Here is a 57,671-nt window from a genome sequence, read left to right on the forward strand (position 1 = left end):
CTTGTCCCAGCCTTCCTTCTTCGCCGTCTCGGTCAGATCGCCCATGACGCCGGCCTGGGCATAATCGAGCACGGTATAACCCAGCATCTGCGAGGCCGTCGGATAGGTGCCGGCCGCAACCATCGCCTTCAGCGCCGTCATCGCCGCATCGCCGCCACCGCCGGCAACCGGCACGTCCTTCCAGGCAAAACCTTCCTTCGAAAGATCCTGCTTCAATACGTTCAGCGCCGCTGCCTCACCACCTGACGTCCACCAGTGCAGCATCTGCACTTCCTTCACGTCGGCGGCATGGACAGCACTGAGGCCAGCCATCATCACGACAGCAATAGCTGCCGAGCTCAAAAACTTGCGCATGAATTTCCTCCCATTTGCAAATCGGCGGCGGGACCCTCCCTGCCGCCCGATGCTTCCCGCCATTGCAGCGGTCAGCATACGGCCGCACTCCTCCGCGCGGTTGACAATTTAAAACGTTATAAGCCTCCTGTCGTCAAGCCCTTTCTCGACTCTCGAGAAAAATATGGCTATTTCCGTAAGTTACTGAATATAATTCATATTTAATCCGTGGCTAACAGAACGTTAAAATTTAAAACGTTTTCATTCGTCGATTGCACGCCGGATTCATCGTGTTATGGTATCGGCAATTCCAGCATGGAAAGCCAAGGGTGACCGAACCGTCCCGACCGCAGCGCGGCGAAAATCTCGATATCACGCATAAGCGCGGCAAGCCGACCTTGCGAACGATCGCCACGATCGCCGGCCTTGCCGTGACGACGGTGTCACGGGCGCTTTCCGATGCGCCGCAGATTTCGCTCGAGACCCGTCAACGCGTGCACCGCATCGCCCGCGAGATCGGCTATCTCCCTGACCGGGCCGCGCAGCGCCTGAAGACCGGCCGCACCAATGTCATCGCTATCCTGCTCGATTCGCACGAGGAAGTGGTCGGCTTCAGCACCTTGATCATGTACGGCATCGCCAAGGCGCTGAAAGAGACCTCCTACCATCTTGTCGTCGCCCCGAACTTCCTGTCGACGACCGATATCGAGGCCGCCGAATATATCATCCGCAATCACCTCGCCGACGGGCTGATCTTCACGCGCACCGAACCGCTCGATGCCCGCGTCCGCCTGCTGCTCGAGACCGGCTTTCCCTTCATCTGTCATGGCCGCACCGAATATTCGACGCCTCACCCCTATGTCGACTACGACAATTTCACCTTTGCCTATGAGGCGACGCGCCGGCTGATCACCAAGGGCCGCAAAAAGGTGGCGGTGATCCTGCCGCCGAAACGGCTTACCTTCTGCCAGCATATCCTGCATGGTTTCATGACGGCGGTGCGGGAGGCGGGCATCGCCTATGAGATCCCCGAGGCAGTCGATCTCGATACGCCAGCAGGCGTGCTGCGCGACTTCATTAGCAGCCGCGCTGATGCTCCGGATGCTCCGGATGCTCCGGATGGTTTCATCTGCCCCGGCGAAGTTTCGGCGCTTGCCGTCATCAGCGGCATGAGCGATGCCGGCCGCATACTGGCCGCCGATTACGATATCGTCGCCAAGGAGACGTCCCGCCTTCTCAGTCAGTTGCAGCCGAAGGTCGACACGATCCACGAGGACCTGACGGCGGCCGGCGAGGATCTGGGACGCATGCTGCTGCAGCGCATCAACAATCCGGACGCCCAGGATCTGCAGCTTCTTCTGCCGCCGCAGATCAACTTTCCGATCGGTTAGGCTACCCGGCTGTGGGGAGCGTTGGCATCAGACCAAAAAGCCATGAAAACCCCAGCGGAATCAACGACATCTCATTCCGCAATGACGCTCACGCTTCAAAACTGTTTCCATGACGCGTGATTTGTCCTAGAAGCACCGCGTAATCCGGTCGCAGCCCACCCGGTCAAAACAAGGGATCCAAAATATGAAAACCATCGTCGTCTGCTCAGGCGGACTGGACTCCGTTTCGCTTGCCCACAAGGTCGCGACGGAAAAGCAACTTATCGGCCTGGTCTCATTCGACTACGGCCAACGGCATCGCAAGGAACTCGACTTCGCCGCCAGCTGTGCCTCACGGCTCTCCGTTCCCCATCATATTATCGACATCGCCAGCATCGGCGGTCATCTCAGCGGATCGGCCCTGACGGACAATGTCGAGGTTCCCGATGGCCACTACGCCGAGGAGACCATGAAAGCCACCGTCGTGCCGAACCGCAATGCCATCATGCTGGCAATTGCGTTCGGTCTGGCTGCGGCGCAAAAGGCAGATGCCGTTGCCGTCGCCGTGCATGGCGGCGACCACTTCATCTACCCGGACTGCCGACCGGGCTTCATCGATGCTTTCCAGCGCATGCAGAATGAAGCGCTGGAAGGTTATGCCAGCGTGAAACTGCTTGCCCCCTATGTCGATGTTTCCAAAGCGGCGATCGTTGTTGACGGCGCGAAACACGGCACGCCGTTTTCGGAGACCTGGTCCTGCTACAAAGGCGGCGAGCTTCACTGTGGACGCTGCGGAACCTGCGTGGAACGCCGTGAAGCTTTCCATCTTGCCGGTGTTCCCGATCCCACGGAGTACGAAGACCGCGATTTCTGGAAAGCGGCCGTGTCGCGATACTCGGCCACGGAGGTGCGTTGATGTACCGCATCACCAAGGAGTTTCATCTCTCCGCCTCGCATCAATTGGATCACCTGCCTGCCGACCATCAATGCGCTCGGCTTCACGGTCACAACTACATCGTCATCGTCGAACTAGCTGCGGAAAGCCTGAATGATGATGGCTTCGTTCGTGATTATCACGACCTCTCGCCAGTCAAGCGCTATATCGACGAAACATTCGATCATCGTCACCTGAACGACGTCTTCGGCCATTCGAAAGTCACCTCGGAATTTCTGGCAAGGCACTTTTACGACTGGTGCAAGCAGCGCTTTCCAGAGACCTCATCCGTTCGCGTCAGCGAGACCCCCAAAACCTGGGCGGAGTACAGGCCGTGAGCGTGGGGAGCATTCGCGTCAGCGAAATCTTTGGCCCGACCATACAGGGTGAAGGTGCCTTGATCGGGCTGCCGACGGTGTTCGTGAGGACAGGCGGCTGTGACTTCAGGTGTTCCTGGTGCGACAGTCTTCACGCGGTCGACAGCGCGTTCCGGGATCAATGGATTCCCATGTCCACTGAGGCGGTCTGGCATAAGGTCACGGAACTCTCGGGGGGCAAGCCACTGACGGTTTCTCTCTCCGGAGGCAATCCGGCGATACAGCCCTTAAGGCCATTGATCGAACTCGGCCATTCCCAAGGATACCGCTTTGCGCTGGAAACACAGGGAAGTGTGGCCCAGGCTTGGTTTCGCGATCTCGATATCCTGGTCATCAGCCCCAAACCGCCATCAAGCGGAATGCTGACGGACTGGGACCAGGTGGATCACTGCCTTCAATTGGCCGCCGGCGGACCGGAGGTCGCATTGAAGATTGTCGTCTTCGACGATGCCGACTACGAATTCGCCCAGCGCGCGGGTCGGCGCTATCCCCAAATTCCCTTGTTCCTTCAGCCCGGCAATCATACGCCGCCGCCGCCCGATGACGAGGACGCACGCATTGATATCGACGGCGTGATGGATCGGATGCACTGGCTTGTCGAAAGGGTGACGGCCGACCAATGGTTTGCGGTACGCGTACTACCCCAACTGCATGTGCTGCTCTGGGGTAACAAGCGAGGAGTATAAGTTTCTAGCGCTCCGGAAAGGCGAAGACATCGACCGGCTCGCCGAGCCCGCGCAGCGGGAAGGTGCCGAGGCTGTCCATGTCTTTCGCGCAGTCCGCCATTTCGACAAAGGCCCGCGACAAGAGTACCGGACGCTTGACCTCCTTAGTCAAGGTTTCAAGCCGCGAGGCGACATTGACCGCCGGGCCGATGACGGTGAAATCCAGCCGCCGGCGCGAGCCGATATTGCCGTACATGACGTCGCCGACATGCACGCCGACGCCGTAGCGCAGCGGTTCGCGTCCGTTGCCCGCATACTGCTGGTTCAATTGCGCCATCAGCGCCTGCCCTTCGCGGATCGCCTGCAGCAGATCGTGACAGGCCGTGTCCTTGCTCAGCGGGAAGATCGCCAGCAATCCATCGCCCATGAACTTCAGGATTTCTCCGCCATACCGTTCGATCGGATCCGACATGGCGTCGAAGTAATCGTTGAGCAGATGGATGACATCGTCACGCGGCCAGAGATCGGAAATCTCAGTAAAGTCGCGCAGGTCGCAGATCATGATTGCCGCACCGACGGTCGCGCCGCTGCCGCGCGTCGTGACGCCCGACAGGATCTGTTCGCTCGCATGCGGTCCGACATAGGTCTGCAGCAGCGTGCGCGCCATGATGTTCTTCAGCCGGATTTCGCTGACGAGGGTCAGTGCCGGCAGCAGATCGCGCAGGAAATCGACATGCTCGTTCGTAAAACCGCCCGGCCGGCTGGTGGAAAATGTCGCGACGTGCCGTTTGCCGAAAGTGTGCTCGACTGGCCAGGCGATATACTCCGTGAGACCGTCGTCGCGCAGTTCCTGATAGAATGAATCCTCGTCGTCGGCTGTATCTTCCAGCTGTTTGCGCACCTCCTCCGCCCCCTGATGGATCGCGTTGACGGGACTCTTCAGGAACTCCGGCGTATTTTCGATACCATAGGCAAATGTGTTGATCTTCGCCTCGGCCAGGCCTTCCTTCCAGAGGATGCGGGCGCCAATCCATTGCGGATGGTTCATCCTGAAATGCAATGTCGCCCGCGCCACCGGCACTCCTGATGCCAAAAGCTTCTCGCACATCTCCACCAGGATATTGTCGATGAACCGCTCGCCGCGCGTCTCGTTCACCAGCCAGTCGAGAATCCGTCTTCTGCGGACCGGCCAGACGCCTTCGCCCGCCTCGACGGCAGTCCCGGCCTTGCTCAAAAAAGACGACATCAAAAACTCCCGCTACGCCACGTTACAGGCGAGGACCAAATTTAGTTTCCGCTGAATGTGGGCGATGAGAGAGCAAATGATAAGAGGGAGACTGCGATCAAGCCTCAGAAATCCCAGTCCTCGTCCTCTGTCGCGACAGCCTTGCCGATCACATAGGAGGAACCGGAGCCGGAGAAGAAGTCGTGGTTCTCGTCGGCATTCGGCGAAAGCGCTGACAGGATTGCCGGATTGACCTTACACGCCTCACCCGGGAACAGCGCCTCATAGCCCAGATTCATCAGCGCCTTGTTGGCATTGTAGTGCAGGAATTTCTTGACATCCTCGGTCAGCCCGACGCCGTCATAGAGCGCTTCGGTATATCTAGCCTCGTTGTCATAGAGCTCGAGCAGCAGCTCGAAGGCGAAATCCTTGATCTCCTGCCTTCTCTCCTCACCGAGCCGCTCCAGCCCGCGCTGGAACTTGTAGCCGATATAATAGCCGTGCACCGCCTCGTCGCGGATGATCAGTCGGATCATGTCGGCCGTGTTGGTGAGCTTGGCGCGGCTCGACCAGTACATCGGCAGGTAGAATCCGGAATAGAACAGGAAGCTTTCGAGGAAGACACTCGCGACCTTCTTCTTCAGCGGATCGTCGGAGCCGTACTGCTCCATGATCAGCGCCGATTTCCGCTGCAGGAATTCATTCTCCTCCGACCAGCGATAGGCATCGTCGACGTCAGGCGTCGAGCACAGCGTCGAGAAGATCGAGGAATAGGAGCGCGCATGCACCGCCTCCATGAAGGAGATGTTGGAAAGTACCGCCTCCTCATGCTGCGTCACCGCATCCTCCATCAGCCGGATGGAACCGACGCCGTTCTGGATCGTGTCGAGCAGCGTCAAACCGGTAAAGACGCGAATGGTCAGCTGCTGCTCGACCGGCGTCAGCGTCGCCCAGGACGGAATGTCGTTCGAAAGCGGCACCTTCTCCGGCAGCCAGAAATTGCCGGTGAGCCGGTTCCAGACTTCGATATCCTTATCGTCCTCGATGCGGTTCCAATTGATGGCGCGCACGCGGGACGCAGGTTTGATTTGCATGTTCATCGGGTGGTCCTTTTCGGGCGTCAGCGTCTGCATGGCGAAGGGAACTGCGGAACCCTCCCGCTTCTTGCAGCGTCAGCCGCAATCAAATCATAAGGTGCAGGATACGCAGCCCTGCACCTCGGTGCCGGACAGCGCCATCTGGCGAAGGCGGATGTAATAGATCGTCTTGATGCCCTTCTTCCAGGCATGGATCTGCGCCTTGTTGATGTCGCGCGTCGTTGCCGTGTCGCGGAAGAACAAGGTCAGCGACAGGCCTTGGTCGACATGCTGGGTCGCCGCCGCATAGGTGTCGATGATCTTCTCCGGCCCGATCTCGTAGGCATCCTGATAATAGTCGAGATTGTCGTTGGTCATGAACGGCGCCGGATAATAGACGCGGCCGATCTTACCTTCCTTGCGGATTTCGATCTTCGAGACGATCGGATGGATCGAGGAGGTCGAGTGGTTGATATAGGAGATCGACCCCGTCGGCGGAACCGCCTGCAGGTTCTGGTTATAGAGGCCGGAGGCCATCACCGCCTTCTTCAACGTGGCCCAATCTTCCTGCGTCGGAATGTGAATGCCTGACGTCTCGAACAGCGCCCTGACCGTCTCCGTCGCCGGCTCCCAGAGCTGCTCTGTATATTTGTCGAAATAGTCGCCGGAGGCATATTTCGAATTCTCGAAGCCCTTGAAGCTCGTACCGCGTTCGACCGCCAAAAGGTTCGAGGCGCGGATTGCGTGATAGGTCACCGTATAGAAATAGATATTGGTGAAATCGACGCCTTCCTCGGAGCCGTAGAAGATACGCTCGCGGGCGAGATAACCGTGCATGTTCATCTGGCCGAGGCCGATCGCATGGCTCTCGTCATTGCCCTTCTCGATCGAGGGAACCGAGGAAATGTGACTCATGTCGGAAACGGCTGTCAGCGCCCGGATCGAGGTCTCGATCGTCTTGCCGAAATCTGCCGAATCCATTGCCGCCGCGATATTCAGCGAGCCGAGATTGCAGGAAATATCCTTGCCGAGATGTTTGTAGGAAAGGTCGTCATGATATTCGCTCGCCTCGCTGACCTGCAGGATTTCCGAGCATAGATTGCTCATCGAAATACGTCCGGCGATCGGGTTCGCCCGGTTCACCGTGTCCTCGAACATGATGTAGGGGTAGCCGCTCTCGAACTGGATTTCGGCAAGCACCTGGAAGAATTCGCGCGCCTTGATCTTCTTCTTCGAAATGCGGGCATCCGCCACCATCTCGCGATATTTTTCCGTCACCGAAATCTCGGTGAAAGGCACGCCATAGACGCGTTCCACGTCATAGGGCGAGAACAGATACATATCCTCATTGTTCTTGGCGAGTTCGAAGGTGATATCGGGCACGACGACGCCGAGTGACAGCGTCTTGATGCGGATTTTTTCGTCGGCATTTTCGCGCTTGGTGTCAAGGAAGCGCATGATATCGGGATGATGGGCATTGAGATAGACCGCACCCGCGCCCTGCCGCGCCCCGAGCTGGTTGGCATAGGAGAAACTGTCTTCGAGCAGCTTCATCACCGGGATGATACCCGAGGACTGGTTCTCGATATGCTTGATCGGCGCGCCTGCCTCGCGGATATTCGTCAGCGACAGCGCCACGCCGCCGCCGCGCTTCGACAATTGCAGCGCCGAATTGATCGACCGGCCGATCGATTCCATATTGTCCTCGACGCGCAGCAGGAAGCAGGAAACCAGTTCGCCGCGCTGCTTCTTGCCGGCATTGAGGAAGGTCGGCGTTGCCGGCTGGAAGCGGCCGGAAATGATCTCGTCGACCATGTCGCGGGCAAGGGCCTCGTCGCCACGCGCCAAGGCCAGAGCCACCATGCAGATGCGGTCCTCATAGCGCTCGAGATAGCGCTTTCCGTCGAAGGTCTTCAGCGTATAGCTGGTGTAATATTTGAAGGCGCCGAGGAAGGTCGGGAAACGGAATTTCTTGGCGTAGGCCTGGTCGAACAGATCCCGCACGAAATTGAAGGAATACTGGTCGAGAACCTCCTGCTCGTAATATCCTTCGGTCACGAGGTAATCGAGCTTTTCCCTCAGATTGTGGAAGAACACTGTGTTCTGGTTCACATGCTGGAGGAAATATTGCTTGGCCGCCAAACGATCCTTGTCGAGCTGAATCCGCCCCTCATCGTCATAGAGGTTCAGCATCGCGTTCAGCGCGTGATAGTCGAGGGTTTCGGCTGCTTTCGGCGACCTCTCCCCGGCGGGCTGAGCAAAAGTTTGATGCGGTTTTGCGCCCGCATCCCGCGTCAGGTTTGTTCCCGTGTCCAAAATCGTTCCATTCCGTGTTTGACCTTGGCGACGTCGTCTTCGGTACCCATGAGCTCGAACCGGTAAAGGTACGGCACCTGGCATTTCTGCGAGACCACGTCGCCGGCGAGCCCGTATGTCTCGCCGAAATTGCTGTTGCCCGCGGCGATCACGCCGCGGATGTGTCCTCGGTTTTCCGCATCGTTGAGGAAACGGATCACCTGCTTGGGAACGGCACCCTTGCCGCCGTCGCCGCTATAGGTCGGCACGATCAGCACGAAGGGTTCGCGGATATGGAACGCGTCTGCGCCACCTGGCGGAATGCGCGCCGCGCGCAGACCGAGCTTGGCGACGAACCGATGGGTGTTCTCGGATCGGCTGGAATAATAGACGATCAGGCCCATCGCTTGTCCTCAGGTCAGGAGAGCGCGCTGATCATGTCGGGACGGAAGCCCGCCCAATGCTGCTCGCCGGCGATGACGACAGGCGCCTGCATGTAGCCGAGGCTGCGGACGCGATCGAGCGCTTCGGCATCCTGCGAGATATCGACGATGTCATAATCGACGCCCAGACGGTCGAGGGCGCGGTAGGTGGCAGTGCACTGGACGCAGGCAGGCTTGCTGTAGACGGTAATGGTCATGATATTCCTCGTGACGATGCGATTGGGCGCAGGACATCGATCGGAAATCTGTCGATATCCGTCGAAAAATTCTCTGATGATTTTGAGCTGTGCGGCTGTTTAGCCGCTGGGCGTACTCCGCCCTCTACCTCTAGTGGGTGGCGGCCTGAACTGAAATTCTGACATGACTTCACCCCGAAGTGGCTCATGCGGAGGTTCGGGCCTGCGAAACGCGATGCGGAGATTCCCCGCAGCCATGCAACGCGACCTTCCGGACACCCCGCCCGTGGACGTTTCGTTCGAGGCAGGTCTCCTGGCTCACGGGTCAAAGCGCCTGCCCAGCCTTCCCGGAGCATCATGCTCCAGTGACCTGAAATCGGACAGTTGCTCGCCGCTTACAGTTGCGGGGGCAGCCCCGGCATTGCCGCGCCATGATGGCGAAGCGCACCGAATTCCCGTCTTAGCCGCCGATCCTCACGAATCGACGGAACCTCGAACACTAGATATGGTACGCGAATCGATCATGACGTCAACAAGTTGTTGTGGCGGCGCAGCAATGGCGGCAACGAATCGCCGCGCTGTGTATGATGTGGATAACGAAGCGTTAACGGAAAAGCGCTGTGGAGAACCCATCATAAAAAGAGCCGGCAGAAGCCGGCTCCTCAAACGACATTCATATTTTTATCCGAAGCAACCGCAGTGCATTGATCGTCACCAGCACGGTGGCGCCGGTATCGGCAAGAATCGCTGGCCAGAGCCCGGTGATCCCTGCGATCGTCGTCACCAGAAACACCGCCTTCAGCCCGAGTGCGATGGTGATATTCTGCAGGATGTTGCGCATCGTGCGTTTGGAAAGTTCGATCATCCGCGCCACGTCGCCAACGCGTCCGTGCAGCACGGCGGCATCCGCCGTCTCCAGCGCCACATCGGTGCCGCCGCCCATGGCGATGCCGATATCGGCAGCGGCCAGCGCCGGAGCATCGTTGATGCCGTCGCCGACCTTGGCGACGATGAAGCCCTGGCGCTTCAATTCGCCGACGACCCGCTGCTTATCCTCTGGCATCATCTCGCCGCGCCAATCGATGCCGAGCATACCGGCAACGGCTGCTGCCGTCCGCTTGTTGTCGCCCGTCAACATCATCGCCTTGATGCCTGCTGATTTGAGCGCAGCGAGCCCGGCCTCGGCATCCTCACGCGGCTCGTCACGCATGGCGATCAGGCCGGCCGCAACACCGTTGACGAGCAGCACCGACACGCTCTTGCCCTCGTCGTTCAGCGCCGTGATGCGTGCATCCTGTTCCGCGCTGAGCGTCCCGCGCTCGCGGGCGGCAGGCGGCGACAGCAGATCCAGCGCCTCACCGCCGACTTTGCCGCTGACACCCTTGCCCGGCAGCGCTTCAAGCTCGAAGGCCGGCGGCACGGGAACGCCGTCCGCCTTGGCGCGGTTGAGGATCGCCAGCGCCAGCGGATGACTGGAACCCTGCTCCAGCACCGCCGCGCGCGACAGCACCTGCGCCTCGCTCAGGCCAAAGGAAATGATGTCACTCACCTGAGGCTTGCCTTCTGTCAGCGTGCCTGTCTTGTCGAAGGCGACCATCGTCACCTTGCCGAGCGTTTCCAACACCGCGCCGCCCTTCATCAGCAGCCCGCGCCGCGCACCGGATGAAAGCGAGGCGGCGATCGCCGCCGGCGTCGAGATGACGAGCGCGCAGGGGCAGCCGATCAAAAGGATCGCAAGGCCCTTGTAGACCCATTCGCCCCACGGCCCAGCGAACAGCAACGGTGGAACGACCGCGACAAGCGCTGCGACCACGACGACGCCGGGCGTGTAATAGCGCGAGAACCGATCGATGAAGCGTTCGGTCGGCGCCTTCGATTCCTGAGCTTCCTCCACCAGCTTGACGACGCGGGCGATGGTATTGTCGGCGGCAGCCGCCGTGACGCGAACCCTGAGCACCGCATCGCCATTCACCGTGCCGGCAAAAACGACGGCATCGACGCCCTTGCGCACCGGCGTGCTCTCGCCCGTCACCGGCGCCTCGTCGATCGCGCTCTCGCCTGAGATGATGATGCCGTCCGCCGAGATCCGGTCGCCAGGACGAACCATGATGATGGCGCCGACCGAAAGGCTTTCCGCCGGCACCTCCCGTGTCTGCCCATTGTCTTCGAGTAGCGCACTCTTCGGCACCAGGGCCGTCAGCGACTGGATGCTTTCGCGCGCCTTGCCCGCTGCCACCCCTTCCAGCAACTCGCCGACCAGAAAGAGGAACACAACGGTTGCCGCCTCTTCGCCGGCATTGATGATGACGGCGCCGACAGCGGCGATCGTCATCAGCATCTCGATCGAAAACGGTGTGCCTGATAAAGAGGCCATGACGGCGCGCCGAGCGATCGGCACCAGCCCGATCAGCATGGCGACGATGAAGGCATAGGACGCGATCGCCGGCACGAGATGGCCGACGGCATAGGCGGCAACGAGTGCCGCACCCGAAAGGATGGTCAGCCGGCCCTTCCTACTCTGCCACCAGGGACCGGCCATCGGCGCATGGTCGTGCCCGTGCAGCCCCTCGATTTCCTTCTCGGCATGATCGTGAGAATGGTCGTGGTCATGACTATGGCCTGCATGATCGTGCCCTTCATGGTCGTGGTCATGGCCCGCGTGATCACCGTGATCATGTCCATGGTCATGACGGTGCTGCGAGCCGTGTTCATGCGCAGGCGCAGCGTTTCCGGCAAGCGGCGCGACGGAATAGCCGAGCCCGGTCACCTTCTTCTCAATCGTCTTGAGATCGCTGCTGCCATCATGCCGGACGGTCATCGTGCCCGCCATCACCGAGACGGAAACATCGGCGACACCCGCCACGCGTCTGACCGCCGTATCGATCTTGGTTGCGCAGGCGGCGCAATCCATGCCGCCAACCCGGTATCGTGTTTCGCTCTCAGCCATGAACCGCTTCCTTGTCAAATAGAAGCATCCCTCCTACATCCTCTAGCGACTAGAGGTGCAAGAGGAAAATTATGAAAAGGATCACGATCGGTGAAGCCGCCCGCCAGAGTGGCGTCAAGGTACCGACGGTGCGTTATTACGAGAGCATCGGGCTGCTCGCGGCGCCGAGCCGCAGCGAGGGCAACCAGCGCTCCTTCGAACCCGCCGATATCAGCCGCCTCGCCTTCATCCGCCACGCCCGCGAACTCGGCTTCGAGATCGAGGCGATCCGCACGCTACTCACCCTGCAGGACGATCCGCACCAATCCTGTGCCTCGGCCGACGCCATTGCCAAGGCCCGCCTCATCGAGGTCGAGCAGCGCATCCGCAGCCTGAGGGCGCTGAAGGCCGAGCTGGAAACCATGGTGGAAGGCTGCGGCCACGGCCGCGTCGACCAATGCCGCGTCATCGAGGTTCTCGCCGACCACGGCCAGTGCACGCATCCCCACCACTGATCTCCGCCCTTGCAGGCGATCCGCGCCCGCGCCAAAACTGAACGAGACAGAATCGGGCGAAGACATCAATGAACCAGAAGCGGATTGCAATCATCGGCGGCGGCCCGGCGGGTCTCGCGGCTGCCGAACTGCTTTCCCGTGCCGGTCATGCGGTGACCGTCTATGACGCCATGCCGACCTTTGCCCGCAAGTTTCTGCTGGCCGGCAAGTCCGGTCTCAACATCACCCATTCCGAGGATTATGCCCGTTTCACCACGCGCTTCGGAGCGGCCTCCGCCCGTCTGCGCCCCGCTCTTGATGCCTTTACCCCTGATGATATCAGGAATTGGGCAAGCGAGCTCGGGACGGAAACCTTCATCGGCTCGTCCGGCCGGGTTTTTCCGAAGGTGATGAAGGCCTCGCCTTTGCTGCGCGCCTGGCTCAGGCGGCTGGAGGCACAGGGCGCCACGCTGCGCACCCGCCACCGTTGGACCGGTTTTGCCGAAGACGGCTATGTTTTCGAAACGCCCGAAGGGCGCGGCATCGTCCATTGCGACGCAGCCCTGCTGGCGCTCGGCGGCGCAAGCTGGCCGCGCCTCGGCTCGGATGCTACCTGGGTACCTTGGCTGGCCGGCAGGGGTGTGGAAATTGACACTTTTCAACCCGCCAATTGCGGCTTCGTCGTCGGCTGGAGCGGGAACTTCAGCGAGCGTTTCGCCGGCGAGCCGGTAAAATCAGTCACCGCCACGTCCGAGGCCGGCACTTTTCCCGGCGAATTCGTCATCACCGGCAGCGGCATCGAAGGCAGCCTCGTCTATACCCATACGGCCGCGTTGCGCGACCGGCTGCCGAACCATGGCAGCGCCGTCCTGACGCTCGACCTTGCACCCGGCCGCACCATCGACAGGTTGAGCCGCGACCTTGCGCGGCAGGACGCTAAATCGAGCTTTTCAAACCGCCTGCGCAAGGGCGCCGGCCTCGACGGCGTCAAGGCGGCGCTGCTGCGCGAACTCGCTCCCGAGCGCGACCGAACCGATCCGGAGCGTCTCGCCCGCATGATCAAGGCCCTGCCGGTGCCGGTGATCGAAACCCGCCCGATCGCCGAAGCGATCTCCTCAGCCGGCGGCATCCGCTGGAGCGGCGTCGACGAGAGCTACATGTTGAAGGCACTGCCGGGCACCTTCGTCGCCGGCGAAATGCTCGACTGGGAGGCGCCGACTGGTGGCTATCTCCTCACCGCCTGCCTGGCGACCGGCCGGGCGGCAGCCCGTGGCATCGAGGCCTGGCTGCAGCGCTAGAGCGCTGGAAGCTGTCAGCCTTGAGGCAAAACAACAAGATCATCCTCAATCAGACCGAGGCCGGATGGAAGGTCATAGCGAGACCATTCATGCAGTAGCGAAGCCCGGTTGGCTTCGGGCCGTCATCGAAGACATGGCCGAGGTGACCGCCGCAACGGCTGCAGTGCACGGCGGTACGTGCCATGCTGAAGGTCGTGTCGCCGGTCGTGCCGACGGCATTTTCAAGCGGCGCCCAGAAGCTCGGCCAGCCAGTGCCGCTGTCGAATTTGGTGGTCGAGGAAAAGAGGTCCTGGTCGCAGCCGGCGCAGGCGAAATTGCCCTTTCGCTCCTCATGCAGCAAGGCACTGGTGAAGGGATGTTCCGTCCCCGCCTGGCGCAGGATGACATATTGATCCGGCGTCAGCAGCTTGCGCCATTCCTCCTCGGTGTGGGTCACCGCAAACCTCTCGCCGGCGATTGCCTTGCCGGCCGGACCTGAGCGAACCGCAAGCGCCCCAAAAGCAGCGCCCATCAGCAACAATCGTCTGTTCAGCATGGTCGGATCTCCTCATCTGGCAAACCTTGCTTCTGTACAGAACTACGAGGGAGAGAGGTCATTTGTTACGCCATGGCTGCCCAAACACCGAAATGTGATTTCAGCCACTTTCGTCAGCAGGCGCCGCACGCTGACGAGCGCCAGCGCCGGCCGATTGCAAACCAGCCGCTTTTCCATCAGAGTGTGCTGAAATTCGGTGGGAGGAGCCGATGCACGAACACTCAGCGCACGCCGAGTACGTCTACACGTCTGCCCAGCGCGACTCTGCGGCAGCCAGTTCTCCTGTTGTCGCCTCATGGCGGCGGTGCATGACCATGCACCAGCTCGCCCCCGAGGACCAGCGGGCTCCACTGCGCCTCACCGACCTGGAATTCCGCCGTGCGCGCGAGCAGTCCGATCAGCTGATCGCCAGCGCGACGGAAGAGCTCGATCGTCTCTTTACCACCGTTGGCAGGGCCGGCTGTTGCCTGCTTCTGACCGACAAGAACGGCATCGCGCTGGAGCGCCGGGGCGCTGCCGGCGACGACAAGGAATTCCGCGAACTCGGGCTCTGGACCGGCTCGGTCTGGACAGAGGCCAGCATCGGCACCAACGGTATCGGCACTGCACTTGCCGACGAGCGTGCCGTCGCCATCTTCCGCGATCAGCATTTTTTCAGCTCGAATACCAGCCTCAGCTGCACGACGGCGCCGATCCGCGATCATCGTGGCCGGGTGGCCGCAGCCCTCGACATCTCCGCATGTCGCGAAGACGTCAACGAGATGACGCTGGCGATCCTGACGCAGACCGTGCGCGATGCAGCGATGCGCATCGAGCTCAACCTCTTCCGCTCGGCCTTTGCCGGCGCCCGTTTCCTGATGGTCCCGGCCGGCACCAATTCCGCCGCCGCTTTGCTGGCCGTCGACAGGCACGATTTGGTGCTCGGCGCGACGCGCGCCGCCCGCGTCGCGTTGCAGCTGGACGACAAACGCATCGCCGCCGGCATTCCGGCAGCCGATGCCCTGCACGAGGCTGGCGTTTCCCAGCAGGACGAGATGGTCGAGGCGGAGAAGGCGGCACTGCTGCGGGCGCTGTCGCGCGCCGGCGGCAATGTTTCGCAGGCCGCGATCGCGCTCGGCATCAGCCGCGCCACGCTACACAGGAAGATGAATAAGCTCGATCTCCACTGATCGGAGCAAAGGTCCCGCTCCTGGAGCAATCGTAACCCGATGCTGTCGCAGGTCTGCGACACTGTGCACTGCGGTATGGATGACCCGCCCTGTTCCTTCCGCCAAAACATGCTCATTTTCCTCTCACTGGTTCGCTTGGGAACCTGGATCATCAAGGGAGGATGACATGCTTCATCAGAAAATCGTCGAGTCGCCGTTCAAGCTGAAATACGGCAACTATATCGGCGGCGAGGGGCGCGAGCCGGTCGAAGGCAAATACTTCGAAAACCTCACGCCCGTCACCGGCGGCAAGCTCTGCGACATTCCCCGCTCCGATGAAAAGGACATCAATCTCGCGCTCGACGCCGCCCATGCGGCAAAGGAAAAATGGGGCCGCACCTCCGCTGCCGAGCGCTCCAATATCCTCATGAAGATTGCCCAGCGCATGGAAGACAAGCTGGAATTGCTCGCCCAGGCCGAGACCTGGGACAATGGCAAGCCGATCCGCGAAACCATGGCGGCCGACATTCCGCTGGCGATCGACCACTTCCGCTACTTCGCCTCCTGCATTCGCGCCCAGGAGGGTTCGATCGGCGAGATCGACCACGATACCGTCGCCTATCACTTCCATGAGCCACTCGGCGTCGTCGGTCAGATCATCCCGTGGAACTTCCCGATCCTGATGGCCACCTGGAAGCTGGCACCTGCACTTGCCGCCGGCAACTGCGTCGTGCTGAAGCCCGCCGAGCAGACACCGGCCTCGATCCTGCTCTGGGCCGAACTCGTCGGCGATCTGCTGCCGCCCGGCGTGCTCAACATCGTCAACGGCTTCGGCATAGAAGCCGGCAAGCCGCTGGCGACCAGCCCGCGCGTCGCCAAGATCGCCTTCACCGGCGAGACGACGACCGGCCGGCTGATCATGCAATATGCCAGCCAGAACCTCATTCCGGTGACATTGGAGCTCGGCGGCAAATCGCCGAACATCTTCTTCGCCGACGTGATGGCGGAAGACGACGACTTCCTCGACAAGGCGCTCGAAGGCTTTGCGATGTTTGCCCTCAACCAGGGCGAAGTCTGCACTTGCCCGAGCCGCGCCCTCGTCCAGGAATCGATCTACGACCGCTTCATGGAAAAGGCCGTGAAACGCGTCGAGGCGATCAAGCAGGGCAACCCGCTCGACACCGCGACGATGATCGGCGCCCAGGCTTCGACGGAGCAGCTGGAAAAGATCCTCGCCTATCTCGACATCGGCAAGCAGGAAGGCGCCGAGGTGCTGACCGGCGGCTCGCGCAACGATCTCGGCGGCGAGCTGGCGAACGGCTATTATGTCAAGCCGACGATCTTCAAGGGCCACAACAAGATGCGTGTGTTCCAGGAGGAAATCTTCGGACCGGTGGTTTCGGTCACGACCTTCAAGAACGAGAAGGAGGCGCTCGAAATCGCCAACGACACGCTCTACGGCCTCGGCGCCGGTGTCTGGAGCCGCGACGCCAATCGATGCTACCGTTTCGGCCGCGAGATCCAGGCCGGCCGCGTCTGGACCAACTGCTACCACGCCTACCCGGCCCATGCCGCCTTCGGCGGCTACAAGCAGTCGGGCATCGGTCGTGAAACCCACAAGATGATGCTCGACCACTACCAGCAGACCAAGAACATGCTGGTGAGCTACAGCCCGAAAGCACTCGGCTTCTTCTGAGAGCAGCCGATGATGTTATGATGAAAAGCCTTCTCCCCGACACGGGGAGAAGGCCTTGTCTTTAGAGCGCCACGCATCCCGTAGGACGCCATAACGCTTTGAATTTGCGTATAATCTTTCCGAAAATCGATCCGATTTCGGGGTTATCCGCCTGAGGAGGCAGCCATGGAAACCACCATCAACGGCGAAGCGCGTGTTCTCGCAACCGACACAGCTCTCGATTTGATCGCAGAAATCAAGCGGGATCATCCCGATATCCTCTTCCACCAGTCCGGCGGCTGCTGCGACGGCTCCTCGCCGATGTGTTATCCGACTAATGAATTCATGATCGGCGACAACGACGTCAAGCTCGGCGAGATCGGCGGCGTACCGGTCTACATCAGCGCCAGCCAGTTCGAGGCATGGAAGCATACGCAGCTGATCATCGACGTCGTACCGGGCCGCGGCGGCATGTTCTCGCTCGACAATGGCCGGGAGAAACGCTTCCTGACCCGCTCCCGCCTCTTTGGCGGCGGCGAGGCTTGCGCATTGCCTGATGTGAAGGTCAGGGCGGTTTAATGCCGTCGCCTTATCGGGTACAATTTTGCCTGTAGTATTCCCATAGTACCTGCACTCCGTCGCTGTTTGCTACTCTCCGCCAGTTGGTTTCAAAGGGAGGAAACGATGCCAGCCTCAAAGATCCTGATGATCACCGGTGATTTCACCGAAGATTACGAAACGATGGTGCCGTTCCAGACGCTGCTCGCCTGCGGCTACACAGTCGACGCCGTCTGCCCGGGCAAGAAGGCCGGCGACACCATCGCCACCGCCATCCACGATTTCGAAGGCGACCAGACCTATTCCGAAAAACGCGGCCATAATTTCGCTCTAAATGCCACCTTCGACAGCGTGCGCGCCGAAGATTACGATGCGCTCGTCATCCCCGGCGGCCGCGCACCCGAATATCTGCGCCTCAATGCCGAGGTCATCAAATCCGTGCGGCACTTCTTCGACGCCGGAAAACCCGTCGCCGCTATTTGCCACGGCGCACAGCTGCTTGCCGCCGCCGGGGTTTTGAAGGGCCGCACCTGCTCGGCCTATCCCGCCTGCCGGCCGGAAGTCGAACTTGCCGGCGGCATCTATGCCGACATCGCTATCAGCGATGCAGTCTCGGACGGCAATCTGGTCACGGCACCCGCCTGGCCCGCCCATCCCTCGTGGCTGCGTCAGTTCATGGCCGTGCTCGATGCCGCAGCACTGCTGGAAACCAACGCCGCCTAAGAAGGGCGGCACCGGGAGGACGACATGTGTGAATTGTTCATCAAGGCCGATGCGCGGCTCTGGGAAAGCGCCACCCGGTCGCTGCGCATCGACGGCATGGTCACCAGCGTCAGGCTGGAGAATTTCTTCTGGTCGAAGCTCGAGGAGATCGCCCGCCGCGACGGCATGAACGTCGTCCAGCTGATCACCCGGCTGCATCATGAATCGATCGATGCCGGCCATGACCTTGGAAACTTCACATCCTTCCTGCGGGTCTGCTGCGCCCGCTATCTTGACTTGCAGCTCGCAGGTGACATCCCAGCCGACGTCACCCGCCCAATCTCCGGTCTCGACGCCCCTGGAATTCTCGGCCGAGAACGGGCGAAGTATCACTGAAAGCCGGTCCGACCGGACCATCGGACAATGACGGACGGAACTGCCCGCGGATAACCACTCGGGATGTCTGACCTTGTCTTCCCCAGCGGGCTTGCACTGCCGGGCAGCCTGGATCAACAATGCGCGGCATCATCCAGCACCGGCACCGTCAGGAGATCTGCCATGAACGACCAGAAAGCCGTGATCGTCACGGGAGCCGGCGGCAACCTCGGCAGCGCCGTTGTCCGCGAGCTTGCCAACGCCGGCGCAAAACTCGTCTGCATGAACCGTTCGAGCAGTGAGCTGGAAGCCTTGGCCGGTGATCTTCCTGCCTCCACCGAGTTTCTGTCGATCGCCGGAACGGATCTCACCGATTATGCTTCCTGCGCCGCCGCCGTCGCCCGGGCCGTAAAGCGCTTCGGCGGTGTCAGCGCATTGGTCAATACCGTCGGCGGTTTCCAGATGGGGCCGGTCGGGCCGGAGGCCCCCGCGCAGTGGGAGACGATGATGACCGCAAACGCCCGCACTGCGCTGACGATCAGCGCCGCGGTTCTCCCGACCATGAAAGCCGCCGGCTACGGCCGCATCGTTCATATCGCCGCCGCGCCCGGCCTGAAGGCCGGCGCCAAGCAGGCCGCTTACGCCGCCTCGAAAGCCGCTGTCATCCGTCTGACCGAGGCGATCGCTGCCGAATGCCGCGACGACCGCATCACCGCCAACTGCATCCTGCCCGGGACAATCGACACGCCTGAGAATCGCGCGGCCATGCCCGATGCGAAGACCGATGGCTGGGTGTCGCCGCAATCGATCGCCCGCCTCATCGCCTTCCTGATTTCGCCGGCCGCAGCCGTCGTCACTGGCGCAGCAATCCCCGCGACCGGCCGCGAATAGTGGAAGACGCGGCGTGAGCCCGCCGTCGAAACGCGCTTCAACCGCCGCGCCGAGCTTTGGCCGGCCTCGCCTTGCCTTCCGTTTCGGCGGCAGTCCCCTTGTCGTGAGCAATGGGTGATGAGACTACAGAGACCTGCAAGTTTTAATCAGTGACACACGATCTGGCTTGAGGTTCGGTTCGCCTTAAGGCAGCCTCGTCTCCGCCCGCTCATGTGACGGGCACAAGACAGCGGGCGGACACAATGGTCGTGAGGATCGCATTGCGGCGGCATTTGCCAGAAGGCGGGTGGTTTCGATGACGGACGGTCCGGCATTGCGCGCTGTCGGCGCAAACAGCCTGCTACGCGAGGAATGGTTCCTGGGCGTCAGCGTCGCAACGAGCTTGGCGTTTCTTGTTTTCCAGGAGCAGCTCTTCGGGCAGCTTTCCGATCCGCTTTGGTTCACTGTCGTTTTCGCGTGGCTGTTCGCTGCCGTCCTTGGCTCCGCTCTGTCGGTTGTCCGGCACGCGGATCATTTGGCTGAGCGGCTGAAGGAACCCTACGGCACGCTCATTCTGACGCTTGCCATCACCTCGATCGAGGTGATGGCAATATCAGCCGTCATGCTTCACGGCGAGAACAATCCCACGCTTGCGCGCGACACCCTGTTCGCCGTCGTCATGATCATCCTGAACGGCATGGTCGGTCTGTCCTTGCTGCTGGGCGCATGGCGGCGACCGGAACAGCAACATAATCTGCAGGGCGCCAACGCCTATCTCGGGGTCATCGTACCGCTGGCGACCCTGAGCCTGGTGATGCCGACATTTCTTGCAGGCCCGGACGGACAGCATCCATCCGCACCGAGACAACTGATACTGGGTATAATATCGGTCGGCCTTTACGCTACGTTTCTGTTTCTTCAGGCCGGCCGCCATCGGGACTATTTCACTGACGACAGCAACCGGCACGAGCCCATCAGCGAACGTGTCCCTCGCCACGGACCGGTCTGGCCTCATGCCATTCTGCTTTTCGCCTATATGGCTCCCGTCGTCTTTCTCGTCGAACAGCTTGCCCTGCCGATCGACTACATTATCGAAACCCTGCATGCTCCAACCGCATTTGGCGGTGTTGTCATGGCCATCCTGGTCGCTACGCCTGAGGCAATCAGCGCCGTGCGTGCGTCCATCGCCAATAATCTTCAGCGTTCCGTCAATATCTTCCTTGGTTCGGTGCTGTCGACGATCGGGCTGACGGTGCCGGCGATGCTCGTTGTCAGTCAGCTTTATGGACACCCCGTGACACTCGGCCTGGAGCATGGAGATCTGGTGATGCTCCTGCTCACTCTTGCCGTCAGCATCATCACCTTTGCCAGCGGTCGCACGCATCTCATGCAAGGCGCTGTCCATCTGGTGCTTTTCCTGGCTTACGTGCTGCTCATTTTCCAGCAATGAACCCCGCCCGATGGCGGCCGCGCGAGGGCAGGCAATTAAAGATTCCCGCGCTTGGTCTGTCTTCCGCTATGATGACGGGAGCTATTGCACAGCTTGCAAGATGGCTGCACGACTTACGTGGCGATACGGAGACCGGACTTGGGCTCACTAGTGGTTGGCGGGCTTGTATTTCTATGTCTGTCGATGGCGACGTCGATAGGATTGATCGTGCGTGCCCGCTTGCCCCATCACCATCTCAATGCGGAATCCAAGGACGTCATCAGGCTGGCAACCGCAGTGGTGGGAACGCTGTCGGCCCTGGCGCTCGGCCTGCTGATCGCATCCGCCAAGTCGACCTACGACAACGCCGAGGTCGAGATGAGAACGGCGGCCGCACGGGTACTGCTGCTTGACCGCGTCATGGCACAATACGGGCCGGAAACCGACAAGGCGCGGCAATTGCTGCGTGAACTCATCGAGAAACGACTGAGCCGCGGCTGGACTGCCGAAACCACCGACGAGCCATCCGCCAAAGCGCTGGGAGAATATCAGGATATAGAGTCGGTTCAGGCCGACCTTCGATCCCTGGCGCCGAAGGATGCGGCGCAACGCTCTCTCCAGGCGCGTGCTCTGGAGGTGAGCGGCATGGTAGCCGAAACCCACTGGCTGCTGGTCGAATCCGGTAAGGAGGGTTTGCCCTGGGCCTTCCTTACCGTTCTCGTCTGTTGGCTCGCGCTGCTTTTCGCGACCTTCGGGCTGCAGGCACCGGTCAATCCGACGGTGCTGTCAATTCTGCTTGTTTGCGCCCTGTCCGTTGCGGGCGCGATTTTCCTGATTTCGGATATGGCCAATCCCTATGTCGGGCTGGTCCATGTTTCGGATGCACCTTTGCAGTCTGCCATCGAACGCCTCGGGAAACCCTAGAGCCACGTCATGGCGTCCGTCGAGAGTGAGCTTCGACACAGTTTAATTGTGCGCCAGCCGCTATTGCAATTTGCAGCAATGCCGCGACATAATATCGCATGCCCGGAACTTTTCGGAGAGGGGTCGTCTCCGCCGAGGCACGCATGAAGACTGGGGCTCGTAAACATCGGGGCGGCGGCAATGCGTGTGAGATTGTATCAGGGTCTGCACCTGTCCGTGGTGCTTGCCGGCATGGCAATTCTCGTGGGCTGCGAAGAAAGCGGCAACACCTACGTTCCCCCTCCGCCACCTCCGGTTCGCGTCGCTCAGCCGCTCCAGCAACCGGTAACGCTCTATTTCGAACTCACCGGCAATACCGCGCCGCTCAATGCTGTCGATATCGAGGCGCGCGTCCAGGGCTATCTACAATCGATCGACTACCAGGACGGCATGACGGTGATGAAGGGCACCAAGCTCTTCGGCATCGAGCGCGACACCTATCAGGCGCAACTGGATCAGGCGAAGGCGTCACTCGCCTCGCAGCAGGCTTCCCAAGTCGGCGCCAAGCAGGAGTATGACCGCCAGCTCAATCTGTCGAAGCAACAGGTCACCACGCAGACCGCCGTCGACAGCGCCAAGGCAACGCTCGACGAGGCGAATGCGTCCATCCTCAATGCCCAGGCCAATCTCGATCTCGCGACGATCAATCTCGGATATACGGAAGTGCTTGCCCCGTTCGACGGCACCGTCACCGATCACCTCGTCGATATCGGCGCGCTTGTCGGCGTATCCGGTCCCACCAAACTCGCCAGCATCGTGCAGACGGATCCGCTTTATGCCTATTTCAACGTCAGCGAAACTCAGGTGCTGATGATCAAGGAAAGCCTGGCGAAGCAGGGTCATACCTTCAAGCAGACGGACCTTCCAAGCATTCCTGCGGAGATCGGCCTGCAGACGGAACAAGGTTATCCGCACAAGGGCCATCTCGACTACGTCTCGCCGCAGCTCGATGCCTCCACAGGCACGCTTCAAGTGCGCGCGCTGTTCGACAACAAGGACCGCGCCATGCTGCCCGGTCTCTTCGTGCGGGTTCGGGTGCCGGTCGGCCATAACGACAAGGCTCTGCTGGTGCGCGACGACGCCATCGGAACGAACCAGTTGGGCAGCTACCTGCTTGTCCTCGGCAAGGACGACGTCATCGAGCAGAAGCAGGTCAAGACCGGCCAGCGTGAAGGTGCGCTCCGCGTCATCGACTCCGGTCTCGATCCGGCCGACTGGGTCGTGACCCAAGGTATCCAGCAGGCCATCCCCGGCAGCAAGGTCACGCCCGAGAAAATAGAAATGAACCCGCCGGCAGCTGCCGCCGGCGATGCCAAAGCCAAGACCACCACGCAATGAATTCGCCACCATGGTTCATCTGAACGTCTAAGGACAACAGCATGATCTCGCGCTTCTTCATCGAGCGACCGATACTCGCCAACGTTCTGGCGTTGGTTTTCGTGCTCATCGGCGCGGTGGCCCTTTTCCAACTGCCTGTGGCGCAATATCCGAATGTCGTCCCGCCGACGGTACAGGTGACGACACGCTTTCCGGGCGCCAACGCCCAAACCCTCGTTGACACCGTCGCGCTGCCGATCGAGCAACAGGTCAACGGCGTGCAGGACATGCTCTACATGCAGTCGACGAGCGCCAGCGACGGCACTTATTCGCTGACCGTGACCTTTGCCATCGGAACGGATCCGGACCAAGCCCAGGTTCTGGTGCAAAACCGCGTTGCCATAGCGATGTCATCGCTTCCCGAAGCGGTGCAGCTTCAGGGCGTGACGACGCAAAAGAAATCGACGGCGATCCTCGGGTTCGTCACCCTGACCTCGCCCGATAGCCGCTATGACAGCCTGTTCCTGTCGAACTATGCCGTCATCAACCTGCAGAATGAACTTGCCCGCCTGCCGGGTGTCGGCAACGTTACCGTGTTCGGCGCCGGCCAGTATGCCATGCGAATCTGGATGGATCCGAACCTGCTGCAGGCGCGCGGCCTGACACCGCAGGATGTCGTCAGCGTCGTGCAGCAGCAAAGCCAGGAGGTCGCTGCCGGCCAGATCGGCATTCCGCCGGTGCCGAAAGGGCAGGTCTTCCAATACACGCTGAACGTCAATGGCCGGCTGAACGAGGCGGCAGACTACGAAAACATCATCGTCAAGGTCGAGAGCGGACAGGGCGGCCGCGTTACCCGCATCCGCGATATCGGCCGCGTCGAACTCGGCGCCCAAACCTACAGCCAGTCCTTCATGCAGAACGGTCGACCGGCGGCCGGTATCGGCATTTTTCAGCTGCCGGAGGCGAATGCCATCGCGGTGGCCCAGGCGGTGAACACGAAAATGCAGGAGCTCTCGAAGAGCTTCCCGCAGGGCCTCGAATATCACGTGCCGTTCGACACGACGAAATTCGTCGAGGCCTCTATCAACGAGGTTTACGTCACCTTGATCGAGGCGGGTGTTCTCGTTCTCATCGTCATTCTCGTCTTCCTGCAGGATTGGCGGGCGATGCTCGTGCCGGCAACCACCGTTCCGGTTACCATCATCGGCGCCTTCGCGGCCATGGCGGCATTGGGCTTCACCGTCAACCTGTCGACGCTGTTTGCCATCGTTCTCGCCATCGGCATCGTCGTCGATGATGCCATCGTCATCGTCGAAGGGGTTGCCCGGCACATCGAGGCGGGCATGTCCGGCCGACAGGCGGCCGAGAAGGCGATGGAGGAACTGCTCGGCCCGGTCATCGGCATTACGCTGGTGCTGATGGCCGTTTTCATTCCGGCCGCCTTCCTGCCCGGCCTGACGGGGCAGCTCTATCGGCAGTTCGCCCTCGTCATCGCCGCCACGGCGCTGATCAGTGCGATCAATGCCGTCACCCTGAAACCGACGCAATGCGCGCTTTGGCTGCGACCGCCAGTCCCACCAGAGAGACGCAACGTCTTCTATCGCGGCTTCAACAGGGTCTATAACAGGGGTGAACGCAGCTATGCCGGGCTGATCGGATCGATGACCCGCCACAGCGGTATCATGGTCATAGCAGCATTTGCGCTGATCGGAGTCGCCGTCTGGGGGCTCGCCCGCCTACCGACTGCGTTTCTGCCCATCGAGGATCAAGGCTATGTGCTGATCAGCGCACAGTTGCCCGACGGCGCCTCGAACGAGCGCACCGACGCGGTGATGGAAGAGGTCGGCAAGATCGCCGAAGCCACACCGGGCGTCGATCAGGTGCTGACCATCAGCGGCATTTCCGTTCTCGATAACAATGCCAGCCTGCAGAATGCCGGCGTTGCCTATGTCGTGCTGAAAGATTGGGACGAGCGCGGCAAGCAGAAGGGGCAGGATCTGCTGTCGATCTACCAGCATCTGAATAGCGCGCTGCAAAGTTTGCTGGCCGCCAAGACGCTGGTGGTCGTCCCGCCTCCGATCCAGGGCGTCGGCAATGCCAGCGGCTTTACCATGCAGGTCGAAATCAGGAACGGCATTTCCGACTACCCGCTGCTGCAATCGCTTGCCGATACGATCGTCAAGAACGGCAGTGCCCAATCGTCGCTGCAAAGGCTGAGCACGCCTTTTCGCTCGAACGTGCCGCAACTCGCCGTTTCCGTCGATCGCATCAAGGCGGAGACGCTGGGAATTACGGTGGGGCAGGTCTTCTCCGCTCTCTCCGGCTATGTCGGATCGAGCTATGTGACCCAGTTCAACAAATTTGGCCGCACCTTCCAGGTCTATGTGCAAGCCGCTTCCGATTTCCGGGTCAGCGCCGAAGACATCCGCAATCTGAAGGTCAAAGCCGGTGACGGGACGATGGTGCCACTCGGCACGGTCGTCGATGTCTCGACGACGCAAGGCCCGTCTCTGATCAGCCTCTACAATCTCTACCCCACAGCAACCATCGTTGGCGGGTCTGCCGCCGGCTTCAGTTCCGGCCAGTCGCTCGACGTCATGGAGCAGATTGCCGATCGCACACTGCCGCCGGGCACAGGTTTCGAGTGGACGGCGCTGTCCTATCAGGAGAAGGCCGTGGGAGGGCAGATCTATTTCATCTTCGCGCTCGCCATGCTCCTCGTCTATTTCGTGCTCGCGGGCCAGTATGAAAGCTGGATCTTGCCTTTCGCCGTCATTCTCGCCGTGCCGCTCGCCCTCCTCGGCACGGTGGCAGCACTCACGGCAGCCGGCGTTGCCAACAATCTCTATACGCAGATCGGCCTTATTCTGCTGATCGCGCTTGCATCGAAGAATGCCATCCTGATCGTCGAATATGCGCGGGAAAAGCGGGCGGAGGGCATGGAAATCCTGGACGCGGCCGTCGAGGCCGCCCGCCTGCGCTTCCGGCCAATTCTGATGACCTCCTTCGCCTTTATCCTCGGCGTCCTGCCGCTGGTGCTGGCGACCGGCGCCGGCGCATCGGCCCGCAAGTCAATCGGCATATCGGTCTTCAGCGGCATGATCGCCTCGACCTGCCTCGCTGTGCTCTTCGTACCGTCCTTTTACGTCGTGCTGCAGCGCCTCGAGGAATATTGGAAAGGCCGCGCAAAGACCGCAGGCGTCGCAGAGGCAGAGATGCCGAAGGTTCAGTAAGGCTGTTGCAACAACCTGTTGCGCGATCACCTGCGGTTTCGCGCCGGCGCAGGTTGTTGGCGGCACTTCACAGCGCGAGTTTCGAACAGACGCTATAATCCCGAGGTCAGGACCCTGTGGCAGGCAGGCGACACACGTTGCAGATTGTCCCGCAGGCAAGCGATACCCCGCCCTCCACCCAAAGGCACCATGCGGCACAGGGCCTGAAAATCCGATCCGCAGGTTTCGCGCAGGATCATCAGTTCCTCGCGTGGCGAGAAGGCCGGCATCATGGCCCGAGGAGCAGGCGTGGTCGCAACCGTCGCAGCAGCACCGCCGGTGGCTGGGGTTGATCCGGCTGATCCTCCCCCAGTTGATCCTCCTAAGGCCGCAACGGCTTGCTGGCACGGCGCCGATAGAGCGGCATTGTGCTGTTGCAAGCAGCTGAGTGCCTCCGTGCCGCCCGGTGTGACGCCCGAGCATTGCGTCATGAAATCGCGTTGGCAGGCCGATTTGACGGCATTGCGCTGCGCCTGCGTCGGCTGATGTGCCGGTGCGCCCGTCGCCGGCGCTGGGGTGGTCGACCCAGTGGTCGCGGGCGCAGCCGGAGCCGGCTCCGCGGATGTCGACTTGGGTTTGCTCACCGCCGACACCGCCTTCCGGCAGCCAGCCGACAGTGTGGCATCATGCTGTTGCAGACAAGTGAGCGCCTCGATGCCGCCCGGCGTCACCCCTGAACATTGCGCTATGAAATCGGATCGACATTCCGCCCTGATCGCATTGCGCTGCTCTTCAGTCGGCGCCTGCGCGGACGCGACTCCAGCTGAGAACACCGCTACACAGAGCGCTGGCAATCCCAAGACAGCAAACCAAAGACGACGCCTTCCATGCGGAGCCGTCAGTAAAGAAGATGCCCATTGCCGCATTTATTCCTCCCCCTATAAATCCCTGATCTACTTCATGAAATCGAACGCCTGGTGAATAGTATAATAAACGCCCGCCATTCGGTGGGACGTTGCTTGCCGTTGCGAAAATATTAAAACGCCGGCTCCACGTATATTAGAATATTGCTATTTTAGCAACGATCGTGCGCCTGAAAACTGATCAAGGGAAACGTATCACTCATCAGCTTTCTGATCGGAAACCATGCATATCAAAGCAAGTTAACAGGCTCTGCGAATACGTGCTGCCGTCATGCCGCAGCCTCGTATCCTCTTGAAGCCGGGCTCTCGCGGCCTTCAAGCCGAAAGCGTGCAATCATGTCGGTAAGTGCAAGCGCCTCGGACGATAGCTGTTGGGTGGCAGCATTCGTCTCTTCCACCATCGCCGCATTTTGCTGCGTCATACGATCAATATCGTTCACCGACGCGTTGATCGAATGAAGTGTCGTTGCCTGTTCGCGGCTTGACGAGGCGATGAGTTCAATATGGCCGACGATGTGGACGATCTCGCTGGAAATCTCCGTCAGCGCATCGCCCGTGCGGCCGACGAATTCGGAGCCGGACGCAACCTCTCGAACGGAATTATTGATGAGCTCGCCGATTTCCTTGGCTGCGCGAGCCGATCGCTGCGCCAGCTCCCGCACCTCCTGCGCCACGACAGCAAAGCCCTTGCCGGCCTCACCGGCTCTCGCCGCTTCGACTCCCGCGTTCAGGGCCAAGAGATTGGTCTGGAAGGCGATGGAGTCGATAGCGCTGACAATCTGAACGATCTTGCCCGACGCGTCCTCAATCCGTCCCATGGCCGAAACCGCGTCTTGGACCACTGAAGCCGAGGCGTCGGCGCCCTGTTTGGCGCGTTGGACAAGCGCAAGCGCTGCTGCTGCCCGTCCTGAAGAGGTGTTGACGGCGGAAGAAATCTCCTCCACCGCCGCTGCGGTTTCTTCAAGTGCAGCCGCCTGCTTTTCCGTTCGACTGGCCAGGTCATCAACGGCTTCCGCCATCTGTCGGCCATTGTCGCTAATGAGGGAAGACGTCTCGCGGATATCGCAGAGCGTCTCCCTGAGACCCGCCACCGACATGTTGAAATCGATACGGATCCGGTCGAGTTCGGCGGCAAAGGGCGTATCGATCGAAAAATTCAACTCCCCGCGCGACAGCCGTGTGAGTCCGTCTGCAAGCGCCTCAATTGCGGCGTCAACCTGGGCCTTGGCGCTACGTCGCTGGAGTTCGTTGTGGGCGCGCTCAGATTCCGCATCACTACGTGCGATCTCGGCCTGTTGTTCCATTTCGACATTCGACAGCGCATTTTGTTTGAAGACGGAAAGCGCACGGGCCATTTCCCCGATTTCGTCGCCCCGTGCCTCGCCGGTGATTGTGGTATCGAGCCTTCCCTCTGCGATCTTGCGCATCGCTGCGGTAATCTGGGTGATCGGTCCCTTCAGGGTGACGACCAGCGCGGCACCTGCGGTCATAGCAATCAGGATGCCAATGACAATCGCGCCGCCGGATATCCTATTGGCCTGTTGACGATCCTGCCCAGCATTTTGCCTCTGCGTCTCGGCGAATTGAGCAAGCAGGTTCCAGGTGTTGTCGATCTGCCCCGCAGCGCTGTCGAACTCAGCCAGCTTGCGCACCGCACCTTCGGAGAGCGCTGCCGCGTCCGCCGCAAGCAGATCGAGGACGGGTTGAGCCTTCTTCGGAATTTCGGCAAAGACGGGATCGTCGTTCACCACGCCGGCGAGACGGCCGAGCTCGGTCTGATACATGTAGATCGACTGCTGGACTTTTTTCACTCGTGCGTCGTCTGGATTGCCGGCGAGTTCGGCGAAGCCGACGCGGATCTCGTTGTTGCTGTTAACGATGGCGCGCAGTTCGTTGCCGACATTCGTCGCCTGAGAGATATCCTTGTCCGACGCGGCAAGCGCAAGCACGGAGGTCCGCATCAGATCGTCGCCAATCGTCTTGAGACTGTCGCCAGTTGCAGCAAGATTGGCGACGGCGGTATCCGTTGCTGGGACATCCAAAATGTCAGGCGACACCTTCGAAGCGTTGGCGATGGCATCCACAGCAGCGGCATACTGCGCGGCGAGGGCTTCGGTCGCTACAGCAGGCGAAAGCTGCTCCTTTGCCTTTTGCAAATCGGGCGCATATTTGGCTAGCAGGCTTACTTTGTCAGCCGGCGTCGTCGCGTTCGTATAGTCATTGCGAAGTTTTGTCGCGACACTGGCGGCGGCGCTGATGGAGACGGAATTGCTCAGGCCGCTCTTGTTGGCATTTTCCATCTTTTTCGCACTGGCCATCAGCATGAACGAGCGCTTGCCAACCTGCCCTTGCAGGTCAAGTAGTGCAGCGGAAGCAGCGTCCACATCACTGAGAATTTTCTGCTGTCCCGTTTCGATTTGCCAGATCGCTTCGATCTTTTGCGGGATGATTTGCGACTGATCAAGCGCCCGGTCAAGAAGCCGCACATCGGTCGTCGGCCTTAGCCTCTCGATCGTCTGCTTCAGGTTTGCCAGTTGCTCTCGGGCGTCCGCAAGCGCGGTATCACGAGCTTCCTGCGACGGTTTCATCAGAAAGCCGGTCATGCTGGAAGAAACATGTTTGAACCCGTTCAGGGACTGCAAGACATGGTTGGAGATCTCCATCCGTCCCTCGAGCAGGCTGGACGCGTAGTACCCCGTCAGTCCCACTGCGCATAGACTAATGACGAATGGTGCCAAAAGTACGAGCACCTTCGTCTGAATGCGAACCCGCGACATCAAGCCATTTACCACGAATGCACCCTCACCACCGATTGCAGCTAAGCTGTCATTCTTTGCTTAAGAACCGATAAATGGGTTGATCCGAGGACCATGCACGCTTCGCCTATCGGGGAGAAGGGCGTGGTTCAGACACTCGAACAAGCATGTAAGCAGATCGGGTATTCATCATAAGCGGCCCCTGCTGAGGAACTTCTGGAAACGCAAAAAGCCCTCCTTGTCGTCTGCGCTGAACAGGCAATGCACCCGCTCTACGAGGACGTAGTTGGTATCGATTATCTCTTATCAAGAGCCAAGGGGCTTATTCGCCCATCTATGGCTGGCTGCACGCTCCGCGTATGTCTGTTGATGCGCGACCTCGCCGTGGAGGCGATCCTCATTGCCGATTCATCGCCGGCGACGTCACAGGAAGTGTGAGCAGGCCGCCGGTTGAGGGAGTATATTGGTCAGATTATCCCGCAGATCTTCACTTTACGGCCTTCTCATAGACGTTCGGTTTTGGCGCTGCCCAACGACTAAGAGGCCATTCCTACTTTTAACTCGAGCTTGCCAAAAGGGATGCCATGGACACGCGACAAATTCCCTTCAAGGTGACCGCCGTTCGCTTCGTACGAGCGGTCAGGGTCTTCATGACATCGGAGGTCGGCAGCAAAGCTGGCTTGATGTTTGCCGGGCTCGTGGCGCTCTTATTCGCGCTCAGCAGCCTGAACGTCGTCAACAGTTACGTCGGCCGTAACTTCATGACCGCGATCGCCAATCGCGAAACGCCCGAATTCATCCGGCAGGCAATATTCTATATCGGGGTCTTTGCGGCATTCACCATCGTCGCGGTCGTCTCCCGGTTCATTGAGGAACGCCTTGCGCTGCTCTGGCGGGAATTCCTCACCCGGCGGGCCATCAATCTCTATCTCGCCGACAGGGCTTATTATCAGCTGGATGTATCGGGACAGCTTAGCCACCCCGACCAGCGGATCACTGAGGACATGCGTGTATTCACGGTCACTACGCTGTCCTTCGTCCTGATGGTACTCAACAGCAGCCTCACAATCATAGCCTTTTCCGGTGTGCTGTGGTCGATAAGTCCCCTGCTGTTTGTGGTGGCCGTTCTGTATGCCGCTTGCGGGTCGTACCTGACGATCGCGCTTGGGCGACCGCTCATCAAACTCAACTACGATCAACTCGACAAAGAGGCCAGCTTCCGCTCCGACCTAATTCAAGTTCGAGAAAACGCCGAATCCATTGTGCTGGCGCATTGCGAAGAACAGCAGAGCTTTCGTCTACTGCAGCGACTCGAGGATGCGGTCACCAATTTTCGCAAAGTCACCGCGATCAATCGCAACGTGGGATTCTTCACCACGGGTTACAACTGGCTGATCCAAATCATTCCCGCCTTAATCATTGCTCCTGCCTACATGAGAGGGGACATCGACTTCGGCGTGATCACCCAGTCCGGCGCAGCTTTCGCAATGCTGGTGGGAGCTTTTTCGCTGATCATAACCCAGTTCCAGTCCATCTCGACGTTCGCTGCGGTCGTGGCGCGGCTTAGCTCGCTGATGGAGGCTATAGAACAGGTACGAGCACCCGCAGGATCAGGTATCGCGATTGTCGAAGAAAAAGGGCGTCTGGCCTATGAGACGTTGACTCTGCTGTCATCGGCGAGCGAAGTTCCTGTCGTCAAAGACTTGTCGGTTTCGATCCCCATCGGGATGCGTGTCTTGATCACGGGGCCGGCTCAAGCTGCACGCGTCGCGCTGTTTAGAGCGACAGCCGGCATTTCCTTCAAGGGCTCCGGGCGCATCATTCGCCCAGGTCCCGACGATATACTCTTTCTCCCTCAGCGGCCTTATCTGCCGACAAGCACGCTGCACCAGATTCTCGTACGCAACGTACGCTCGAGCAAAATCCCCGACGACCGCATCATCCAGCTCCTGCACGAGCTCAATCTCGAACGGGTGCTAGCACAGGCGGGCGGGCTACATGCCGAGAAGGATTGGGAAATGTTGCTTTCGCTGCAGGAGCAGCAACTCCTCGCACTCGTCAATATTCTTCTCGCGGCCCCGCAGTTCGTCTTCCTGGATCGAATCGACACGACGCTCGGTCTCGAACAATTTCCCAGGATCCTGCAGATACTTTCTGAAAATTCGATCACCTGCATCAACAACGCGGAAACTGACGTCCTGCGCGATTGCCACGATGCGGTGTTGGAATGCGGTGAGGATGGCAGCTGGACATGGACGGTGAACCGCGCCTGAGACAGGGCGCGGCAACGCCGTTAATTTGGTTGTCGTACACCCGCAACAGGTTTAATTTAGCAAATCCTCGTTGCCCTCTTTGGGGGAAGGTCGTGCGGAGATGCTAGTCAAAGATGTGATGACCACGAAGCTTGTCGGTGTATCACCGGATAACAGCGTTCGGCGAGCCGCCGAAATCATGCTCGCAAATCAGGTTAGTGGCGTCCCGGTCATCGACGATGCGGGTCGCCTGATCGGGATACTCAGTGAAGGTGATCTGCTGCGGAGAACGGAGTTAGGAGGGGCAGCAGCCGCCGAACTCGGAACGTTTGCCCTTACCGCCGAAGAGAAAGCCACGGCTTACGTCAAGAGCAACGCGTGGAAAGTTGCCGACGTCATGAGCCGCGACCCGGTCGTCGTAGGCGAGGACACGTCTCTGGGCCAGGTCTCAGCCTTGATGCAGAAACACCGGATAAAACGTATTCCCGTGATGAGAGATGGCGTGCCGATTGGCATCATCAGTCGTGCAGATCTGCTGAAGGCGATCGTTGCTGCCGATCGTGATGAAACCGCACCAGGTGACGAGGCCATCCGTCGCAGCATTGCGATACGCCTCAGCGAAAATACAAGTCTTCTAGGAAAAGACATGGCCGTAACGGTTACTGACGGCGTGGCCCACCTGTGGGGAAGCATCGACACGGAGGAATGCAAGAGGGCAGCGCGCGTCGCTGCCGAAAGTGTCAGGGGCGTGACGCGAGTGGTTGAACACTTCTCCGGCGATCGTCCGTAAGAGTCAGGGGGCTCTTTGCCATCGGCTTCGGATTAAACCTCAGACACCTTCGAATTTGACTGTGCTTCAGACGCGTTTCGTGAGAGTATTAGCTCTTACGCATAGAGGCTTGGCACGAAGCCGTTTTTGACGGCAGGGCGATACATAGGAGCTGGAGGCATTGGTGATGGACCGCCGCAACGGCGTGCCAGCGCCTTAGGCTGATTGAAACGGGCACCATATCGCATATTCGGTCGATAACGATCGCGGGGCAGACTATGCCTCGCGCTTAGCATTCCTTCCGCCAAGCATCGCACCGCCCTCTTCAATCGCTGGCATTTAAAAACTCGTGGCATTTAAAAACTCGACGATTTCTCGCCTTGGAAGATCTTACCGTAGCAATCTGGGCTCAGAGGAGGAGATACCATGGTTTCGCTCAAGACGACTGGAGACGCAAAGGTCGCCATACACAAGAAGATAGCAACGGGCGGCCCCCTTTCGAAAAAAGAATTACAGTCGATGGACGCCTATTGGCGGGCATCGAACTATCTGTCGGTGGGTCAGATCTATCTTCTCGACAATCCGCTGCTGAAAAAACCATTGAAACGCGAGCATATAAAGCCACGGCTGCTTGGCCATTGGGGCACGTCGCCGGGCTTGAACATGCTTTACGTGCACCTCAACCGCGTGATCAAACGCGATGATCTTGAAATGATCTACGTCATCGGACCCGGACATGGCGGACCGTCGCTGGTTGCACACGCCTATCTCGAAGGCACCTACAGCGAAGTCTATCCCAATATCGGCCAAGACGACGAAGGCATGAAGAAGCTGTTCAAGCAGTTCAGCTTTCCCGGCGGCATCCCCAGCCATGTTGCGCCGGAAACCCCCGGCAGCATCCACGAGGGCGGCGAGCTGGGCTATGCCCTTAGCCACGCCTACGGGGCGGCGTTCGACAACCCGGATCTGATTGTCGCTTGCGTTGTCGGCGACGGGGAAGCCGAAACGGGGCCGCTTGCGACGGGATGGCACGGCAACAAGTTCCTCAATCCGGCTCGCGACGGCTGCGTGCTGCCGATCCTGCACCTGAACGGCTACAAGATCGCCAACCCGTGCTTCCTGGCCCGCATTCCCCGTGAAGAGCTAAGGAAATTCTTCGAAGGCATGGGTTACACGCCATATTTCGTCGAGGGCAGTGACCCAGAAAGCGTGCACCAGCAATTGGCCGGCGTGCTCGACACAGCAGTGACGGATATCCAGGAAATATGGGCAGCAGCCCGCACCAAGGGCAACGTGAAACGTCCGATGTGGCCGATGATCGTTTTCCGCACGCCGAAAGGCTGGACCTGCCCCCCCGAGATCGACGGTAAGAAGTGCGAGGACTACTGGCGGGCGCACCAGGTGCCGATGGGCGACATGGACAAGTTGGAGCACATCCAAATTCTGCAGGAATGGATGAAGAGCTACCGCCCAGAGGACCTGTTTGACGACAATGGCCGCTTCAAGCCAGAGCTGGCGGCGCTGGCCCCCGTGGGGCATCGTCGGATGAGCGACAATCCGCATGCCAATGGTGGATTGCTGTTGCGGGACCTGAAGATGCCCGACTTCCGCGACTACGCAGTCTCCGTTCCAAGGCCCGGGCAAACCCACACCGAGGCGGCGCGGGTGATGGGTAAGTTTCTCCGTGATATCATGAAGATGAACATGGACAGCAAGAACTTCCGACTGTTCAGCCCCGATGAGAACAACTCCAATCGCTGGCAGGATGTATTGGAGGTCACCGACCGCTGCTACATGGCGGAGATCTATCCGGAAGATGATCATCTGTCGCCCGATGGCAGAGTGATGGAGGTGCTCAGCGAGCATCAATGCCAAGGTTGGCTGGAAGGTTACCTGCTGACCGGCCGGCATGGCTTCTTTTCCTGCTATGAGGCTTTCATCCATATCATCGACTCGATGTTCAACCAGCACGCCAAATGGCTGAAGGTGTGCAACGACATTCCATGGCGGCGATCGGTCGCCTCGCTTAACTACTTCCTGAGTTCCCACGTCTGGCGGCAAGACCACAATGGCTTTAGTCATCAGGACCCGGGGTTCATCGATCACGTGGTCAACAAGAAGGCGGAGGTTGTCCGGGTCTATCTGCCGCCGGACGCCAATACATTGCTCTCGGTGACGGATCACTGCTTGCGCAGCCGCAACTACGTCAACGTCGTTGTCGCAGGCAAGCAGCCCGCCCCGCAGTGGCTCACGATGGATCAGGCCATCAAGCATTGCAGCGAGGGTCTCGGCATTTGGGAATGGGCAAGCAACGACAAGGGAAGTGAGCCAGACGTCGTGATGGCATGTTGTGGCGATGTTCCAACAGTTGAGACGCTGGCGGCAGTCGAGCTGATCCGGGAGCACCTGCCGGAACTGAAAGTCCGCGTCATCAACGTGGTGAACCTGATGAAACTTCAACCGCCATCCGAGCATCCACACGGGCTGCCGGATCGCGATTTCGATGCACTGTTCACCAAGAACAAGCCGATCATCTTCGCCTTCCACGGCTATCCGTGGCTCATTCACCGGCTCACCTACCGCCGTACCAATCACGGCAATCTACACGTCCGCGGCTACAAGGAAGAAGGAACGACGACGACGCCGTTCGACATGGTGGTCCTGAATGAAATGGACCGTTTCCATCTGGTCGAGGACGTCATCGACCGGCTGCCGCAACTCGGTGCGCGCGCTGCCTATTTCAAACAGGCAATTCGCGAGAAGCTGATCGAACACAGGCAATACATCGAGAAATACGGCGACGACATGCCAGCAATCAGCGGCTGGAAATGGGGCTCGAAAGGCCAGCCGGGAAGGTCCCAAAGAACCTCGACCGAAGGGGATAATGCTTGAGCGGCGGCGTCCAATCGAACGGAGGTTCCAGTGGCAACGAGCACGTCCGACGCAGCACGACATGACAATATCGCGGAGCCGGCGAATCCCGGCTCCGCGGTCGCCTTGCTTTCCAACGATCGGTATAGTGTGCTGGTCACGGCCGCCGGGGCCGGTTACGGAATGTGGCAAGGCCTTGACATTACCCGGTGGCGCGAGGACAGCACCCGCGATTGCTGGGGCCAATTTTGTTATATCAGGGATCTGACGGACAACGATCTCTGGTCCATCGGAAAGCAGCCAATATTTCGCCCTTTAAATGTCTACAAGCACGCCTTTCACGGAGACAGGGCCGAATTTGGCTGTCACGCCGGTGACATTGAAATCGTCTCGAAGATCTGTGTCGCGTCCGATGTGGACTCGGAGGTGCGTGTGCTCATGATCATGAATCATGGTACACGAGAACGAACCCTCGAACTGACAAGCTATGCCGAGGTCTGCCTGATCAATCGTCGCGCGGATATGGCGCATCCGGGTTTTGCCAAGCTTTTTATAGAAACCCGGTTTGACGAGGCGACAGGCGCTCTGTTTGCCCGCCGCAGGCCACGTGCTGCCGGCGAGAAAGCCACTTGGGCAGTTCACGTTTCCTCATCGAACGTGCCGTCTGCCGAAGCGGCCGAATATGAAACCGATCGGCTGAGATTTCTTGGCCGAGGCCGGACGACAACCAACCCCTCGGTATTCGACGTGGGCGCATCGCTCTCCGGAACAACCGGCCCTGTCCTCGACCCGATTTTCTGTCTGCGGCGAACGGTTCGTCTGGCGCCAGGCGCCGACGCGCGCGTCGCCTTCGTCACAGGAGCGGCAGACGATCAGTCGGCCGTGCAGCGCATCGCCGAGAGATACGCCAAGTTCGACGCGGTCGAACGAGCTTTCTCCGATGCGTCAAGGAAATACGAAAGCGAGCTCCGGACACTGAACCCGAAGCCCGACGATATCTCGCTGTTCAATCGGCTGGCCGGGAGCGTCGCATTTGCGAACCAGGCCATGCGGCAGGCGCCCGTTATCCCGAGAGATCGATGGGATCAAGCGGCTCTCTGGGCTCAAGGTATCTCCGGCGACCTCCCGATAGTGCTGGTCCGCGTGGATGACGATGGGGATCATGCACTCGTTCGCCAGGTGACGATGGGCCATGATTTCGCTCGACGGAGGGGCTTGAGATTTGACCTGATCCTGCTTGACGGGGGCGGTGCAGAAAGCGCCAAGCGGCTGGCCGAAAAGCTGCAATCAGGCCCGCAAGCGGACATGATCGGCAAACCCGGCGGAATCTTTATCCTTTCCGAGCCCGGTACCGAAAGCGACCACCTGGCGACCATCGCCGCGGCGGCGCGCATCGTCCTGCTGGGAACCGGCGGTGAACTCAGCGATCAACTCAACCGGCTCTTCCCGGCCACGTCACCTCTTTCGCCCACCATCACCACTGGGCTGAGCGAGCAACCCACAGCCCCTCCGCCTAAACCAGCCGAGGATTTGCAATACTGGAATGGGTTCGGCGGCTTCACAGCCGATGGACAGGAGTATGTGGTGCACGTGAGCGCGCTGAAACCCCAAGCCGCCGCCCTGCCGCCTGCGCCTTGGAGCAACGTGATCGCAAACCCGCATTTTGGCTGTCTGACGACTGAAGCCGGTCTCGGCTACACATGGTCGGAGAATAGCCAGATGAACCGGCTAACACCGTGGTCGAACGACCCGGTTACGGATGCGCCGGGCGAAGTCCTCTATTTGCGGGATGAGGAAACCGGAGATATCTGGACGCCGACACCCCTGCCTATCGGTCCTGGTGCGGCGGTGACCGTTCGTCACGGCCAAGGCTACAGCCGTTATATCGGTCACTGCCGTCACCTCGATCAAGAGCTGACGGTCTCCGTTTCACTCAACGATCCGGTCAAGATCATTCGTCTCAGGCTTACTAACAATGATGTTCGGGCTCGGCACGTCACAGCAACCTATTTCGCTGAGTGGGTACTTGGGACCCACCGCGAAGACGCGGCGACGCGGATTGTCTGCACGCGGGATACGCGGTCGGGCGCCATCGTCGCCAGAAACCCCTGGGGCGGAGCCTTTTCCGGGAAGCTGGCTTTCGCAGCCGCCAGTCAGCCGGCGCGCTCGGCGACATCTGACCGCGCGGAGTTTCTTGGCAACTATGGTTCCGTATTTCAGCCAGCGGCTATGCTGCGAACCAATCTTGCAGAACGGTTCGGTCCATTGCTGGATCCCTGCGCTGCGCTGATGGTGGATATCTCCTTGTCACCCGGCGAAAGCAGAGAAATCGTCTTTGTCTTGGGAGAGACTACCGACCTCGATGAAGTCCGCAGGCTGGTCCACGAGCATGCCGACTCCGAGCGTGCGGTCAGTAGCCTGTCGGCTGTTGTCCGCCAGTGGGACGATATTCTAAACTCGATCCAGGTGACCACGCCCGATGTCGGGATGAACTTGATGATGAACCGCTGGTTGCTGTACCAGGTTCTGGCGTGCCGTGTCTGGGCGCGTACATCCAATTATCAGTCCGGAGGCGCTTACGGCTTCAGGGATCAGCTCCAGGACGTGATGGCTCTGGTCTACAGCGCTCCGAGCGAGGCCCGCTCCCAGATCCTGCGATCGGCAGCACGGCAATTTGAGGAGGGGGACGTCCAGCACTGGTGGCATCCTCCATCCGGTATCGGCGTGCGTACCCGGATCACCGATGACCTCTATTTCTTGCCTCTGGTCGTTCACCACTACGTGTCCACGACGGGCGACGTTCAACTGCTTGATGAGATGGTTCCCTTCATCACGTCGCCGGTGTTGAAAGAAGACCAGGAGGAAGACTTCAGCCAGCCGGCGACCAGCGAACAGTCCGGCTCCATCTACGAGCATTGCATCCGTGCGCTGGAGCATGGCTATCGATTGGGCAGCCACGACCTTCCTCTCATGGGAACCGGTGACTGGAACGACGGCATGAACAAGGTCGGCGCCGAAGGCAAGGGAGAGAGCGTCTGGAACGGCTGGTTCTTCCTCACGGTCCTGAAATCATTTGCCGAGATTTCAGTGTCGCGTGGAGATCAAAGCAGAGCCGCCTGGTGCCGCGAGCGAGTCGAGGCGCTGCGCACAGCCCTTGAGGCCAACGCCTGGGACGGTGGTTGGTATCGCCGGGCCTATTTTGACGATGGCACGCCGCTCGGGTCGGACCTGAACGACGAATGCCAGATCGACGCCATCCCGCAGGCCTGGGCTGTCATTTCGGGCGAAGCCGATGCTGGACGAGCTTCAAACGCGATGCGTGCGGTCCACGACCGGCTGGTACGCCAAGAGGACAAGCTGATCAAACTCTTCGACCCGCCTTTTGACGAAGGCTTGCTACAGCCCGGCTACATCAAGGGCTATGTCCCGGGCATCCGTGAAAATGGCGGCCAATACACGCATGCGGCAACCTGGGTTGTCTGGGCGACCGCTTTGCAAGGCGACGGCGATCTCACCTTAAAGCTTTGGAACCTGATCAATCCGATTTGTCATGGCGCCACGCGAGATCAAGTCGAACGCTACAAGGTGGAACCATATGCGGTCAGCGCCGATATCTATGGCGCGCCGCCACACACTGGGCGCGGTGGATGGACCTGGTACACCGGATCGGCCAGCTGGTTCTACCGCGTAGCGCTCGAGGCAATCCTCGGCTTTCGCCAGCAAGGGCCGTTTCTGCGGTTCGAGCCGTGCGTTCCGGCAGGCTGGCCGGCCTATGAGATCGCATACCGATATGGATCAGCGACCTACCGCATCCGTTTCGACAACGCGAAGGGCATCGGCCGAGGCGTGCACTCCGTCACTCTGGACGGTGAACCAGTCGCGAACGAAGCCGTCTCGCTTGTGGATGACGGACGCATGCATAACGTCCACATCATAGTTGGTTAGCGGCCATGCCCGAAATGCTCTCAACCGACGCTGATCTCGACCGCATGCCAACGGACCAGGACCTCGCTCGGCTGCAATTCACCACTCTTTTGTACTATCTCCAATGCACAAACCCGGACAACGGCCTGGTGCGCGACAAGACAGAACCGAACGCCCCGGCAAGCATCGCGGCGATCGGCATGGCGTTGGCGACCATCCCCGTGGTTGTAGAACGCGGCGTCCTCATCCGCGAATTTGCGGCAAAGATCACCCGCAATCGCTTGAGATACCTGATGGCATGCCCGCAGGGGCCGGAGCCGGATTCATCCGGCTACAAAGGGTTTTTTTATCACTTTCTAGACATCGAAACGGGGCGCCGGGTTTGGCAATGCGAGTTGTCGACAATCGACTCGGCTTTCCTGTTCGCAGGTGCCTTGACCGTTGCCACCTACTTTGATGGCGACACGGCCGCTGAGGCTGAAATCCGCCAGCTCGCGATGGCGCTTTACGAGCGTGCCGACTGGAATTGGGCCTGCGATGGCGGTGCAACTTTAACGCATGGCTGGCGTCCGGAGAGCGGTTTCATTCCCTATCGATGGCGTGGCTATGATGAAGGCCTGCTGCTCTACATCATTGGTCTGGGATCCCCAACTCACCCTTTGCCGCCCGAGTGCTATGCCGCCTACACCGAAACCTACGAATGGCGGAATATCTACGGCCGCGAGTTGTTGTATTCAGGACCGCTTTTTACCCATCAACTGTCGCACATGTGGATAGACTTTCGAGGCATCCGCGATGCGTACATGCGCCACCATGACACCGACTATTTCGAAAACAGTCGGCATGCGACATATATCCAGCAACAATACGCAATCCGCAACCCGATGAACTTTGTAGGGTATGGCGAACATTGTTGGGGGTTCACCGCATGCGACGGCCCGGGTTGGGGTAAGCGGACGATAGATGGGGTCGATCGGGAGTTCTTCGACTACGTAGCCCGCGGGGCTCCTTTCGGACCTGACGATGGGACTATCGCGCCATGGGTCGTTGTCGCCTCGCTGCCGTTCGCGCCGGAGATTGTCGTGCCAACTGTCCGCAACTTTGCGCGGATGAAGCTCGGTATGACGCGGCTTTACGGCTTCAAACCGTCGTTTAACCAGACATATGCGGTGGAAAACAGTCAAGCCGGATGGTGGGTAAGCCCTTATCACTTCGGCATCGACCAAGGACCGGTGGTGCTGATGATCGAAAACTATCGGACCGGCTTGCTCTGGAACATCATGCGCCAATGCAAGCCCATCGTGACCGGGTTGAGACGTGCGGGATTTTCAGGGGGCTGGCTTTAGATTGGATGCCGCTTGGATTCTATCGCCTCACGCCCGCGGATGCCAACTCTCGCCTTCGTTGTCAATTGGTATCTTCCGGGCATGCGAAGGCGAGCTGGATTACTTCAACTTGGCGGGATCAAGGGGTCGGCGGCTGTTTTGTTCGCCGCATGCTCAGTCGACAATATGATAGCCGCCGTCCACATAGAGCTCCTACCCAGTGATTGGGCGCACGGCGCTTCTCGGGCCGAAAGGGTTGATCATGCGCATTACATCGGTTTCAGGGTGCTGTTATGAGTGCAAGCGTGTGGCGGGCGATCATCAGTTCCTCATCCGTCGGCAGGACGTAGAGCGCGACGCGGCTCGCAGAAGTGGAAATGAGCACCGCGCCCGCTTCGTTGGCCGCGGGATCGAGTTCGGCTCCCAGCCAGGCAAGCCGTTCGGCGATGCGAGCGCGGATTGGCGGCGAATTCTCCCCGACGCCAGCCGTAAAGACGAAAGCGTCAAGACCTCCAAGCGCGGCGGCAAGCATGCCGGCACTGAGCGCACAGCGATGGACGAAGTGATTGATGGCGAGGGCCGCACGCGGGTCATCGCTGGCAAGAAGATCGCGCATGTCGGCCGAAATGCCTGACAGCCCCTTCAGACCGGACGCCCTGTAGAGAAGGTCCGTAACCTCCCCCATGGTCATTCCTCTGTGATCGAGCAGGTATAGCACGATGCCGGGATCCATCTGGCCCGGGCGGGTGCTCATCGGCAAGCCATCGAGTGCCGTGAAGCCCATCGTAGTCTCAAGGCTGCGTCCGTCCTTCAGCGCGCACATGGACGCACCGCTGCCGAGGTGGGCAACTATGATGCGTCCACCGGCGATTCCGGGCGCGACTTCGGCCAACCGCTCGGCAATGTATTCGTAGGACAGGCCATGAAAGCCGTATCGTCGTACTCCGTGCTCGTAGTAGTCCCAGGGCAAGGCGTAGCAATCCGTATGCGGGGCGTGGCCGCGATGGAAAGCGGTGTCGAAACAGGCGACCTGCGGCACATCCGGATTGATTTCCATCGCGAGGCGGATCGGCGCGAGGTTGTTCGGCTGGTGCAGCGGAGCAAGCTCCTGGAAAGTCGCAAGCTTGTCGAGTGTGTCGCGGTCTATGAGGATCGGTTTCGCATAGTCCGGGCCGCCATGAACGACGCGATGACCCGTGGCACGGAGCGTGAAACCCTTAAGGGTCAGCAACCACGCACGGATTTCAGCGATTGCCGCCGGCAGGTGGTCGACTACGTCCGGCGCATATCGACGATCAACCAGGACCGTTCCGTCGGCGGCGCTCGCCGCTAGACGGGGCCGTACTCCGATGCCATCGATCTGGCCGCGAATGCGGCAATTGGGGCCGGTGTCGGCGATCTCAAAGATCTGGAACTTTAGGCTTGACGAGCCGGCGTTGACGACAAGGATCGCGTCCATGGTTCAGGCCGCCACTTGTGTCACACGCCGCCGGGCGGCGGAATGGATCACTACACGGGGCTGACCGAGCCCGACCGTCGTCCCGAGGTCGATTGCATTCTGCACGATGTCGCGTTTAACATCGAGGTCGGGAGAGATGTTGATCGCCGCGTCGGTGATGAAGAGCGTGTCGGCGTGGTCAGGCACATCCATCACGAAGATATGGCTGACGCGGCGTTCGGTGCGCAGGCCGGTGGCGGGGGCCGTGACGTCGCGCATCAGTTCGTCCGTATGGAGGCTGCCCTTCATGAGGAACTCGCCCTTTCCCTCTCGTACCAGGACGACTGCCTTCGCCGCAGCGGCGTGGCTATTTGGAACGTCGACGATTTCGTGCTCTTTCAGATCAAGCCCATTCTCCGCGGCCACCGTCTGAATTCTTGCGGCGGGCTCCACCAGGACCGGTACGATCAGTCTGTTCTCGGCGTCAAGCGCGCCCTGCAATGACGTCTCGTCGCAGGGATGCGCCACGATCGTGACGGCAGGCGCAACCTCCCGTGCAGCGGCAATCAGTCGGTCGTATTTTGATTGTTCAGGTTTGGTCGTGGAAAGGTCGGTCATTGGGAAGCTCCCTCTGCTTCGATCAGGATGCGTTGCGAACGCGAGCGCTCTTGCTTGCCGGTCCGCGGACTGGGTTGCTGCCGAATTCCTCCTTGCCGAGGCTGAACAGCTCGGCCACACGATCGAGGCAATCGGCTCCCGCCGGCTTCCAACGCCCGACGACACCAGCAGCTCGCGCAGGGCCTCGAAGGCCTTTCGGCGCTCGTCCATGTCCGCCGGCAGGAGTGCCGGAATTGTCCCAAGGACCCGGGCTCGTCGATCAAGAGGACGAAATACTGTTCTCGCATCATCGTCTTGAACCCAGCCAGCGTCAATCGACCTGCGCTGGCACGACTTTCGTAGCCGAGGCGCAAGGGGTGGGGATGCCGCATCGGCCACCGGCGGCGTAATGGCCGCCCGGACGGCTGGCTAGGCAAAGACGCGGTAGTTCGCGAGATTGATCTCCGAAAGTCGGGCCGCAGCGGCGGAGCGATGTTCGTCCTCGATCTCATTGCCGGCGGCCCTACGGGCATGCGTGTTTGCCAGCGGCTTCCAACAAGCAATCGATCCAGTGACTCGATTGCCCGCCGAGCGGGCTGCTCCACGAGGAGCGTTTTGTTTTTTGGAGGGAAAGATTTGGTTGCGGGGGCCTGAAGCCACAGCGACTTGTAACTTCGGCGGAACAGCCGGTGTTATTTGGAAGAAATTTCCCACTACGCCGTAACAAAACGTCGGTACCGACCGGCTCAAGCCATTTGCCTATGGAACAATAAAATCGGTACGGCGCTATCGAAAGCGCGCGCTTCGCAAGCGACCTTCGCCACATCCGGACCGACCCGGTCTTGCTCCGCCAATGACAATAATCTTGTGAAAAATCCGATTTTAGGGCACAATTTTTGAACGCATCGGAAGTTGCGGCGCAATCTCAAATCCGGCCGTCTCGCGCCGGGTAGCAGTTCGCGTCGGAGGGTCGGCGTCGATGGATCAGGGGTTCTTTCTTCTGTTCGCTACGGTGTCCGTGATCACCGCCTTGACGCTGGTCATGGCGCGCAATCCGGTTCACAGCGCATTGGCATTGATGGCGTGCTTCCTGCAGATATCGGCAATCTTCGTCTTGCTCGAGGCGCCGCTGCTCGCGGTCATCCAGATCTTTGTCTATGTCGGCGCGATTATGGTCCTGTTCGTCTTCGTGATCATGATGATCGATGTGCGCGAAGCGGTCTTGCAACGGTTCTTGCCGGGCGGCAACATGGCGGCTCTGGTGTTGCTCGTCCTGCTTGGGATCGAGATGGTTGCGCTGGTGCTCTGGAGCGGCCGCTTTTCGCTCACGCAGCCCGTCACCGTGCGCGGTGGCGATCAGGTCAGGCAGCTCAGCACAACGCTGTTCGCCGACTATCTCCTGCCGTTTGAAGTTGCGTCCGTCATCCTGCTGGCCGCCCTGATCGGGGCCATCGTGCTGGCGCAGAAGGAGCAGCGGTGATGGTTCCGCTCTGGTGGTATATTTTGCTCGGAGTGGCGCTGTTCGTGATCGGAGCGGCGGGCGTGCTGCTCAGGCGCAACATTCTGGTCGTGCTGATGTCGCTGGAGCTGTTGCTCAACTCGGTCAACATCAATTTCATCGCTTTCGGGCGTTACTACGCCGATTTCCGCGGTCAGATTTTCGCGATCTTCGTCATCGCAATCACCGCGGCGGAGGTTGCCGTCGCCCTCGGAATCCTGGTCGCCCTCGTGAGGAACAAATCTACCCTCAAGGTCGACGACGTGACCATGATGAAAGGATAGAGGCTTGGACCCGGTGGTATCGATCCGGCCGCTACTTGCCGTCGCCGTCGCGGGCCTGGCGGCCCTTGCAGTTCTTCTCCTGAACAACCGCGAGAAACTCCGCGATATCGTCTCGCCATTGGCGGCAATCGCCATGTTCGCAATTGTCGTCTCGATGGCGCCCACGGTGCTGGCGGGCGGGACGGTCGAATTGCGCCTGTTTGAGGTTCTGCCGGGGATTGACTTGGCTTTCCGGGTCGATGCGCTCGGCATGGTGTTTGCCACCGTCTCGTCGCTGCTGTGGATTGTCGCGGCGATCTATTCCATCGGCTACATGCGGCACTTGAACGAGCATGCGCAGACCCGGTTCTTCGCCTGCTTTGCCGCCAGTCTCGCGGCAGCGGTCGGAGGCGCCTTCGCCGCCAATCTGTTCACGCTGGTAATCTTCTACGAGATGCTCACCCTCGTTACCTATCCGCTCGTTTACCACCACGAAGACGAAGAGGGATGGATGGGCAGCCGCAAGTACCTGGTCTATTTGATGGGAGCGTCAAAGAGCGTGCTTCTCGCCGCGCTGGCGCTGACCTACCACATTGCGGGATCGCTCGACTTTGTCACGGGGGGCCTGCTGGCAGGGAGCGATGCTTCGGCGGCGCTGCTGACAGTCGTCTATTTCTGCTACCTCTTCGGCTTCGCCAAGGCTGCGGTGATGCCGATGCACGCATGGCTGCCTGCCGCGATGGTGGCGCCGACACCGGTCAGTGCGCTCCTGCATGCCGTGGCCGTGGTCAAGATGGGCGTGTTTTGCGTGCTGCGGTTGGTGTTCCATGTGTTCGGCACGGGGCTGGTGGACGGGCTAGGACTGGGCATCGCCACGGCCTATCTGGTCTCGTTCACGATTCTGATGGCGTCGGTCTACGCCCTGACGCGGGACGACCTGAAGGCGCGGCTCGCCTATTCCACGGTCAGCCAGCTCTCCTACATCGTGCTGGGCGCGGTTCTGCTCTCGCCGGTCGCGATGGTCGGCGGGATCATCCACATCGCGGCGCATGCATTCTCAAAGATCACACTGTTTTTCTGCGCCGGGTCGATCTATTGCGCGTCCGGCAAGCGCAACATCAGCGACATGGCTGGTATCGGCCGCCGGTTGCCCTGGACGATGGGGGCGTTCTTCGTCGGCTCACTCAGCATGATCGGCGTGCCACCGACTGCGGGGTTCGTGAGCAAGTGGTATCTGGCGCGAGGCGCGGTGGAGGCGGGGGAAATCGCGTTCCTGATCGTGCTCCTAGCGAGTTCGGTCCTCAACGCCGCTTATTTCCTGCCGGTCAGCTATGTCGCCTTTTTCGGGACGGAGGCGCAAGGGAGCCCGGCAACGGTCCGTGAAATTCCGATGGTGACGATCCCGCTAGTTGCGACCGCCATCCTGTCGGTGGCGATGGGCATCTTCCCCGACTATTTCGTCGCCTTGGCGGAAGGAGTTGTCAGGTGATAAAGCGCTTGGTCGATTTCTTTGGCGACGGAAAGTATGCGACCGAACGGCGTCGGCTTTTCTATCTGGTGCTCGTCCTGATCGTCATCGCCGACTTCCTGGTGCCGCGCGAACACGCCGAATACCCGTGGGACCGTCTGCCGGGCTGGTCGGCCGTCTACGGCTTCTTATCCTGCGTGCTGCTGATTTTCGTTTCCAAGTTCCTCGGCCATCGGGCTGGGCTCATGCGGCGCGAGGACTATTATGACTGACTTCGTCCATCCCGCCCTGCTGTTCATTCTCGGTGCCCTGCCGATCCCCTTTCTGAACGGGTCGATCCGCAAGGCCTATCTGCTGCTGATCCCGATACTTGCGATCCTCACCGTGCTCACGATGCAGTCAGGCAGCTACGGCGCGGCATCGTTCATCGGGCAGGAAATCCTCATCGCGAAGGTCGACAAGCTGAGCATCGTCTTCGCAACGGTCTTCACCATTATGGCGCTGATCGGAACGGTCTATGCTCTGCACCTGACGCGCCCCGGCCAGCATGTCGCTGCGTTCGTCTATGTCGGCAGCGCGCTTGGCGTGGTTTTCGCCGGCGACTACCTGACCTTGTACCTGTTCTGGGAAGGCATGGCGTTTGCCTCTGCCTATCTGGTTTTCGCCCAGGGCGGCCGACAGGCGATCGCCGCCGGGTTCCGGTATCTCATGGTCCATATAACTGGCGGCGTCGTCCTACTTGGCGGCGTCATTCTCTACGGGCTCTCGACTGGCTCGCTGCTCTTCGGCCCGATCGCAGGCGAGATGGGCGTCGGCGCTTACCTGATCCTTGCCGGGTTCATGCTCAACGCCGCTGTGCCGCCGCTCAACGCCTGGCTGACCGACGCTTACCCGGAGGCGACTGTCACCGGCGCGGTGTTCATGAGCGCCTTCACCACCAAGACCGCCGTCTATGTGCTGGCGCGGGCGTTTCCGGGAACTGAACTTCTCGTTTGGCTCGGCACCGCGATGGCGCTCTACGGCGTCGTCTACGCGGTGCTGGAGAACGACTGCCGGCGGCTACTGGCCTATCACATCGTTAGCCAGGTGGGCTACATGGTGGCGGGCGTCGGCATCGGCACCGAGATGGCGGTGAACGGGGCCACCAGTCATGCCTTCGCACATATCCTCTACAAGGCGCTCTTGTTCATGGGTGCTGGGGCGGTGATTTACGTCACCGGCCGGCGCAAGCTCACCGAGCTTGGTGGGCTCTACAAGACCATGCCGGTGACCGTGGCGCTCTACATGGTTGGCGCTTTCGCGATTTCGGCATTTCCATTCTTCTCGGGCTTCGTCACCAAGTCGATGGTGGTGGCCGCCGCCGGACAGGATCACCGCGCTGTGATGGTGCTCGCGCTGACGATGGCGTCGGCGGGGACGTTCCTGCACACCGGACTGAAGCTGCCGTACTACATGTTCTTTGGCACCGACCGTGGGCTGGAGGCGCGGGAGCCGCCCCGCAACATGCTGGTTGCGATGGGCATGGCGGCGGTGCTCTGCATCGCGATCGGGGTGTTCCCTCAGCCGCTTTACGATCTTCTGCCCTATCCGGTGAACTACGAACCTTACACCGGCGTCCATGTCACCGAGAGCCTTGGCGTGCTGATGTTCACCGCCTTGGGTTTTGTCATATTCCTCAGGGCGCTCGACCCCGAGAACACGATCAGCATCGACACCGATTGGTTCTACCGCAAGGGCGCTCGGGTCTTCATGTGGATCGCCGGAAAACCGCTGGCGCGCTACGAGAAGGCGGTGAGCGACGTGTCCGAGACTGCTGTGTTGCCTTTCCTGCATGGGGCGGCGCGAATGGGACTGCGGATCGATGTCACCGGCGTTGACGCCGTCGTGAACGGCGTCGCCCGCTCGATCCTGCGCGGCGGCGGGCGGCTCCGGCGGCTCCAGACCGGCGTCGTGACCCATTACGCGCTGGCGATGATCGCTGGTGTGATCGCAGCCGCCGTGGTCTTCGCCGTGGTATGGCGGTAGGGGGCGCGATGGGATTGCCGCTTCTGAGCTTCATAATTTTCACGCCCGTCGCCGGGGCAGCGGTTCTGATGTTTCTCCGCGGCGACGATGCGGTGCGCTGGACAGCGCTGGGTGTCACAATCCTTGACCTCGCCCTCTGCATCGCCATGCTGGCCGGATTCGACACCACGACCCACGAGATGCAGTTCACAGAGAAGCGCCCTTGGGTGCCCGCGCTCGGGATCACTTATGCGCTTGGTATCGACGGGATAAGCGCGCTCTTCGTGTTCCTGACCGCGTTGCTGGGTTCGATCTGTGTGCTCGCCTCGTGGGTTGCGATCGACCGCAAGGTCAAGGCGTTCATGGTCAGTCTGCTCTCCATGCAGGCGCTGATGCTGGGGGTGTTCTGCGCGCTCGACCTGTTCTTGTTCTACGTTTTCTGGGAAGCGATGCTGATCCCGATGTACCTGATCATCGGCGTCTGGGGTGGCGAAGGCCGGATCTATGCGGCGTTCAAGTTCTTCCTCTACACGCTGGCGGGCAGCCTCCTGTTCCTCATCGGTGTCATCGTGCTCTATTTCAACGGCGGCGAGACCTTCGACATCCTCGCGCTGACAGCGCAGGATTTGCCGTTCCCGGTCCAGTCCTGGCTGTTCTTCGCCTTCCTGATCGCCTTCGCCGTCAAAGTGCCGATGGTGCCGGTCCATACCTGGCTGCCGGACGCCCATGTACAAGCGCCGACCGCGGGCAGCATCATCCTGGCGGGCGTACTCCTGAAGATGGGCGCCTATGGGTTCCTGCGGTTCTCGCTGCCGATGCTGCCAGAGGCGTCGGTATATTATTCGACACTGATGCTTTCGCTTTCAGCGCTTGCGATCGTCTATGGCGGGTTGCTCGCGCTGGCGCAGGACGATCTGAAGAAACTGGTGGCCTATTCCAGCATCAGCCACATGGGCTTCGTGACCATGGGGATTTTTGCGCTGAACCTCCGCGGACTCCAAGGAGGTATCCTGCAAATGTTCAATCATGGCGTGACGACGGGCGCCCTGTTCCTGTTCGTCGGCTTGATTTACGAGCGGACCCATACCCGCAGCATCGCTGATTATGGCGGGCTGATGAAGGCAGCACCCGTCTATACCGCGTTTCTTGCGCTGTTCACTCTGTCATCGATGGCGCTGCCGGGAACGAATTCGTTCATTGGCGAATTGCTGGTCCTGTCGGGCGGATTTGCGGCCAACCTAGCCATCGGCGCGGCCGCCGTTTTGGGCGCGTTGCTTGGCGCGGCCTATCTGCTTGGCATGTATAGGAAAGTCGCGCTTGGTGCGGCCAGCGTCGGCGTCCGGTTCAAGATACGCGACGTGAACGCCCGCGAGCTGGCAGCGACCCTGCCGCTGGCCGTGTTAGTGCTGTGGGTCGGGCTCTATCCGAAACCCTTTCTCGGCATCATCGACGTCTCGGTGAAGCATCTGCTGGCTCAGGTGCACGATAAGGGGAGCGGCCCATGACCGCCGCAGCACTTTTCCAGTCGGCTCTCGCAAGCCTGCCCGAGATCGTGGTGATCACTGGAGCCTGCATCCTGCTGATCCTGGGACAGCTTGTGCGCAGGGGGCAGGAATATTTCCTGGTCTGGGCTTCCGTCGCGATCGTGCTGATTGCCGCCTTGGCGACACTCATTCTTTCGAGCGAGGTGCGGCCGGCCTATACGGGCATGTTCGTCGCCGACCGCTTCGCGGTCTTCTTCAAGTTCGTGTTCTACCTGGCCACCATCCTGACATTCCTCCTTTCGCGAAAATATGCGGATATCGAGGGGATCGGGAGCAGCGAATACTATGTCCTGCTGCTCTTTGCGCTTTCGGGAATGATGATCATGGCCTCGGCGACCGATCTCCTCTCGATCTATGTGGGCCTCGAACTGATGGTGCTCTGCACCTATGTGCTGACCGGATTCCTGCGGCGAGAGCGGCGGTCAAACGAAGCGGCGCTGAAATACGTGATCCTTGGCGCGGTCTCGACCGGGATTTTCCTTTACGGCGTTTCGCTGGTCTACGGGCTCACCGGTACGACGCAGCTGGACGGGATGGCTGCGGCGGTCACCGGCGATCCGCTCGATCCCGGATTGCTGCTGGCGGTGGTCTTCATCGTCGCGGGGCTGGTCTTCAAGGTCGGCGCGGTGCCGTTCCATATGTGGTTGCCGGACGTCTATGAAGGCGCGCCGACGACGATCACCGCCTTCATGTCAGTCGGCCCCAAGGCGGCGGGGTTCGCAGTGATCCTGCGGGTGTTCCTCAACCCGCTGGTAGCAGCCTCGGACGTTTGGATCATCGTCGCGGTCATTGCCGTGGGCACGATGGCGCTCGGCAGTTTCGTGGCGCTGGTGCAGGATAATTTCAAGCGGCTCCTCGCTTATTCCAGCATCGCCCATGCCGGGTTCGCCCTTTTCGGCGTGGTGGCCGGCGGTGCCGACGGGATCGCCAGCGTGATGCTCTACCTGCTGATATACTCTTTGATGAATCTCGGCATTTTCGCCACTGTCATCATGATGCGGAACGGCAATTTCTCGGGCGAGGTTATCGAAGACTACTCGGGTTTCGCCAAGTCCCGTCCCGGGCTCGCGCTTCTGATGCTGCTCTATCTGTTCTCGCTCGCCGGCATTCCGCCAACGGCCGGGTTCTTCGCCAAGTTCTACGTGCTGGTCGCGCTCGTCGAGCGAGGGTTCGTCATGCTGGCGGTGATCGCAGTGCTGCTGAGTGCTGTTGCCGCCTACTTTTATATCCGCATCGTCATGGTGATCTACATGCGCGAGCCGGAAAGGACGTTCGACCCGGCGCTGACGCCCTTGGTGCGCGCGACGCTCGCCTTCACTGCTGCGGGCACCATCGGCATCGGCCTGTTTCCCGCCTGGTTTTTAAGACTTGCCCAGCATTCCGTGTTGGCGGCTGACCGATTGAATTTGCAATGATCTGTCCGACGGAATAAACTCAAAGCTCAAGAAAGGATTGCCCAAGTTGCTTCCCGGGGCGACTGCATTACGGTCCTGAACAGGACGGTCGCGGCCTGAGGAAAGCACTCAGTGGGTAACCGGTGCAGTGCGATATGGCTGCGATGGAATTCTTGCCGGTTCTTTTTATGATCGTCGGAGTCGTTCTGGTGACGGGCGCGACGCTTTTTGTCTCTTCGCTGCTGCGTCCGTCCAATCCCTATCCCGAAAAGAACATGCCCTATGAGTGCGGCATGGACGCCGCGGGTGAGGCCGCCGCGGGGCGCTTCAGAGTGCCGTTCTTTATCCTTGCGATCCTGCTGGTCGTCTTCGATGTCGAGACGATGTTCCTCTTTCCCTGGGCCGCCGTCCTGAAAGACATCGGGCTGGTCGGCTTTGTCGAGATGTTCGTCTTCATAGTGCTGCTTCTTGTGGGCTTCGCCTATGCCTGGCTGAAGGGAGCACTCGAATGGGAGGCGTAAACAACGCGATCCGCGACAGCGTGCTGTTCACCACGGCCGAGAGCGTTATCAACTGGAGCCGGAGCTCGGCGCTGTGGCCCGAGACCTTCGGAATTGCCTGCTGCGCCATCGAGATGATCTCGGCGGGGTGCGCCCGCTATGATCTCGACCGGTTCGGCGTGGTGTTCCGGCCTTCGCCGCGCCAGTCCGATGTGATGATCATCGCCGGCACAGTAACGCGGAAGTTCGCGCCCGTGGTACGCCGCCTCTATGACCAGATGCCGGAGCCCCGCTGGGTCATCGCCATGGGCACCTGCGCCATCTCGGGCGGGGTCTACAACACCTACGCGGTGGTGCAGGGAGCGGAAACCTTCGTGCCGGTGGACGTGCATGTGCCCGGCTGCCCGCCGCGGCCCGAGGCGCTGATGCATGGATTCCTGCTACTTCAGGAGAAGATCAAAAAATCCCGAGCACTGGCCGGGACTCCTCTGGATCGGGTTGCAGCGTCATGAGTGTGGAGACGCCCCTCATCCGCGCTACGATCACGGAGCGTTTCGGCGAGGCAATCGACGATATTGGCTTCGCGCATGGTGTACATGCCTTCGCCGCTCCGCCTGACATGATCGTCGAGCTTTGCCGGTTTCTGAAGGAAGACCCGGCGTTGCGGTTCAACTTCCTGTCGGACATCTGCGGGGTCGATCATTATCCTGAGATGCCACGCTACGAGACGGTGTACCACCTCTATTCGCTACCGAACAAATTGCGCGTTCGCATCAAATGCCGCCTCGCCGATCCGCCGCGGGTCCCGTCGGTGACGGGGATCTGGCGAACCGCCAATTGGCATGAGCGCGAAGCCTGGGATATGTACGGGATCAGGTTCGAGGGCCACCCCGATTTGCGCCGGATCTACATGTGGGAAGGGTTCGAGGGCTTCCCACAGCGCAAGGATTTTCCGCTCCGTGGCTACAAGGACAAGCTGAACCCGTTTGGCGCCGAAGGCACGCCACCGACGCAGCCCGACCTCGCCACCAAGAACATTCCATAAGGGAGGCCGCTCCACGCCGGGAACTTAAAATGACCGAAGTCACCGAACTGATCAGGCCGCAAGGCGAAGCGTTCGACACCAAGGAGGTGCTTCTCAATCTCGGCCCACAGCACCCCAGTACGCATGGGGTTCTTCGGCTCGTCCTCGAACTCGACGGCGAGTACGTCAAGCGCGTGGACCCGCATATCGGCTACCTCCATCGCGGCACCGAAAAGCTGGCGGAGAGCTTCACCTATACCCAGATTTTTCCGCTCACCGACCGGCTCGACTATCTCTGTCCGCCGTCGAACAACCTGGCCTTCGCGCTGGCGGTGGAGAAACTCCTCGGCATAGAAGCACCGATCCGCGCACAATATATCCGCGTGATGATGGCCGAGCTGGCGCGGATCTCCGGCCATGTCTTGATCACCGGCGCGCTGCCGATGGACCTCGGCGCCATGACCGCCTTGCTTTACGCCATGCGGGAGCGCGAAATGATCATGGACCTCCTGGAAATGATCAGCGGTGCACGCATGCACACGTCCTTCTGCAGGGTTGGCGGAGTGCGCGAGGACCTGCCTGACGGTTTCCTTCCCAAGATCAGGGAGTTCTGCGACATCTTCCCGAACCGGATCCGCGACTATGAGCGGTTGCTCGAAAACAACCGGGTGTTCCTGAAGCGCACGCAGGGGATCGGCGTGATCTCCGCCGAGGACGCCATCGATCTTGGCCTGAGCGGTCCGAACCTGCGCGCTTCGGGCGTCGACTGGGACATCCGTCGCGACGAGCCCTATGAGATCTATGACCGGCTCGACTTCAACGTCATCACGCGCGACGAGGGCGACTGCTATGCGCGCTGGCAATGTCGGGTCGAGGAAATGCGCGAGAGCGTCCGGATCATCGAGCAATGCCTCGACCAGATGCCCGAGGGGCCGTTTCAGATCGACATGCCAACAATCGCCTTCCCAGTGGACAAGGACAAGGTGCATTGCTCGATGGAAGCACTGATCCAGCATTTCGACCTGTCGGCCTATGGCTTCAAGGTGCCGAAGGGCGAGGTCTATTCGGCGATCGAGGCGCCAAAGGGCGAGCTTGGGTTCTATATCATCAGCGACGGGTCGCCAAAACCATTCCGCATGAAGGTGCGGGCACCCTCGTTCGTCAACCTTCAGGGACTGTTCGGGGTGACCAACGCCCGCTATCTGGCGGACATGATCGCCGTGCTCGGCAGTCTCGACCCAGTGATGGCGGAGGTGGACAAGTAGCAGGGATTTGAATGCAATGACCATGCGCGAAAGGATAAAAGAGGCAGCGGCGCGGTATCCCGACCAGCGCTCTGCGATCATGCCCGCGCTTCTGATCGCGCAGAGGGAGCATGGCCATCTGCCTGGTCAGGTGCTGGAAGAAGTCGCCGACATTCTCGGAGTCGAACGGATCTGGGTCTACGAGCTGGCGACCTTTTATACGCTCTTCCATACCGAGCCGGTGGGCATGTTCCACCTGCAACTCTGTGACAATGTTTCCTGCATGCTGTGCGGAGCCGAGGACCTGCTGAAGCATCTGGAAACGGCGCTGGCGATCAGGAAGGGCGACACCACGCCGGACGGGCTGTTCACGCTTTCCTCCGTCGAGTGCCTCGGTGCCTGCGAGATGGCTCCGGTGATGCAGGTCGGCGACGATTACCATGGTGCCCTTGATGTCGCGCGGATAGATGCACTTTTGGACAACCTGCGGGCTACCACGGAACGGGTCGCGAGCATCGAGCCCTCTGCGCGACCGCAGGGAGAGTAGCGCCATGTTCGAGCCGGTTCTCCTCAAGAATGTCGCCGTGCCGGACAGTCACCTGCTGTCGACCTACGAGGCTGACGGCGGCTACCAGGCACTGGCGAAGGCGCTGCGCGAATACACGCCTGACGAGGTCGTTAACCTCGTCAAACAGTCCAACCTGCGCGGTCGCGGCGGTGCCGGATTCCCGACGGGCATGAAATGGAGTTTCGTGCCGAAGCAGGTCGACAAGCCGAAATATCTTTGCTGCAACGCCGATGAGGGCGAGCCAGGCACCTTCAAGGACCGGATCATCATGGAGCGCGATCCGCATCAACTCATCGAGGGGCTGGCGGTAAGCGCCTATGCGATTGGGGCCAAAACTGCCTATGTCTACATCCGCGGAGAATATATGACGGCGATCCGCCGCCTGGAGCAGGCGATCGCCGAGGCACACGAAAAGGGTTATCTGGGAACGGGCATTCTGGGCTCGAATTTCGATTTCGCCGTCCACATCCACTGCGGCGCAGGCGCCTATATCTGCGGCGAGGAGACTGCGATGCTCGAGTCGCTCGAGGGCAAGCGGGCGCAGCCGCGATTGAAGCCGCCGTTTCCGGCCGTGGCCGGGCTCTATGCCAGCCCGACTGTGATCAACAATGTCGAGACGCTGGCCTGCGTGCCGCATATCGTGGCGCGGGGCGCGGACTGGTTCCGCGGCATCGGCCCGGACAAGAGCCCGGGCCCGAAGCTCTACTGCCTCAGTGGGCAGGTGCGCAAACCCGGCCTCTACGAGTTGCCGATGGGCATACCGCTGCGCGAGCTGGTCGAGGAACATGCCGGCGGGGCGTTGCCGGGACGCAAGATCAAGGCGGTGATCCCGGGCGGGGTCTCAGCGCCGGTCATCCCTGAGCAAGGGCTGGACGTGAGGATGGATTTTGACTCGCTGGCTGCCGCCGGCTCGATGCTCGGTTCGGCTGGCGTTATCGTGATCGACGATAGCACCTGCATGGTCAAGGTCGCCACCAGGATCATCGAGTTCTTCCACCATGAGTCCTGCGGCAAGTGCACGCCCTGCCGGGAAGGATTGAACTGGGTCGTGAAGGTCCTGCGCCGGGTTGAAGGCGGGGATGGCGCACCCGGCGATCTGGAGCAGCTGGAGATGCTCTGCAAGGGCATTTTCGGCAATACGTTTTGTGCCTTGGGTGACGGTGCAGCGATGGGATTGCGTGCAGCACTCGCGCATTTCCGAGATGAATTCGTCGCCCATGTCGAGGAGCGGAGGTGCCCGTTTCACTGAAGAAGTGTGCTGGATCAGGGTTGTGAGGAAACCATGCTTAAAGTCACGATCGACGAACAAACGCTGGAAGTTGAGGCTGGCTCGACAGTGCTGCAGGCCGCCCAGCGTTTGGGCATCGACGTCCCGACCTTCTGCTATCTGAAGCGGCTGCCGCCGCTGGCTTCGTGCCGCATGTGCCTGGTGGAGATCGAGGGCGTGCGGCGGTTGCAGCCGTCCTGCGCCACTGCGGCCACCGATGGCATGGTCGTGCGGACGAACACGCCTCTGATCGAGGAAACGCGCTCTTCCATGCTCGACATGCTGCTCGCCAACCACCCCCTCGACTGCCCGATCTGCGACAAGGGCGGCGAATGCGAGCTTCAGGACATGGTAATGGCCTACGGGCCCCGCGAAAGCCAATTCCGCGATGACAAACGTGTGTTCCACTCCGAGGACATTCGTCTGAGCCCGGTCATCATCATGAACGTCAACCGCTGCATCCAGTGCCAGCGCTGCGTCCGGATGTGTGAGGAGGTCGTCGGTGCGGTGGCGCTAGGCACCATCGAAAAAGGCATGGATACCGCCGTCACCGGCTTCGAGGGCAGTCTGGCGAGTTGCGACCAGTGCGGCAATTGCGTCGAGGTCTGCCCGGTCGGCGCGCTGATGAGCTTCCCCTACCGCTACAAGGCGCGCCCCTGGGATCTCGTAGAGACCGACACGGTCTGCCCGCATTGTGGCACCGGTTGCCAGCTGACGGTGGGCACGCGCAAGGGCGAGTTCATGCGGGTGCGCTCGAAGTGGGACGAAGGTGTCAACCACGAAACTCTCTGCGTGCGAGGACGCTTCGGCCTCGATTTCGTTGCAAGCCGGGACCGGATCAAGCAGCCAATGATCCGTCAGGATGGCGCCCTGGTTCCGGTTTCCTGGGACGAAGCGGGGGACTATCTGCGTCGGCGACTGTTGGCCGTCGAGACCAAGGATGCCGGCGGGCTGGCCTCGCCTCGCCTGCCCAACGAGGTGCTTTATCAGTTCCAGAAGCTGATGCGAACGGTATTCCGGACCAACAACATTGATTGTTCGTCACGCTGGGCCGCGCCCTTCGATACGCTCGGCCCGCTATTGGGAACTTTCTACAGCCGCACGCCGCTGGACGACGTAATCGGCAACGACTGCGTGCTCGTCGTCGGAGGCAATATAACCGAGGAGAACCCAGTCACCGAATACCTGCTGCGGGACGGGGCGCGGCGGCGGCAGACCGGATTGCTCATGCTATCGGCGCGGCCATCGCGTCTGGACGCCGATGCCAGGGTGGTGGTTCGTGTGCCTCCGGGCGGAGAAGCGGCAAGCCTTGCGGCGGTGGTGGCCGGTCTTGTGGCGGCAGCTGGTCAGGCCTTGCCGGGCGGCGCTTTTGCGGACATCGACAGGCCGGCGGCGGGCGCCGGCAGTGACGGGCCGGATCGCCTGGCCGCCGCGCTCATGGAAGGCCGCAGCGTCACCGTGCTTGTCAGCGTCGACCTCCTGAGATCACCCGAAGCGCGCGCGACGCTGCAGCAGCTCAACAACCTGCTGCACGTTCTCCGCCTGCTCGGCAAAGGCCCGGCGATGCAGTTTCTCTTCGACCGTGCCAACCAGATGGGCGCCTGGGACATGGGGGTCCTGCCGGCGGCTCTGCCGGGGCTGCGGGC

45 protein-coding genes, 2 pseudogenes and 1 riboswitch (1 of these 48 running past the window's edge) are annotated in these 57,671 nt (G+C 60.5%); of the genes and pseudogenes, 35 read left to right on the top strand and 12 right to left on the bottom strand.

Annotated elements, in window-relative coordinates:
* Positions 1 to 354: pseudogene (locus tag BS629_RS14780) on the bottom strand (sugar ABC transporter substrate-binding protein); the annotation flags it as partial.
* A 308-nt stretch (positions 355 to 662) separates the two neighbouring features.
* Here BS629_RS14780 and BS629_RS14785 point away from each other — a divergent pair.
* From BS629_RS14785 to queE, 4 genes are all read left to right on the top strand, one after another.
* Positions 663 to 1,724 (top strand): LacI family transcriptional regulator, encoded by a 1,062-nt coding sequence (locus tag BS629_RS14785; RefSeq protein ID WP_077988299.1) that lies wholly within the window; start codon positions 663 to 665, stop codon positions 1,722 to 1,724.
* A gap of 184 nt (positions 1,725 to 1,908) precedes the next feature.
* Entirely contained in the window at positions 1,909 to 2,619 is a 711-nt protein-coding gene (queC, locus tag BS629_RS14790; protein WP_018243693.1) for a 7-cyano-7-deazaguanine synthase QueC, read from the top strand.
* Positions 2,619 to 2,975, top strand: coding sequence for a 6-carboxytetrahydropterin synthase QueD (gene queD / locus BS629_RS14795; RefSeq protein ID WP_026188535.1), 357 nt, complete (start codon positions 2,619 to 2,621; stop codon positions 2,973 to 2,975). The genes queC and queD overlap by 1 nt, the downstream gene beginning before the upstream one ends.
* Positions 2,972 to 3,700, top strand: coding sequence for a 7-carboxy-7-deazaguanine synthase QueE (queE, locus tag BS629_RS14800; RefSeq protein WP_018243695.1), 729 nt, complete (start codon positions 2,972 to 2,974; stop codon positions 3,698 to 3,700). Before queD ends, queE begins: the two co-directional genes overlap by 4 nt.
* Positions 3,701 to 3,704: 4 nt before the next feature.
* On the opposite strand, the gene BS629_RS14805 is transcribed toward queE, so the two are convergent.
* From BS629_RS14805 to BS629_RS14830, 6 genes are all read right to left on the bottom strand, one after another.
* The gene (locus tag BS629_RS14805) at positions 3,705 to 4,925 is read right to left on the bottom strand and encodes an adenylate/guanylate cyclase domain-containing protein (protein ID WP_018243696.1); all 1,221 of its coding nucleotides are present in this window, start codon (positions 4,923 to 4,925) and stop codon (positions 3,705 to 3,707) included.
* 104 nt (positions 4,926 to 5,029) lie between these two features.
* Positions 5,030 to 6,004, bottom strand: a complete 975-nt coding sequence (gene nrdF / locus BS629_RS14810) for a class 1b ribonucleoside-diphosphate reductase subunit beta (RefSeq protein WP_026188536.1) — start codon at positions 6,002 to 6,004, stop codon at positions 5,030 to 5,032.
* A gap of 87 nt (positions 6,005 to 6,091) precedes the next feature.
* On the bottom strand, positions 6,092 to 8,296 hold the full coding sequence (gene nrdE, locus BS629_RS14815; RefSeq protein ID WP_018243698.1) for a class 1b ribonucleoside-diphosphate reductase subunit alpha: 2,205 nt from the start codon (positions 8,294 to 8,296) through the stop codon (positions 6,092 to 6,094).
* Positions 8,275 to 8,679, bottom strand: a complete 405-nt coding sequence (gene nrdI, locus BS629_RS14820) for a class Ib ribonucleoside-diphosphate reductase assembly flavoprotein NrdI (protein ID WP_018243699.1) — start codon at positions 8,677 to 8,679, stop codon at positions 8,275 to 8,277. Before nrdI ends, nrdE begins: the two co-directional genes overlap by 22 nt.
* A gap of 14 nt (positions 8,680 to 8,693) precedes the next feature.
* On the bottom strand, positions 8,694 to 8,915 hold the full coding sequence (nrdH, locus tag BS629_RS14825; protein WP_018243700.1) for a glutaredoxin-like protein NrdH: 222 nt from the start codon (positions 8,913 to 8,915) through the stop codon (positions 8,694 to 8,696).
* Between the two features lie 265 nt (positions 8,916 to 9,180).
* A riboswitch (cobalamin riboswitch) is annotated at positions 9,181 to 9,404 on the bottom strand.
* Positions 9,405 to 9,567: 163 nt separating this feature from the next.
* Complete coding sequence (locus BS629_RS14830) at positions 9,568 to 11,841, bottom strand: heavy metal translocating P-type ATPase (protein WP_018243701.1); 2,274 nt, start codon at positions 11,839 to 11,841, stop codon at positions 9,568 to 9,570.
* A 71-nt stretch (positions 11,842 to 11,912) separates the two neighbouring features.
* On the opposite strand from BS629_RS14830, the gene BS629_RS14835 reads away from it, so the two are divergent.
* A complete protein-coding gene (locus BS629_RS14835) occupies positions 11,913 to 12,335 on the top strand; it encodes a MerR family transcriptional regulator (protein WP_018243702.1) in 423 nt (140 codons plus the stop codon).
* A gap of 68 nt (positions 12,336 to 12,403) precedes the next feature.
* Positions 12,404 to 13,612 carry a TIGR03862 family flavoprotein gene (locus BS629_RS14840; RefSeq protein WP_018243703.1) on the top strand — a complete coding sequence of 403 codons (1,209 nt, stop codon included), beginning with the start codon at positions 12,404 to 12,406 and terminating at the stop codon, positions 13,610 to 13,612.
* Between the two features lie 49 nt (positions 13,613 to 13,661).
* On the opposite strand, the gene msrB is transcribed toward BS629_RS14840, so the two are convergent.
* A complete protein-coding gene (gene msrB, locus BS629_RS14845) occupies positions 13,662 to 14,147 on the bottom strand; it encodes a peptide-methionine (R)-S-oxide reductase MsrB (protein ID WP_018243704.1) in 486 nt (161 codons plus the stop codon).
* A gap of 209 nt (positions 14,148 to 14,356) precedes the next feature.
* Here msrB and BS629_RS14850 point away from each other — a divergent pair, with 209 nt between their 5' ends.
* The 10 genes from BS629_RS14850 to BS629_RS14895 all read left to right on the top strand — a co-directional run bounded on the left by BS629_RS14850 (position 14,357) and on the right by BS629_RS14895 (position 26,417).
* Positions 14,357 to 15,316 (top strand): helix-turn-helix domain-containing protein, encoded by a 960-nt coding sequence (locus BS629_RS14850; protein ID WP_018243705.1) that lies wholly within the window; start codon positions 14,357 to 14,359, stop codon positions 15,314 to 15,316.
* 166 nt (positions 15,317 to 15,482) lie between these two features.
* Positions 15,483 to 16,991: an aldehyde dehydrogenase gene (gene adh / locus BS629_RS14855; protein WP_018243706.1), complete on the top strand. Its 1,509-nt coding sequence runs from the start codon at positions 15,483 to 15,485 to the stop codon at positions 16,989 to 16,991.
* 165 nt (positions 16,992 to 17,156) lie between these two features.
* The gene (locus tag BS629_RS14860; RefSeq protein ID WP_018243707.1) at positions 17,157 to 17,549 is read left to right on the top strand and encodes a DUF779 domain-containing protein; all 393 of its coding nucleotides are present in this window, start codon (positions 17,157 to 17,159) and stop codon (positions 17,547 to 17,549) included.
* 105 nt (positions 17,550 to 17,654) lie between these two features.
* On the top strand, positions 17,655 to 18,251 hold the full coding sequence (locus tag BS629_RS14865; protein ID WP_018243708.1) for a DJ-1/PfpI family protein: 597 nt from the start codon (positions 17,655 to 17,657) through the stop codon (positions 18,249 to 18,251).
* 24 nt (positions 18,252 to 18,275) lie between these two features.
* Positions 18,276 to 18,626 (top strand): ribbon-helix-helix domain-containing protein, encoded by a 351-nt coding sequence (locus BS629_RS14870; protein WP_018243709.1) that lies wholly within the window; start codon positions 18,276 to 18,278, stop codon positions 18,624 to 18,626.
* Between the two features lie 162 nt (positions 18,627 to 18,788).
* On the top strand, positions 18,789 to 19,496 hold the full coding sequence (locus BS629_RS14875) for an SDR family NAD(P)-dependent oxidoreductase (RefSeq protein WP_018243710.1): 708 nt from the start codon (positions 18,789 to 18,791) through the stop codon (positions 19,494 to 19,496).
* A gap of 295 nt (positions 19,497 to 19,791) precedes the next feature.
* Positions 19,792 to 20,925, top strand: coding sequence for a calcium:cation antiporter (locus tag BS629_RS14880; RefSeq protein ID WP_018243711.1), 1,134 nt, complete (start codon positions 19,792 to 19,794; stop codon positions 20,923 to 20,925).
* 138 nt (positions 20,926 to 21,063) lie between these two features.
* The gene (locus tag BS629_RS14885; protein WP_018243712.1) at positions 21,064 to 21,828 is read left to right on the top strand and encodes a bestrophin-like domain; all 765 of its coding nucleotides are present in this window, start codon (positions 21,064 to 21,066) and stop codon (positions 21,826 to 21,828) included.
* Positions 21,829 to 22,008: 180 nt separating this feature from the next.
* The gene (locus BS629_RS14890; RefSeq protein ID WP_018243713.1) at positions 22,009 to 23,205 is read left to right on the top strand and encodes an efflux RND transporter periplasmic adaptor subunit; all 1,197 of its coding nucleotides are present in this window, start codon (positions 22,009 to 22,011) and stop codon (positions 23,203 to 23,205) included.
* A 41-nt stretch (positions 23,206 to 23,246) separates the two neighbouring features.
* Positions 23,247 to 26,417 carry an efflux RND transporter permease subunit gene (locus BS629_RS14895; protein ID WP_018243714.1) on the top strand — a complete coding sequence of 1,057 codons (3,171 nt, stop codon included), beginning with the start codon at positions 23,247 to 23,249 and terminating at the stop codon, positions 26,415 to 26,417.
* A 92-nt stretch (positions 26,418 to 26,509) separates the two neighbouring features.
* On the opposite strand, the gene BS629_RS39735 is transcribed toward BS629_RS14895, so the two are convergent.
* Together BS629_RS39735 and BS629_RS14905 are read right to left on the bottom strand one after the other, a co-directional pair.
* Positions 26,510 to 27,322, bottom strand: a complete 813-nt coding sequence (locus tag BS629_RS39735; protein ID WP_018243715.1) for a hypothetical protein — start codon at positions 27,320 to 27,322, stop codon at positions 26,510 to 26,512.
* Between the two features lie 266 nt (positions 27,323 to 27,588).
* Positions 27,589 to 30,111 carry a methyl-accepting chemotaxis protein gene (locus tag BS629_RS14905; protein ID WP_018243716.1) on the bottom strand — a complete coding sequence of 841 codons (2,523 nt, stop codon included), beginning with the start codon at positions 30,109 to 30,111 and terminating at the stop codon, positions 27,589 to 27,591.
* A gap of 548 nt (positions 30,112 to 30,659) precedes the next feature.
* Here BS629_RS14905 and BS629_RS14910 point away from each other — a divergent pair.
* The 5 genes from BS629_RS14910 (at position 30,660) to BS629_RS14930 (ending at position 41,237) form a co-directional block, all read left to right on the top strand.
* Positions 30,660 to 32,348 (top strand): ABC transporter ATP-binding protein/permease, encoded by a 1,689-nt coding sequence (locus BS629_RS14910; RefSeq protein ID WP_018243718.1) that lies wholly within the window; start codon positions 30,660 to 30,662, stop codon positions 32,346 to 32,348.
* A 100-nt stretch (positions 32,349 to 32,448) separates the two neighbouring features.
* Positions 32,449 to 33,117, top strand: coding sequence for a CBS domain-containing protein (locus tag BS629_RS14915; RefSeq protein ID WP_018243719.1), 669 nt, complete (start codon positions 32,449 to 32,451; stop codon positions 33,115 to 33,117).
* A 405-nt stretch (positions 33,118 to 33,522) separates the two neighbouring features.
* Entirely contained in the window at positions 33,523 to 35,988 is a 2,466-nt protein-coding gene (locus tag BS629_RS14920; RefSeq protein ID WP_018243720.1) for a phosphoketolase family protein, read from the top strand.
* A gap of 30 nt (positions 35,989 to 36,018) precedes the next feature.
* The gene (locus tag BS629_RS14925) at positions 36,019 to 39,912 is read left to right on the top strand and encodes a GH36-type glycosyl hydrolase domain-containing protein (RefSeq protein WP_018243721.1); all 3,894 of its coding nucleotides are present in this window, start codon (positions 36,019 to 36,021) and stop codon (positions 39,910 to 39,912) included.
* Positions 39,913 to 39,917: 5 nt separating this feature from the next.
* A complete protein-coding gene (locus BS629_RS14930; RefSeq protein WP_018243722.1) occupies positions 39,918 to 41,237 on the top strand; it encodes a glucoamylase family protein in 1,320 nt (439 codons plus the stop codon).
* A gap of 259 nt (positions 41,238 to 41,496) precedes the next feature.
* On the opposite strand, the gene BS629_RS14935 is transcribed toward BS629_RS14930, so the two are convergent.
* On the bottom strand, positions 41,497 to 42,675 hold the full coding sequence (locus tag BS629_RS14935; protein ID WP_018243723.1) for an acetate/propionate family kinase: 1,179 nt from the start codon (positions 42,673 to 42,675) through the stop codon (positions 41,497 to 41,499).
* A gap of 36 nt (positions 42,676 to 42,711) precedes the next feature.
* Positions 42,712 to 43,272, bottom strand: a pseudogene (locus BS629_RS14940) (phosphate acyltransferase); the annotation flags it as partial.
* A gap of 958 nt (positions 43,273 to 44,230) precedes the next feature.
* On the opposite strand from BS629_RS14940, the gene BS629_RS14945 reads away from it, so the two are divergent.
* The 14 genes from BS629_RS14945 to nuoG all read left to right on the top strand — a co-directional run.
* Complete coding sequence (locus tag BS629_RS14945) at positions 44,231 to 44,731, top strand: NADH-quinone oxidoreductase subunit J family protein (RefSeq protein ID WP_017961909.1); 501 nt, start codon at positions 44,231 to 44,233, stop codon at positions 44,729 to 44,731.
* A complete protein-coding gene (nuoK, locus tag BS629_RS14950) occupies positions 44,731 to 45,033 on the top strand; it encodes an NADH-quinone oxidoreductase subunit NuoK (RefSeq protein WP_017961910.1) in 303 nt (100 codons plus the stop codon). Before BS629_RS14945 ends, nuoK begins: the two co-directional genes overlap by 1 nt.
* Before the next feature lie 4 nt (positions 45,034 to 45,037).
* The gene (locus tag BS629_RS14955; protein WP_018243726.1) at positions 45,038 to 46,501 is read left to right on the top strand and encodes a monovalent cation/H+ antiporter subunit D family protein; all 1,464 of its coding nucleotides are present in this window, start codon (positions 45,038 to 45,040) and stop codon (positions 46,499 to 46,501) included.
* Positions 46,498 to 46,752: a hypothetical protein gene (locus tag BS629_RS14960; RefSeq protein ID WP_018243727.1), complete on the top strand. Its 255-nt coding sequence runs from the start codon at positions 46,498 to 46,500 to the stop codon at positions 46,750 to 46,752. Before BS629_RS14955 ends, BS629_RS14960 begins: the two co-directional genes overlap by 4 nt.
* On the top strand, positions 46,745 to 48,505 hold the full coding sequence (locus tag BS629_RS14965) for a Na(+)/H(+) antiporter subunit D (protein ID WP_018243728.1): 1,761 nt from the start codon (positions 46,745 to 46,747) through the stop codon (positions 48,503 to 48,505). The genes BS629_RS14960 and BS629_RS14965 overlap by 8 nt, the downstream gene beginning before the upstream one ends.
* An 8-nt stretch (positions 48,506 to 48,513) precedes the next feature.
* Positions 48,514 to 49,989, top strand: a complete 1,476-nt coding sequence (locus tag BS629_RS14970; protein ID WP_018243729.1) for an NADH-quinone oxidoreductase subunit M — start codon at positions 48,514 to 48,516, stop codon at positions 49,987 to 49,989.
* Entirely contained in the window at positions 49,986 to 51,443 is a 1,458-nt protein-coding gene (locus BS629_RS14975; protein WP_018243730.1) for an NADH-quinone oxidoreductase subunit N, read from the top strand. Before BS629_RS14970 ends, BS629_RS14975 begins: the two co-directional genes overlap by 4 nt.
* Positions 51,444 to 51,577: 134 nt before the next feature.
* On the top strand, positions 51,578 to 51,943 hold the full coding sequence (locus BS629_RS14980) for an NADH-quinone oxidoreductase subunit A (RefSeq protein WP_018243731.1): 366 nt from the start codon (positions 51,578 to 51,580) through the stop codon (positions 51,941 to 51,943).
* Positions 51,931 to 52,434, top strand: coding sequence for a NuoB/complex I 20 kDa subunit family protein (locus BS629_RS14985; RefSeq protein ID WP_017961917.1), 504 nt, complete (start codon positions 51,931 to 51,933; stop codon positions 52,432 to 52,434). The genes BS629_RS14980 and BS629_RS14985 overlap by 13 nt, the downstream gene beginning before the upstream one ends.
* Positions 52,431 to 52,967, top strand: a complete 537-nt coding sequence (locus BS629_RS14990; protein ID WP_018243732.1) for an NADH-quinone oxidoreductase subunit C — start codon at positions 52,431 to 52,433, stop codon at positions 52,965 to 52,967. The genes BS629_RS14985 and BS629_RS14990 overlap by 4 nt, the downstream gene beginning before the upstream one ends.
* A gap of 29 nt (positions 52,968 to 52,996) precedes the next feature.
* Entirely contained in the window at positions 52,997 to 54,211 is a 1,215-nt protein-coding gene (gene nuoD / locus BS629_RS14995) for an NADH dehydrogenase (quinone) subunit D (protein WP_018243733.1), read from the top strand.
* Positions 54,212 to 54,227: 16 nt separating this feature from the next.
* Positions 54,228 to 54,737, top strand: a complete 510-nt coding sequence (gene nuoE / locus BS629_RS15000; RefSeq protein WP_018243734.1) for an NADH-quinone oxidoreductase subunit NuoE — start codon at positions 54,228 to 54,230, stop codon at positions 54,735 to 54,737.
* Positions 54,738 to 54,741: 4 nt separating this feature from the next.
* Positions 54,742 to 56,007, top strand: a complete 1,266-nt coding sequence (gene nuoF / locus BS629_RS15005; protein ID WP_018243735.1) for an NADH-quinone oxidoreductase subunit NuoF — start codon at positions 54,742 to 54,744, stop codon at positions 56,005 to 56,007.
* A gap of 33 nt (positions 56,008 to 56,040) precedes the next feature.
* Positions 56,041 to 57,671: the 5' portion of an NADH-quinone oxidoreductase subunit NuoG gene (gene nuoG, locus BS629_RS15010; protein WP_018243736.1), read on the top strand. Its footprint extends 937 nt past the window's final position; the window shows 1,631 of its 2,568 coding nt (coding positions 1-1,631); it begins with the start codon at positions 56,041 to 56,043; its stop codon lies beyond the right edge, outside the window.

This window comes from Rhizobium leguminosarum bv. viciae USDA 2370 (assembly GCF_002008365.1).
Classification (GTDB): domain Bacteria; phylum Pseudomonadota; class Alphaproteobacteria; order Rhizobiales; family Rhizobiaceae; genus Rhizobium; species Rhizobium leguminosarum.

Excerpts from the sequence above, each read along its gene's own strand:
- BS629_RS14935 (WP_018243723.1), bottom strand. The coding sequence starts at position 42,675 with ATGGACGCGATCCTTGTCGTCAACGCCGGCTCGTCAAGCCTAAAGTTC.
- BS629_RS14875 (WP_018243710.1), top strand. The coding sequence starts at position 18,789 with ATGAACGACCAGAAAGCCGTGATCGTCACGGGAGCCGGCGGCAACCTC.
- BS629_RS14970 (WP_018243729.1), top strand. The coding sequence starts at position 48,514 with ATGGGATTGCCGCTTCTGAGCTTCATAATTTTCACGCCCGTCGCCGGG.
- BS629_RS14965 (WP_018243728.1), top strand. The coding sequence starts at position 46,745 with ATGACTGACTTCGTCCATCCCGCCCTGCTGTTCATTCTCGGTGCCCTG.
- BS629_RS14870 (WP_018243709.1), top strand. The coding sequence starts at position 18,276 with ATGTGTGAATTGTTCATCAAGGCCGATGCGCGGCTCTGGGAAAGCGCC.
- queC (WP_018243693.1), top strand. The coding sequence starts at position 1,909 with ATGAAAACCATCGTCGTCTGCTCAGGCGGACTGGACTCCGTTTCGCTT.
- BS629_RS14915 (WP_018243719.1), top strand. The coding sequence starts at position 32,449 with ATGCTAGTCAAAGATGTGATGACCACGAAGCTTGTCGGTGTATCACCG.
- BS629_RS14850 (WP_018243705.1), top strand. The coding sequence starts at position 14,357 with ATGCACGAACACTCAGCGCACGCCGAGTACGTCTACACGTCTGCCCAG.
- nuoD (WP_018243733.1), top strand. The coding sequence starts at position 52,997 with ATGACCGAAGTCACCGAACTGATCAGGCCGCAAGGCGAAGCGTTCGAC.
- BS629_RS14975 (WP_018243730.1), top strand. The coding sequence starts at position 49,986 with ATGACCGCCGCAGCACTTTTCCAGTCGGCTCTCGCAAGCCTGCCCGAG.
- nrdF (WP_026188536.1), bottom strand. The coding sequence starts at position 6,004 with ATGAACATGCAAATCAAACCTGCGTCCCGCGTGCGCGCCATCAATTGG.
- BS629_RS14895 (WP_018243714.1), top strand. The coding sequence starts at position 23,247 with ATGATCTCGCGCTTCTTCATCGAGCGACCGATACTCGCCAACGTTCTG.
- nrdI (WP_018243699.1), bottom strand. The coding sequence starts at position 8,679 with ATGGGCCTGATCGTCTATTATTCCAGCCGATCCGAGAACACCCATCGG.
- msrB (WP_018243704.1), bottom strand. The coding sequence starts at position 14,147 with ATGCTGAACAGACGATTGTTGCTGATGGGCGCTGCTTTTGGGGCGCTT.
- BS629_RS14865 (WP_018243708.1), top strand. The coding sequence starts at position 17,655 with ATGCCAGCCTCAAAGATCCTGATGATCACCGGTGATTTCACCGAAGAT.
- BS629_RS14930 (WP_018243722.1), top strand. The coding sequence starts at position 39,918 with ATGCCCGAAATGCTCTCAACCGACGCTGATCTCGACCGCATGCCAACG.
- BS629_RS39735 (WP_018243715.1), bottom strand. The coding sequence starts at position 27,322 with ATGCGGCAATGGGCATCTTCTTTACTGACGGCTCCGCATGGAAGGCGT.
- BS629_RS14860 (WP_018243707.1), top strand. The coding sequence starts at position 17,157 with ATGGAAACCACCATCAACGGCGAAGCGCGTGTTCTCGCAACCGACACA.
- nuoF (WP_018243735.1), top strand. The coding sequence starts at position 54,742 with ATGTTCGAGCCGGTTCTCCTCAAGAATGTCGCCGTGCCGGACAGTCAC.
- BS629_RS14835 (WP_018243702.1), top strand. The coding sequence starts at position 11,913 with ATGAAAAGGATCACGATCGGTGAAGCCGCCCGCCAGAGTGGCGTCAAG.
- nuoK (WP_017961910.1), top strand. The coding sequence starts at position 44,731 with ATGGTTCCGCTCTGGTGGTATATTTTGCTCGGAGTGGCGCTGTTCGTG.
- BS629_RS14985 (WP_017961917.1), top strand. The coding sequence starts at position 51,931 with ATGGGAGGCGTAAACAACGCGATCCGCGACAGCGTGCTGTTCACCACG.
- BS629_RS14830 (WP_018243701.1), bottom strand. The coding sequence starts at position 11,841 with ATGGCTGAGAGCGAAACACGATACCGGGTTGGCGGCATGGATTGCGCC.
- queD (WP_026188535.1), top strand. The coding sequence starts at position 2,619 with ATGTACCGCATCACCAAGGAGTTTCATCTCTCCGCCTCGCATCAATTG.
- BS629_RS14880 (WP_018243711.1), top strand. The coding sequence starts at position 19,792 with ATGACGGACGGTCCGGCATTGCGCGCTGTCGGCGCAAACAGCCTGCTA.
- BS629_RS14990 (WP_018243732.1), top strand. The coding sequence starts at position 52,431 with ATGAGTGTGGAGACGCCCCTCATCCGCGCTACGATCACGGAGCGTTTC.
- BS629_RS14890 (WP_018243713.1), top strand. The coding sequence starts at position 22,009 with ATGCGTGTGAGATTGTATCAGGGTCTGCACCTGTCCGTGGTGCTTGCC.
- BS629_RS14805 (WP_018243696.1), bottom strand. The coding sequence starts at position 4,925 with ATGTCGTCTTTTTTGAGCAAGGCCGGGACTGCCGTCGAGGCGGGCGAA.
- BS629_RS14840 (WP_018243703.1), top strand. The coding sequence starts at position 12,404 with ATGAACCAGAAGCGGATTGCAATCATCGGCGGCGGCCCGGCGGGTCTC.
- BS629_RS14980 (WP_018243731.1), top strand. The coding sequence starts at position 51,578 with ATGGCTGCGATGGAATTCTTGCCGGTTCTTTTTATGATCGTCGGAGTC.
- BS629_RS14910 (WP_018243718.1), top strand. The coding sequence starts at position 30,660 with ATGGACACGCGACAAATTCCCTTCAAGGTGACCGCCGTTCGCTTCGTA.
- BS629_RS14945 (WP_017961909.1), top strand. The coding sequence starts at position 44,231 with ATGGATCAGGGGTTCTTTCTTCTGTTCGCTACGGTGTCCGTGATCACC.
- nrdH (WP_018243700.1), bottom strand. The coding sequence starts at position 8,915 with ATGACCATTACCGTCTACAGCAAGCCTGCCTGCGTCCAGTGCACTGCC.
- BS629_RS14920 (WP_018243720.1), top strand. The coding sequence starts at position 33,523 with ATGGTTTCGCTCAAGACGACTGGAGACGCAAAGGTCGCCATACACAAG.
- nuoE (WP_018243734.1), top strand. The coding sequence starts at position 54,228 with ATGACCATGCGCGAAAGGATAAAAGAGGCAGCGGCGCGGTATCCCGAC.
- adh (WP_018243706.1), top strand. The coding sequence starts at position 15,483 with ATGCTTCATCAGAAAATCGTCGAGTCGCCGTTCAAGCTGAAATACGGC.